Consider the following 47733-nt stretch of genomic DNA (forward strand, 5'->3'; position numbering starts at 1 on the left):
CAGGGTTGACCCGGTAATATGTGTTATGAAGTGAAACATGACCGGAACGTTCTCACACGGCACAAAAAAAGACCTGCCGGCCTTTGTCTGGGATAACTTTTTGATTGATTTTATAGATATTTCAGAGATACTTCAGAATGCAGGAACTCTGCCCCGAAACATTTGGGCATAGCAAACAGGCGATTTTGACCTTTCACGCCCAATCACCCTTTTCCCTACCCACGGAACCACAATTCTGCGAACTTTTCGCCGGTTTTTGAAATATTTTCCATTTCAAACCTTGCTAATTTTTACGAAAGTGGGTATAATAGACTATATCGTAAGGGAAGAATCCCTTATCTGTTAGATATCGATACCTCATAACACATATTATGGGGTGTTTTTTTATGTCATCCGGCCGTCCCGGCTAACCAAGCACCAGTTTCATCCGCGACATCTGCCTCCTTGGCTGCTCTTCCGTGGTCATAGTATAGATTCGTGTCGTACTGATATTGGAATGCCCCAGCAAATCCATGAGCCGCACCACATCTTTTTCAATGCTGTAAAACACTCTGGCAAACAGATGTCGCAGATTATGGGGAAATACCTTCGCCACGTCCACTCCCGCCTCTCTTCCCAGCTGTTTCATCCGTTTACTGATATTGCTCCTGTCCATCGTATTTCCATTTCTGGTTATAAAAATACTTCCGGAACGAATTCCCACTTTTTTACAATACAGTTTCAACAGTCTCATCAATTCTGCCGGAAGCAGTACGACGCGCAATTTTCCCTTATTATAAATCTCCGCCCGTCCCTCATTTACAGCTTCCACCGTCATAAATTTCAACTCACTAATCCGTATCCCCGTGCTGCCAAGCGTCTGGAGCAGCATACTCATCCGCTCGTCCCCATCTGCCCTGGCCGCTTTTATTAATCCCGCATAATCCTTTTCCGTCATCTCCTTCTCTGGCCTGCTGTATGTACTCCTCTGGATTTTAAACAGCTTTACCTTCAGCTCTTCCCTCCCCAGAAACACGAAAAAATGATTCATGGCCGCCAGCATGGAGTTGGCGCTGGTGATTTTATACTGTTCCTTTAACATTTCCTTGTACTCCCGCACCTTCTCCTTCCCGATATCCACATCCCCCGCCAGAAATCCCATAAACTTTCTCACATCCCGGACATACTTCTCCACCGTAGCCCGGCTCCGCTCCTCATCCTGGAGATACGCTTCATATTCCTTCAATGTCTGCTCTGCGTTTTTCACATTTTTGCGCTCCATCATTTTAAAAAAAATCCTCCCTCTTTTCTATAATTTAACCCTTACTATTACCATATATGGAAATCGAAAAAATTGCAAGTCTATGTAATTAAAAATACCAGCTGGAATGATTCCAGCTGGTCAAAATTACTGGCTGCCTGACCGTTTTCCATTAAATAAAATAACTCGCCTTTTTATAATAATACTCCTGTTCCTTTTCAAACAGCTCCACCATCTTATCTAATATAGAACTCTCTCTATACTCTTTCAATGCTTCCAAGTATTCACTTCGATTACTGTCTTCAATTACTACCGGAGGTATTCCATTCCTCAAACATTCTCTGAATAATATTAAGCGCCCCGTTCTGCCATTTCCGTCCTGAAATGGATGAATGCTCTCGTACCGTACATGGAACTCCGCCAACACTGCAATATGAATTCTTTGCTTGTGATACCAGTTCAGCAATTCTTGCATTTCCGTCTCTACTAATTCCGGGCGCACAGTCTGATATATGCCAATCATATTTGGACGCTGCTTGTAGTCTCCAATTGCATATCCATTTGCCCTGTCTTCAAATACGCCACTTTTGAGTTCATAGTGAAACGCTTTTATTAGCTCCTGTGTCAGTGGCTCCTCAATTGTATCCAGCATCTTATTAAACATCAAAAAATGTCCATTCATTTCTTCAACATCTTTTGCCCGATAATAATCATCCGATTTGGGCAGCGTACCATTATCAAACAGGGAAGCCGTCTGCTCTTCCGTCAATGTACTTCCCTCTATTTTATTTGAATTATAAGCCAAAAGCCGCTGCGTATATCCGTAAACGCCAGATCTGTCAAATTTCTTTCTCTCTATTTGAAAACGCTCTTGCAAAAATTGGATAAAATCTCTTGCTTCCATGATGGCACCATCCTTTCAAAAATTCTTCTCCTGGCAATTTTTTCCATTTCACAAGTACACTATGGAACAGAGAATATTACAATAAACGATATTTTTCTAACATAGAATTACAAAATTCTTTGTCCTCCCTTAGCCTTTCAATCTCACCTGCCAGACCGTCCCGGACCATCAGCGAAACCAACTCCAGCATGAGCTGGCGTTCTTCTGCCTTTCCCTCTGCCTTCCCAGCGGCTTCTCCCTCCGCATAGCTGATTTCCTTCTCACTGGCAATGTGCTCTTCTTCGTCGTATTCATACCATAACATATCCATTACCTCCGCCCTGTTCTTCATCAGGAACTCTGCCAGGATGTTATTTTGAATGCATTCATCAATCGCATGGTTTATCGCTGTGGTCAAATCTGCGTCTTTTTCATGGTATCGTCTGACTGCCGCCACAAACTGCGCATATTCCTGCAATTTCCTGCATTTCTCCATTAACTCCCGGTTGTGACCCAGATTCACATTCAGGACCAGCGCTGTCATCTCCAGACACGGCGGCTCTTCTCCTTTTACCGTATAGGAATCGGAAAGCTTCATGATCTGGCGGTCTGGCTGGTCTTGGGTTCCGTTGTAGAATACCACGTAGTAAGGGGTTGGTATCTTGATTCTGCCGCTTCCATACAGCTTTCTTCCTTCTTCCCCTATCATTTTCCGAAACAGGTCCGTCAGATAAAAGAGTCCCCGAAGCGGCATATTGGGATTGATCGTACTCTGATGTTCATAGAGTTTCTGCTCTCCCTTTATCAAAAATGATAAATCATTTTTCATCTTCATATACACGGCATTTTCGAGGGTATTTATCTCCAAATCCTCCGGATTCGTGTAATCGGAACCTCTGAGTGCATTATAGAGTTCCAGTAAATCCTTCTTCTCTTTAAACACGGCCCGGAATACCCGGTCCTTATATTTCCGGTCTGCCACTACCGGCATTTCTGGCATTTGATTTGCCATATTGATACCTCCATTATATCGTCTTATTTGTCTGATTGCAATCGTTTATCGGCAAATAACCGGCATAAGGCATCCCTCCCCTTTTCTCTTCCCGGATATCACAAAATAACCGGCTGTAAATGACTGTACTGCTGACTTCAAAACTTCCAAATGTGTGAAACTCTGGCCGAACTGGCCGCAACGGCTTGCGCCGAAGATTACTTACAGAGTGGAACCTCTGTGTGAATGGATTCAGTATATCATATCATTCCGGCAGATGCAATCCTGATTTTCTGAAAAACAACACAACAAACAGCTATCTGTTTTTTACTGTTTCTGGAAAATAAAAGAGTTTCCAGGCGGTGATGATATGTGATACGCCACGGAAACTCTTTTCATAGCATAAGTATCGCATTTTTATGTTATTCCATTTAAAAAAAGGAGTGCAGAATCAAATATACTGCGCTCCTTCTCTATAAACCGTGTCAGACTCTATCACTCAGGCTCCCTGCTCCAGCTGTGGCTGATAATCCAGAATCATGTCCCGAAGCTCCTCCGTAGACAATTCTTTCTCCTTCATCAGTTCCAGCACTTCCCGCAGTTCCAACTGCGCCAGTTCCTCCTCAATCTCCTTTTTCTGTCCCTTGAGCGTCAGCACCGCCTGCTCATACTGCTCAATCGCCTGCACCACTTCCTCCAGCTTTAGCTGTAATTTTTCTTTTGGTGATTTTCGTGCGCCTCTAGGCATAGTCTATTCTCCTTTTCCCTGATTCTGTATTTGGAAGTATGTCCCATTATTTATAATCTATGACAGATAGGCGAAAAATATACCTGCAAACCAATATGTTATCTCGCTGTATTTTATGGTTTGTAGTCATTGAATCTCATGAACTGGTCAACGTAATAATCTACAGCTGGGATTTTATCTTGCCCTATGGTACCATTCTGATACATTTCCTCAAATATCTGTTCTATCTTTTCACTGTCACTGCCATCCCTTTGAACGATTTCTATGTACTTTTTATTTACAAGAACATCACATAATCCACATTCGATTGCGGTCACGGTTCTCATGAAAACAGCTTCCGCCTCTATTCGAAGAATTCCTTCCGCATATTCCTTTGCCTTTGCTTCCGTTTTTTCCCCATGAAGCAGTTGATGCACGCTTTTCAAACGTTCTCCATTTTTCGCATTCATAAGCTCATAGGCGAATCCGAGAGCCGCTCTTTGGAAGTCTCTTTGTTTGCTAATGCGTATTTTCTTTTCGTATACATCCGTATTAGCGTTAGACAGACTATCTACATCTCCTTCATATGTATACCCTGCTCCACCAACCTCTTCTTCCAGTCTGCGTGCTGATGCAGATTTAGAAAATGTCTCATACATTTCTGTTTCATCAAATCCATCCCCTTTCTCCCGCGTTGGCCCCTTATACACGCCAGCCATTTGAATAATTTTATCCTTATCATAATCGTCACCATTCTCCACATTGGATGTACGATTTGTTAAACGAACCGGTATTTTTGCATTGAAAGCAGCATTGGCCCTTTCAGACCGTAAGATAGCCAATTTTGACAGTTCCTCCGGCTCACTGCCGTCCGCATGTTCAACAATTTCTCCCTGTAATGTTGCGCTTGCATTCTCCATAGTACTGTTGTAAGTATAGGAAGCTATTTTGCTTTCAGTTGCCATATTTGTTAATATTTCGTTCAAATCATTACGGCGTTTTCTTTGAATCCGATATTCCTCATAATTCTGCTCTTTTTCAGCAATAATTTGATTTTCTCGCACATTTACTTTTGTCGCAAGTGTAACATGGTCATTCGGCTTTAAGTTATCCACGATTCCCATTATATCATCATCACTGTTTCCAACAAAAATATGAGCCATACGTATAGATGTTTCATTTTTAATGATTAAAATTAAACATGGAGACGCATTGCTTGTCATAATTCTATCAGTTTCTCCGGTAATCATTCCCATCTCTCCCATTGCTACAACTAAAGTATGTCCGGCAGCTTTGCCAAGCGTCGTTAAATCTACCTCATTTTCCTTTCTATCAACATATTTTTCATTCTCTTCATCCCATTTTAATATTATGCTTTCGTCATATAAATAGACATCCTCAGCAATCTTTTTAAATTTAATCTCCATATGAGCATCGTCCTTGAAAATCTCACCAACTTCATCAAAATCATCATCTTCTGGAATCGGTTTTTTCTGTATGATTCCCTTATTTTTGCCTAATATAAGACTTTTCTCGTTCTTTCTCATGATTGCCTTGCTTCTTTGAATCTGACAGTCAGACTGTTTTTCTCTCCTGGAATTTACTCTCTCAGTTTTATCAATATATTCAAACACAAACCTGTTCCTCCTTGTTGAAAATAAACCATCTTCTAAACTTACTATATCAGGTCCATAAGATACCAAATTAAAGATTGCTTAAAACTTTTCAAACGAATACTCTAAAATCTCTATCATTTGCAACTGCCAGCCGATTATGGTAGAATATAGACATCAAAATTAAGAAAGCGAGGTATCAGCTATGGAAAAACAAGTATTGGATTTTGTAGTTGAAAAGACACATGAATTGATGGACGCCGCCACCTGCAATTCGGAGACAAGGGCCGCTGCGCAGACCTGGTTAGACGCCGTAAACACTGACAAGGAAGCCTCAGCTACCAAGACATACATAGCGGAACTGGAAGCCGATATTATGCCGATTGACGGCTTGATCGGTTTTGCGGAATCCGAGACCGGCGCTCAGGTTTTCGGAGCCGACAAGGCGAAAGAAGTGGCGGCCCACGCCAAAGAAATCAAAGCAGCCGGCGCCAAATACTGCGACTGTCCGGCCTGCGCCGCTGTGGAAGCGATTTTAGAGAAGAAGGATGAAATCCTGAAATAAGAGATAAGAGACACCAGGGGGTCCTGATGTCTCTTTCACTTGGTATTCCATTTGATTAAGATTGGGATATTTTATCGATAACCACAGCTGTGCCAGTTGCTATCACCGCAACCATTGTATCTCCAAACATTGTATAATCTATATCCACTCCAATTATTGCATTCGCTTTTATTTCTATTGCCTCTTCTCTTAATTGGTCAACTACTTCTTTTCTTGCTTCTTTCAATTTCTTACTCAAAGCAGTCGACTGAGTTCCGGTAATATTTGAGAGTTCAGCGAAAAGTCCATTGATTACTCCCATACCTAACACTATTTCTGTTGAAATAATATCAATATACTGTTTAATTTCATAACCTTCAACATTATAGCCGGAAGTCACTACAATCTGCCTGAGTTTACTATTTTTTTCGCTAAGTTCTTGTTCATAAATATTATGCTGGGCTTCAAAAACAGTACCACCTTCATTACATATACGCAGTACTTCTGTCATGTATCTTACCGCATTATCATCCGTAATAATATTGTTCTTTAATAAATCACTAAAAAACGAAATTTCTTTTTCGATATTTCCATTCGGTTGGCGTTCATTTATAATTTCAAGTTTTCTATGACAATCCGTACACACTCTAAGTTCAGAATTCCCAAAATAAAGAGGATAATCTGATATCCACTTAGATTGATTCTTTTTACACAAACAACACTCCATTTTAGCTTCCCCTCACTCCCACGCATATATTTTACAGTGTCAATGCCACCATATTGTCATTCCGTACTGTCCTCCAAGTCCAGCCGTAAGGACAAATATACGGTTACTTCTCTAGTTTCCATTCCCATGAAACTAAAAGACGTATCCGCCAGGAGGATATCATACGTTTCCGTGCGCCAGTCCACTGCCGTATAGTCATCATCCTCCACAGTCGTGTACACCTCATACCTCTCATCAAAGTAGTTGGTCAGACTCTCCACCAGCTTATCCAAATCCAGTTCATCATCATTACAATTCCAGACAATCATGGATTCCGTTTTCTCCGGGAGCAGATAGGTTTCCATGGGAAATCCCTGGTAATCCTTTGTCAAGGCATAACCGCCCTCCTCCTCTTCCAGCTCCGGTTCCAGCTTCCGAATCTCCTCAATACTCATCCCCGGAACAATCGATGTGAAAGGAAGAATGCTATCCCCACTGCCTTTCCCATTTGCACATCCTGTCAACAACATCGCCATTACGTAGATGACTCCAATGATATGTAGCTTATTCCATCTCATATTTTCTACTCATATCCCCTTTTCCCAAAACTTTATTTACACAATAATCTATAAAATTAAAAAACCTTAGATTTTAATGAATTCCTCATAAACTCTACGTTTAAGGCTATCTATAATTATATAAAAATATAAATATATATATAGTAAAATATCATTATTTGATATATTATGCAACACGAAAATGCAACACGGGTTAGGGTCCCAGTTTGAATAATGATTAAGAACAAGTAATTGTAAAACTAGATGCACGAAGAGTTGCAAGTTGATTCTACCCAAAATGCAAATTAAGATAATTATAAACTTCTTATATTTAATACTAGCCATACAATAATGTTTAGGAGTCAGTTACTGCTATATCAGATTGTTTTACCTTTTTAAACACCACCTTGTCTAACATGATCTCTCCAAAGACTCTTATTCTGATCACTTGCATTTTCAAGATGCATAACCCTACTATTTATATTATTATTCCAATAAATAGCATATGATCTATATACAATTCCTATTTCACATTCCCCATATGCGACAAGTCTAATCTTTCCATGCCTGCTTGCTTCTGCTAGTATTTCACCTAAAGTAAATATAGATATTTTCGTAGCTTCTCTAAAGGTTCTTTGTATTATATGTCTACGTAAAAAATAAGGATGGCAATAAAAAAGAAGTCTACTTGCTAACCTATTGTATTCACGTCTAGGAAGATTATTATTTTCCAAATGCAATTGCTCTACACACAAATGAAATATATCAGGTTCGGCCTCTTGTCGACTCTCAAGTCCTAACTCATCCGGTGAAGATGGACCTGTTGAAGACCTTTGTATTATCGGACTTTGCATAGTACTATTACCTATATTCTGTCTATTAGCTAATTGGATAACTATTGCTTTATTCGACTTAGCAGTACTTTTTGAGATGTTTTTCGAATTGCGCATTATAGAACTACTCGATTTTTTTATTTCTTCATACATCTTTCTTTTTTTTACTCCCTTCTCTCTTTTCTCCATATTAGCATAAATTTTAAATAAATGTTTTAAAGGTTCGTTAAAGATTGCATACGTAAATGCTGGATATTTCGACATTTTTGTTATTAACGTGTTACTAACGGAGTCTTACAAACTGTTACAAATCTAAAGAAAATTCAATGATTTTAATGCCTGCGCTGGCTCTTTCGGAATAATATTTCTGCACGATATTGCATTATTTCATAGGGCGATGTATAATCCTATTGATTTTGGGAGGTGTGATATGATTCCAGGTGCTTATGCAATTTATCAATCAGAAAAGTCTATGGAAGATTTTTATAGGGCCAGCCAGTTAGCCCCTATGAAACAAATACACGGTCATTATATTTCCGAAGAGACTGCTACCGCAAACCTCGAGCTGGCATTGCTTTACCATAAGGCTCACGAACTTGATATAGAACCATAGCAAAACTAGTGATTTTATTGCTTTTGTTGATGGAAATCTTTACGTTCGCAGTACTCCGATGGTGCGTTATCGTTGTATTTTAATCCCGTAGCTAGAGCACTAAGTGTGTACGTCAATGGCGTTAATAAGGGAACCATACCATCAAATTGATTATCTTGCAGTCGCCAAATATTGTACAACCAGAGGATGTTCAGAAAAAATTTAGCCAAAAACCCAACCAGAAACCGACGTCACAAAATACCGTTGTATATTAAACAGTTCATAGACCAAGTGGAAGGTGATATTCTCGTCCCCATGAGCGGAAATGCGCTATATGAAAAGTGGATTCGATTACAAGACAAATACGGTATGGAGCACATAACCTTTCACGACCTGCGTCACTTGAATGCATCCGTAATGGCCTTGCTCCGGGTGCCAGATAAGTATGCCCAGGAACGTGGCGGATGGAAATCTGATGCAGTTATGAAAAAAGTATATATGCAGACATTCTCGGAAGAACGTGAGCGAGTAGATAATTTAATTGATAGCTATTTCATGGATGCTATGCAACATGAAATACAACACGACATTGAAAAAGGCTAGCATTCGCTAGCCTTTCAAAGTGGAGCTGACGGGATTTGAACCCGTGTCCAAAAACCAATTCCCTGTTCTTCTACTATCATAGTCAGTTATTTTACATTCCCTCTGTCATCCGAAAACTGACATTCTGATGAGTTCAGTAGCTTCATGATACGCCCATATGCTCAAAGCTTTGCATAAGTCGTTTCTCACATCGTCGACGCCAGGTTCTTAAAGTGTGAGTGCTCTAAGGCTGACGGCAGCCAATTAGGCTGCGTATGCTAAATTGTCTTCAGCGTTTAATTTTAATTTTGCCGTTTCACGCACCGCATGCGGATAGCTTCACCAGCTGCATAGCCCCTGTCGAAACCAGTACAGCCCCCTACTGGGGTGTCCAAATACCGGGATAAACATCCCTTTCAGACTCTCTAATCTTAACATATACGCTAAAAGCAGTCAATAGGAAACCAATTACAAAACCTTACAAAAAATTCCGTCCACCATGTTTCTCCAGATATCCATCCACAGCTTTTTTCGTTTCCTCCACTGCCTCCCAGCAAATCTTCACATCTTCCTCATTTGCAAAAAACGACTCATCACCAGGACATCTTGCAGAAAAATAATACCCGTCTGCCAGTATTACTTTCGTTTTGTCAATCTCAAAATCCGTAAGATTATCATTCAAGAAGCGAATCATTCTTTTCAGGGAATGTGTTTTCAAAGCAGCTGTACAATCAATGTCCGTACAATAGCAATCAATCAGATGCTTCAAAAACCCTTCGCAAACATTCTGGGCAATGCTTGTCATGGCATTAAAGACTCGCCCTTCTTTCATGTTTATCTTCAAAAATTCATAGTCATTATCCGCAAACGTGTAATAATTTATTTCTTTTTGCATTAAAGAACTCCCTCCTCAACCAGATTTTGTGAAAACCGATTCGTTTGATTCCGCCACTGATCCCTGGCAACAAACTTCAAATCAATTTCCGGCATATCTAATTCTTCCGGCATGACGGCAATTCTCATACTGCGCACTAATTCCGGAGGTATACGCTCACCGCACTCTACCAATAAATCCACATCGCTTGTATATCTCTGTTCTTTTCTTGCACAGCTTCCAAACATATAGATTTTATCAATATAGCTTTTGTAAGGATTGGCACTTAATATATTCAGGGCATATTCTATCGCTTCCTGATGTCGTTCTGTTTGATTCATTATGTACGCCTCCCTATTTCATATGCTAAGACTCTGCTTTTACCAAAATTATACCATTAATCAATCTATTTTACAATAAAACCGCCTTCAGCGGAGATGAAACGCTTTGGCGGCTTTATGAACCTTTACAGAAATTCTTTCAATTTCTGCACATTTTTCTCTTCAAATTTCAACAGATTTTCCATCAGGCTGCGGATATCCCGCTCCACATGATCCGCATCCTTTAAATGCTTCGTGGCGTCCAGGATTCCCATATTGCTGCCGGTTATCATCATTTCCGCAATATGGGATGCGGACTTGTCCGTCATGGTCTGGACGCTTATCATCAGGTATGTGCGGATTTTCTCGAACATGGTCAGACCTTTTTCGTCGAATCCGTGGTCGTTTAACAGCTTCTTCGCTTCCTCATGGTAGGAGCGGTACTCCTCCAGCTCTTTCTCCAAATGTTTCCGGAACGCCTCATCCTCCACAATATCCAGAAGCTGGCTGATGGTGGTCACCCCCATGGCGGAATTCTGATAGATAAAATTCAAAAATACGGCATTAAAATTTTCGTTCATCGTGACATCTCCTTTTTGATTATTGTATCCAAAAGAAGATGTCTTATGCAGAAAGAGCGTTCTTTCGCCCTACCGGAACGTCTGCTTAAACTCCCGCTCCACTTCCCGCCTCTGGTCCTTCTTGGCGATGTCATCCCGCTTGTCATAGAGCTTCTTACCGCGGGCCAGACCAATCTCCACCTTCACCAGACTGCCCTTAAAATAAACCTGCAGCGGCACCAGCGTATACCCCTTCTCCGCAATCTTGGCGTTCAGCCTGCGGATTTCCTCTTTGTGCATCAACAGCTTTCTCACCCGCAGCGGGTCCTTATTGAAAATGTTTCCCTTCTCATAAGGACTGATGTTCATCCCGCAGATATACATCTCATTTTTGCTGTCAATGCGGACAAATGATTCCTTGATGCTGCATTTCCCCATACGGATGGACTTCACCTCCGTACCAAACAGCTCAATCCCCGTCTCATACTTCTCATCAATAAAATATTCATGATACGCCTTTTTATTGTTGGCAATTAACTTAATACTCTCTTTTCCCATAATTTCAATTCCCCTTTTAGTCCTCCTGTCCCGCCTCGGATTCCGCATCAAAATCCTTTGCTAGACAGAAGTCGATTGTTCTGGACAGCTTATCCGTTCCGCTCACCTGCACACGGATTTTCTGGCCCAGCTTATAGGTGGTTCTGGACAACTCCCCTGTCAGTTCCATCCGCTCCTCATCAAAGACATAATAATCCCCGTGGAGCTCATTGACATGAATCAGTCCTTCCACCGTGTTGGGCAGTTCCACATACAGCCCCCAGTTGGTCACACCGGAGATTACGCCGTCAAACTCTTCCCCAATCCGCTTGGACATATATTCACATTTCTTTAATTTATCCGTCTCCCGCTCCGCCTCGTCGGCCCGGCGCTCCATGGCCGAGCAGGCAACCGTGACGCCCGGCAGAATCCTGTCATAGTGGGCGATACGTTTTTCACCCAGCCCGCCACGCAGGTTCTCCTTGATAATCCGGTGAATCTGAAGGTCCGGATAACGCCTGATGGGCGACGTAAAGTGGGTGTAATACTTGGCCGCCAGACCGAAATGCCCGGTACACACCGTGGTATATTTGGCCTGCCGCATGGAACGCAGCGTCAAACGGCTGATCAACGCCTCCTCCGGCGTCCCCTCAATCTTGTTCAACAGCTTCTGCAGTTCCTTGGGATGAACCTCCCCCTGCTGGGTCCGGATGGCATAGCCAAAGTTGTTGATAAAGGTTCCCAGCCGCTTCATTTTCTCCGGGTCCGGATTGTCATGGGTCCGGTAGACAAAGGGAATCTCCTGCCAGAAATAATCCTCCGCCACCGTCTCGTTGGCCATCAGCATGAAATCCTCGATGATTTTCGTTGCCGCATTTCTCTCATAAGGCCGTATATCGACCGGTTTCCCCTTCTCATCCAGGATAATCTTGCTCTCCGGGAAATCAAAGTCGATGGAGCCCCTCTTCTTTCTCTGGGCCCGCAGAATGTCCGCCAGCTCCTTCATCAAATCAAACATATCGACAAAGTCCCGGTACTCCGCCATAACGCTCTCATCCCGGTCGGTAACGACTGCATTGACCGCCGTGTAGGTCATTCTCCGGTCCACATTGATGACCGTCTCCGCAATCTCATGCCCCAGCAGATGCCCCTGGGCGTCAATCTCCATGATACAGCTGAGGGCCAGCCGGTCGGTCCCCTCATTCAGCGAGCAGATGCCGTTGGACAGCTTGTGGGGCAGCATCGGTATCACCCGGTCCACCAGGTACACGCTGGCGCCCCGCTTTAACGCCTCCTCATCCAGCGGACTCTTCTCCGTCACATAATGGCTCACGTCCGCAATGTGGACCCCCAGCGTATAAACGCCGTCCTTTTTCTCAATGGTAATCGCGTCATCCAAATCCTTGGCGTCTTCCCCGTCGATGGTAACCGTCTTAAGCTTTCGCAAATCCAGCCGCCCCGCCATGTCTTTCCCGTCTATCTCATCCGGTATCCGCTCCAAGGACTTCATCACCTCCGCCGGAAATTCCTCCGGCAGCCCATAAGCCTTGATAATCGAGATAATATCCGTCCCAGGGTCATTGACATGGCCGATAATCTCCGTGACAATCCCCTCCGGCTTCTTGTTCTCGCCGCCAAAGTCCGTCACCTTCACGACCACCTTATGTCCCGTCACCGCCCCCATATCCTTGCCCTGGGGGATGAAAATGTCTTTCCCAATCTTCTGATTGTCCGGAATCACAAAGCCGAAACTCTTATTCTTCTGGTAATATCCAATCACCCGCTCATTGGCGTGCTCCAGCACACGGATGACACTTCCCTCCGCCCGCTTTCCACGGCTCTCGGACTCCACCACAATCTGCACCTTGTCGCCGTGGAGGGCACCGCCGGTCTTCTCCCCCGGGATAAACACGTCCTGCTCCAGCCCTTCCACCGTCACAAAGCCAAAGCCCTTGGGATGACCACAAAACATACCAGTCATGGAAAATGTCTCCGGCTTCCCGTATTTCCCCTTCTTCGAAATCCCGACTTTCCCCTCGGCCACCAGGGCGTCCATCACTTCCTTCAAATCATTCCGCTGAGTTTTCGGGATGTTCAACAGCATGGCCAGTTCCTTTAATTTCATGGGAACATAGGTCTTATCGTTGATCACCGCCATCAGCGTCTTTTTTCTCTCATTTAATAATTCTTCCGTCATCTTAATCTCCTGTCAAATTCCAGTGGAATTCTGTCCGCAAGCCTGTGTGAAAATGTAAGAAAAAAACACTCTTGTTCCCAAGAGTGTTTGTATTTCATCCTACCAGATTACATTCAATAATAACGCCAGAGCCAGAACCGCAAACGCTGCGAACTTTGTAAACTTCTCAAGGTTGCCTTCCATGGAACGGCCTTTGTTCTTGCCCCAGTAGGTATCTGCCATTCCGCTGACTGCACCGAGACCAGCTGACTTGCCTTCCTGAAGTAACACAATCACTGTAAGGGCGATACATATAATAACAAACACTACTGCAAATATTGTCTTAAGCATGCTTTAAACACCTCCTGGTTTTCCTCATCTGCATATGGTGAGGACTTTCCTCTAGTCAAACAAAGATATCATAGCATACTTTTATTTTAAATACAACCACTATTTTACAATTATTCGTAACAATTCAGACAAATTATTTCGCGTATAAGTTCTCTTCAATCCTCAACAGCTGGTTATACTTCGCCACCCGGTCCGACCTGCACGGCGCCCCGGTCTTAATCTGCCCACTGTTCACAGCCACCGCGATATCGGCAATGATCGAGTCCTCCGTCTCCCCGGAGCGATGGGAAATCACCGTCGTATACCCGGCCTGTTTCGCCATCTCAATGGCATCAAAGCTCTCCGAAAGCGTCCCAATCTGATTCACCTTCACCAGAATCGAATTGGCCGCCCCCAGCTCAATCCCCTTCTTCAGCCGTTTGGTATTGGTGACAAACAAATCGTCCCCCACCAGCTGCACCCGGTGTCCCAGCTTCTTCGTCATCAGCTGCCATCCTTCCCAGTCTTCCTCCTGAAGCCCATCCTCAATGGAAATGATAGGAAATCCGTCAACCAGCCGCAGATAATAATCCACCATCTCCTCCGCCGTCCTCTCCACCTGAATTCCGCTCATCTGGCTCTCGCCCGGGAAGACGTACATTCCGCTCTCCTCGTTATAAAGCTCACTGGAAGCCGCATCAATCGCGATTTTCACCTGGGTGCCCGCCTCGTAACCGCTCAATTTGATGGCGTCCACAATATAGCTCAGCACTTCCTCCGTATTTTTCAGATTCGGTGCAAAGCCGCCCTCATCACCGACCGCCGTGGCATACCCGCCGGCTTTCAGAATCTTCTTGAGGGTATGATAAATCTCCGCGCACATCTGAAGTCCCTCGGAAAATGATTCCGCCCCCACAGGCATTATCATAAATTCCTGCAAATCCACCGTATTATCCGCATGAACGCCTCCATTCAAGATATTCATCATCGGTACCGGAAGCTCGTGGGCGCCAATTCCGCCAAGATAGCGGTACAATGGCATTTCCAGCCCATTGGCCGCCGCTCTGGCCACAGCCATGGACACGCCAAGAATCGCGTTGGCTCCCATATTTTCCTTATTCTCTGTCCCGTCCGCTTCCCGGAGCAGCCGGTCGATATGGCGCTGGTCCAGAGCATTTTCAAACATAATGGCTTCCGCCAGAATGGTGTTGACATGCTCCACCGCCTTCTTCACGCCCAGTCCGTGATACCTCCGGCCGCCGTCCCGCAGCTCCACCGCCTCAAATTTACCGGTGGACGCCCCGGAAGGAACCGCCGCGCGGCCCACCGCGCCGCCCTCCAACTGAACCTCAACCTCCACAGTAGGATTCCCCCTGGAATCCAGAATTTCCCTGCCCTGCACGCCAATAATTTCTAATTTATTCAACATAAAATGGCCTCCTCATATTTAGTCTAATATAAGGATAGCCATTTTAGTAAATTGTATGCAAATTTTATTCTCCTAACAAACCTTCCCCATATACTAATGTAAAATCATTATATACCGGGTCTATTCCAAATTCTCCTTTCACCCAAACTGTGTCATCATTATTCACCTTTACATAGCAATATTTATTTATATCATTGAAAGAATAAACAAATATTTTTAAATCTTTTATTCCCTGGAAACATTCCTCCGCTAAACGTGGATATTCTTTCCCGCTATCAATTCCCCTTATTAATGTCATCGTTTCATCCGTTTGAATCCTGCGGGAGTCTCCCCATACCCATACAGAACCATCCTCTTTTAATGCATAAATTCCATCCTGACTATCATACGATGCTTCTGCCGCAAAAACAGCCTTGACATGCTCCATAATTTTTACAGGTTCTTCTACCTGGCAATAAACGGTATACCAATCACGCTGTCCCTGATCTACGCCCCAATGATTATATACCAGTGTCCCACAATTTAAGCCATTTCCCATTTGAGCTTTGGAATTATCTCCCCATCCCCAAAGAGAACCATCATTCTTTATTACAAATGTCGTCCCTACTGTTTTGACCGCTTTTTTATAATTTGATACTTTTTGCTTTACCGAATTAACATCGTAATAATAGCTTTCTGGAATTTCATTAAGATTTGATGCTACACATTGATAATCATAAACATCTCCGGAAGACCATAATGCCCATTCTTCTGCTTTACTAACAAGCGTCCACACCCACAAAGTACCATCCGTTTTTAAAAAAACATCTCCTCCCTTTGCCACTTGAGCGACATCCGTGGCGAGTAATTCTCTGTTATTTTTGCCATAGCAGGCCCACAATTCATTCTGTTTATTAATAATGCAAATTCTGTATATTATATTGTCACCTTTCACTGCTATTGACGTCTCCACTGAATTATTTACTTCCTGTGCAAACGATGGGAATACTGCTAGTAAAGCACAAGCGATTGAAATTATTATTTCTCTAAATATTTTCTTTTTCATCTATCCCCTCTCCCTGGCTATTCTATCCAAACACCGTTTAAATCTACACGATAGTTATCCGGTGTCACGGTATCTACTGCCAAGGTTCCATCAGCTGTTAAATAATACCACAAACCTTTCCATTTAATCCAACAATTAGCCTGCATTGCGCCAGTACTATTTAGATAATACCATTTACCATCTTGGAATGTCCAATCATTTGATACCATAGCTCCATCTGGATTTAGAAAATATTTTACACCGTTTATTTCTATCCAATTTGTTTTCATATAACCGGCTTCATCAAAAAAGTACCAAATATTATTATTCATTATCCATTCATTTTTGGGATATGAGCCATCCATTTTCTTAAACCACCATCCATTGTCGTCTTTTATCCATTCCCCATTAACATTTGCAGGATTAACAGAAGATATTTTTCTGCCCGTACCACCTGAGGAACTGCTTCCCGAATGATTACTGCTTCCCCCTGTATTTGGGATATCTGTTGAAATATCTCCACTGGCATTAGAATCGGTTGCAACATCTATTTCCAATAATGGTGCATCTACTAATTTAAAAATGTATGGATTAAGTTCTTCTAATGACCAATCATATTCACTATATTCTTTAAATACCACAGGAAAAAAAGCAGTGTCTCTATCCATCGAAAAATTTCCAATTTCTGCTAATGAATTAAAATCATAATAGACACCTTGTTCATACCATAAGCTATCTACATAATCATATAAAAATGCAGAAGAACCACCATTATAGCTTTCATTCGTGGAACTACTATTTCTATCACCTAATGCTAAATAATAAATAGCCACACCCGTACCATCACTATAATCATTTTCGCTGACTCTAAATCTCTCATTTTTAGGTATTAAGTGTATCGTTACATCCTTTTTTACATCACTTCCAATATTCTCATCATACGTGTAATAGGAACCGGAAATTGTTGGATAACTTTTCCCTGTCCTTTCCTCTCCCTCAATCACGAGGTCATGAGCAAATGCATTCGTTGTACCGATTATCGTCAGCGTAGATATTGCTAATAATAAAGCAAGTTTCTTTTTCATGAAAATTCCTCCTTGTCGTCACGACATAAAATGTCGTCTTTTGATTATAAATTATACTATCAGCACATAATAAAGTCAATGGTATTTCACGACATTTCATGGCGTGTTCAGTAAAAAGATACTATGACATAATGTGTCATATGGAGGATGTCATGATAAAAGAGAATAGAAAAAAAATGAATTTAACACAGGAACAATTGGCAGAACAATTGGGAATTAGCTGGCGGCAGCTACAACGAATAGAAAAGAATGAAAATCAAACAAAAATTGTTACATTAAAAAAGATAATTGAAATATTAAAAATTTACTGATGTTGAAATCCTCAATTTTATGCATGATAAAAGTAAATGATTATAAAAAGCCAAAAAATATGAACACATAAAAAATCAGGGATTTCTCCCTGATTTTTTGTAAGTATATTAATTTAACTTCTGATTCCAATTACATCTATGAAGATGTCTCCTGCTCCTCAGGAGCTTCTTGTTTGGATACTTCACTTTCAACCTCTGTCTCCATTTCCGTCAAATCCTCCAGCGTTTTTTCAGTCATGCTCTGAAGTTCCGAGCCAATCACAGTCACGGTTTCCTGTCCGTCCAGGCAGGCGTAAATGTCGTCGCCGGCCGCATTTCCCAGGAGAACGGTCTGGGTATTGCCATCGGTATCCCGGATGGTTATCCGGTTGACCGGCTCTGACAACCCATATGCTTCCAGGCCGTCCGCGCCCTCCAGCGTCCGGGTGATTTCAATTTTTTTCACATCCACCGCCATGCTGTCCAGAGTGCTCTGGATGAGGCTGACGCTGTGGTCCGGCGCGTAGTACCAGGTGCCGTCCTCCTTCTCAAATTCCAGCATTTCCCCATCATTTTCATAGGAGAAATACGTCACATCTCCCATATCCGTCAGATAATCTCTGGCCGCGTCCTCGGCCGCCTGGGCCTTCGCTGCCTGCTGCTCCTTGTTGTAGCCAATCCCCACATAGGCGCCGCCCAGCACGCACAGAACCAGCAGGCCCGCAAGAATCGTCTTTCCCTGTTTCTTCATAATTCCGTCTCACTCCCTATCTCTTACAGTTTTCTCCTCTTCGTCCACACCAGCAGGCCCGTCACAAGCACTACAATCGGAATCAGGAAAATGAACACCATTCCATACACACCCGCGTTCGGGAACGTATTGTAGGTCACTTCCAGGCTCTTGGCCGGGATGGAAATGTTGGTCACATCCTCAAAGTCCGCTGTCACCACATTCATAAACACATTCAGATTGGAAAGGTTCGTAAACTGGGAGGTGATCTGCTCCGATATCAGGGACGGCGTCGTGATGACCGTCAACACGGAACTTCCGCTGTCCAGCATTTTCACCGCTCTGGCCCCAAGCATCCAGGTGCCTTCCGTCTGGCTGTCTTCCGTCACCAGCACTCCGTCCGCCGAGGTGCTCATAAAGGTCTCTATCTCCACATTTTCCGGCAGTTCCTCCATCTGGCTCATGGCGGTTCCCTCAATCACCAGCGCCGCCGTCTTGGAGTCAATGCCCGTCATGATTTCACTGCTGTTGTCCATGGTCGGGAAAATGGCGTAGGGATTTCTCTGGTAATTCTGGCTCATATCCGCCACATATCCGTCCTCCAGCACAAGGCCGTAGGTTTCCATCACTTCCTCCAGATTGGGGCGCTCATTCTCCGACACGCCAGCCAGCAGTACCATATGACCGCCCTGATTCAGATAATCCAGAATCATGCTCTTCTCGTCATCCGCAAAATCCGTCACCGGCCCGTTGCAAATGACCAAATCCGCATCCTCTGGGATTCCATCATCAGTGAGAAGATTGATGCTCGCCAGCGTCAGACCGCTCTTATCCAGCATTTCCCGGACACTGTCGGACAGACTTCCCTCGCCGTGTCCATTGATTTCATAGACCGTTTTCACCACATCACTGCTGGCCGAGGCAATCGCACTGGTTATCTGCCCTTCCCCGTCAAACTCCGTCTCCCGGTACTGGCCGTAGTAATAGTAGCTCATCTGGTCGAACTGAACGATGTCCGTAAACGGAACCGTCACATGCTTTCCTGTGGCTTCACAGGTGATAAGCAGGCTGTTATCCTCGGCATCATTGCTGGATACCCAGGACGGATGCAGCACCGTGTCAATCTCCTCCACCTGGATATGTCCGGAAAGCTGCTGGTATTTTCCAACCATGGTACGGACTCTGTCGTCCACGCGGTCCGGATTTCCTACCACATAAATCGTGATATCCTGCTCCAGTCCCGCCAGCACTTCCTTCGTGGTATCGCTGATTTCATATAAATCCGTGCCGCTGACATCGATGGATTTCAAATGCTGCGGCATCTGGCCTGCAATCATATTGATGATAATCACGGCGGCCACCACAATCACGGACAATACCGCGCTGTAACCGCCATGTTTTACCTTTCTGGTCATCATAGGTTTCATGTCTTTCTGCTCCCTCCTGCTCTTCAAAGATTAGCTCCATCTTCTCTTCTCAATGGACTGCCTGGTGAAAAATAAAAACAGGCCGGCCAGACTGAGATATAAGATAATACCGCTGACATCCAGAATATGATTGCTGGTGACATTGTCAAACATGGTCATAATGTCAAGGTTGGCAAGAATGGTTCCGATTCCCGACGGCATCATGCCTGTCAGGCTGGGCCAGAGGATAATCAGTATCATGGCGCCAAAAGTTCCCACCGCCGCAATCACCTGGCTCTCCGTCAGGGAGGAGATGAACATGCCAATGGCGATGAAGACACAGCCGGCCAGGGAAAAACATGAGGATGGCCGTGTAATCCGCCATCAGGAAGCCATTTCCGGCCATCTTGATAATCAGTGGGCAGAACAGGCAGAGAATGGTCGGAACTGCCAGCACGGTCACCATGGATAAATATTTCCCGATGACAATCTCCCACACGCCCACCGGGGCTGTCAGCAGCATCTGGTCCGTGCGGGAGCGGCGCTCGTCGGACAAAGCTGCGCATGGTCAGCACCGGCACGCCGAAGGCCAGAATGGTCAGCAAGGCGGATAAGGTAAAACTGAAATAGGGATATCCGCCGTTTAGGTTGTATGCAAAAAAGTAGATTCCAGTAAACAGCGCCATAAAGGCGATGAAGACGTAGCCTGTCATGGAATCAAAATAGGATTTCACTTCCCGTTTATAGATTGCTGTCATGGGTGGCCTCCTTTGAATCTTGGTCTGGTATTGTGTCTGTTTCTGGAATTGTATCTGTTTCTTGAATGATATCTGCTTCTGCAATTGTATCTTCAATTTCATTCACATCTTCAGCTTCTTCCTCGCTTTTTTCCGGGTCATTCAATTCAGAATCCGGTTCCTCGGAATCCAGCAGCTCCTGTTCCTCTTCCGCCGCCTTCTTATCCCCAGTCAGCTCCAGGAATACATCCTCCAGCGACATCTTTTTCTCTCTCATTGCCAGAATCGGCACCTGCGCTTGGGCAAACGCAAAGAACACCGTCTCCCGGATATCCTTCTCATAATTTCCATCATCTTCAAACTGGAAGGACACCTCCGTCTCCCCGGTTTCCGCATCCTGGCGCATCACAACATCCGTCATCCATTCAAATGCGTCCGTCTTCTCCAGAATCTCCAGGGCGGCCGTTTCATCGGCCTTCACCGTCAACTCCATCCCATGGGTCCCGGCCATCTTCTCCAGATTCTCCGGCGTATCGCTGGCCACCAGACGGCCATGTGAGATAATCATAATCTTATCACACACCGCCTGCACCTCCGATAGAATATGGGAACTTAGAATCACCGTGTGCTGTTTTCCCAGTTCCTTAATCAAATCACGTATTTCAATAATCTGCTTCGGGTCCAGTCCCACTGTTGGCTCATCCAGTATAATCACCGGCGGCATTCCAAGAATGGCCTGGGCCAGGCCCACTCTCTGTTTATATCCCTTCGACAGATTCCGAATCAGCCGGTGGGAAACCTCCTCCAGTTTCGTCACTTCCACCGCCCTGAGTATCTCCGCCGCCCGCTCCTTCTTCGGTATATTCTTAAGCTTCGCCGCAAATTCCAGATACTCCGTCACCGTCATATCCACATACAGCGGCGGAATCTCCGGCAGATACCCGATACACTGCTTCGCCCGCTTCGGTTCCTCCAAGATATTGTGTCCCTCGATGATGATTTCCCCCTCCGTAGCCCCGAGGTAACCGGTCATCATATTCATCGTCGTCGATTTTCCCGCCCCGTTGGGCCCAAGAAATCCGTAGATAAATCCGTCTTCCACCGTAAAATTCAAATGATCCACGGCCACATGGCCGCCGTAGTCCTTTACCAGGTTTTTCACTTCAATCACAGCTTTGCTCCTCCTTTATATGTCCCTATCACTTTACGGGGATAATGTGAAAAATCTGTGTTTTATTTCTGAAATTTTTGTTATATCTCCTGCCGCCCATTCCCTGACCGTATCTTGACAGTTCCTGCCATGCTGTTATATTGTTAAACTGAATTCATAACCGCAAGTAAAATCAAGCGGTGCTCTCTCCGATTTTCTATAATAAACACAGGGTGGTTGAAACGAGGTGATAAGACGTATGTACGAATGGCAGAAACAGATTCAAATCTTCGTGGATGAGATTGACAGCTGTATTAAAAACTATCATGACGAAGCATTGACACTGCGCACACTTTCCCGTCATCTGGGATACTCCGAATTTTACACAACAAGAAAATTCCGGGAAATATCGGGAATGGCATTCAGGGACTATGTAAGGCACCGGAAGCTGGCCTTCGCCCTGAAAGAGGTGCGGGACAGCGAGAAAAGTATGCTGGACATTGCTTTTGATTACGGATTTTCCTCCCACGAAGCATTTACCCGGGCGTTTAAGGGCGTTTACGGCATCGCTCCCAGCGAATATCGAAAGCATCCCAGGTCAGTCGTCCTGCGCACGAAACTCAGCTCCTTCGACCGCTACTTTTTAGGATTTGGAGAGATCGGTATGATGAAATCCACAGACGATATCAAGATTTATTTTGTAACCATTCCCGCCCACAAATTTCTACACATCAGGAATTATGAGAGCAACGGGTATTGGGACTTCTGGCAGAAACAGAGCCAGATTCCGGGACAGGACTGCGAGACCATCTGCGGCCTGCTGGACAGCATCAAGGGCAAGCTGGACGACTACGGCGGCAGCGAGTCCAACAGCAGCGGTGGCCAGGTGATGGCCTACATCAGCGACCCCAGCGGCCGCCTCTGTGATTGGGGCTTCCCGCGGATAGAATGCTACGGCGTCCGCCTCCCCGCCGATTACGCCGGGGAAATCCCGCCACAGATGCAGATGATGGACGTCCCCGAAGCCGAGTATCTGGTATTTGAGCACGGCCCCTTCGACTACGAGCAGGAAAACCGAAGCATCGAGGAGCTGGTAGAAAAAGCCATGTCCGAATTCGATTTTACGGACACCGGCTGCTGCTACGATACCACCCCCGGCAGAATCATCTATTTCTATCACGACCCGGAGCGGTTCTGGAAATATGTCCGGCCGGTAAGGAAGTAAACACAGTATTTTAACAAGAGAAACACCAGCCACATCTGGTGTTTCTCTAACTGTCATACTAATAAACTCTACATCCACATGTTAATTTTCCGTTATCGACCTCCCACTCACTTCTGACAGAAGCCGTTCTATTAAAGCTGAATTCTGGATTTCTATGGTGTCCAATTCTTTTATTTTTTTAGTCCAATTATCCACGGCCTTTTCATACGCATAGAACTTAACTAACCATTCGGGGCTTTCTTGTATTTTTTTGAATTCTTGATATTTAATTTCTTTCATATCGAATTTATTTTTGTAATCAATATTATCTATTTGAGGATATGTAAGACAAAATAATTTCACACAATCAGCATAGTCCTTTGCATCTTGTGGTTCAATTCCTTCATATAACTTATTCAATTGAATCTTCACATACTCCCTATTAGTAGCTAAATTTCCGTTACTACGATAAACAAACTCTGCTAAATCTTTGGGCCTGAATAATGGCAAATATAACATAAACTCGTCTAAATTGTTTATTTTCTGTCTACTTCTTAACTTTTCCTTTTGCATAAACTCTATTATAATATCTTCTTCAAACTGATATTCACCATTTTTCTCAATATATTTTTCTTCTCTTCCGTCGATTAACTCTATCATTTCATTTATATCTTGACTATTTATTTTCTTATTAATGCGTCCATTGATTATAACAATATCCATAATATCAACATCAAAAAACAATGCCATTATTATTAATTCTTGAAGTTTGGGGTTTCCATCAACCTTTCCATTACACCAATTATGAACCGTTTTCTCCGAAACACACATAGCCTTCGCAAATACAGACTTAGCTATTCCATGTATATTAAGTAATGATTTGATATTATCTGACGTTGCCTCCCAATTTATAGTACTGTATTCATAAATATTAAACATTCTTTTTTCCTCCTTATAATCAGGTATTCTAGCAGTCGGACCAACTAAAGTTAGTATATCATCAGTTAGATTAATAATCTATACCAACAAATTTCATAATTGTCTATTAAACAGGTTAGAAATGCATCCGACATACACATATAAAAAGAGACCACATTTTTTGTTTATGTGGTCTCGTAATAAATGATATCCAAAATTTTTTCGCCTACTTGCGTGCACATCTATGCGCGAAGCTCAATATTCAGTTCTTTCAGACCGTGAAGAATCTTCTCCATCACGGTATTGACTTCCTTGTCCTCCAGGGTTCTGTCCTTGGCGCGGAAGGTGATGGAGTAGGCGACGGACTTGAAGCCGGCCAGAATCTGGGCGCCCTCGTAGATGTCGAAGAGCTGGTAGCTTTCCAGAATCTTTCCGCCTCTCTGCTCGATCACGCCCTCAATCTGTCCTACCAGCACATCTTTCGGCACTACCATGCTGATGTCTCTGGTTACGGCCGGGTATTTGGCAATTCCCTCGTATTTTCTGTCGAAGGTGGCGAATGGCAGGATATTTGGCATATCCAGGACGGCGATGTAGGTCTTCTCGCCTATCTTATAATTGTCTGCCACATCCGGGTGGATTTCGCCCAGATAGCCCAATGTCACGCCGTCATAGACGATGGAAGCCTGGCGGCCTGGGTGGAGGAATACTTTACCAGCCTCCGGGTCGTAGTGTGGCTTTTTCTTCATTCCAACCTTCTCAAAGAACTCTTCCACTACACCCTTCATGGTGAAGAAATCTCCGTCTCCATAAAAACCGAGGATAAACTGCATTCTCTCATCCGGCAGCTCGGTCAGCGGAAGCTGTTTTGGCAGGTAAACGTTGGCCAGTTCGTACAGGCGGACATTTTTATTTCTCCGGTTGTAGTTGGTGGACAGGGAGGTCAGCATTCCGTTTAACGGGGTGGTTCTCATCACGCTGAAATCCTCGCCCAGTGGGTTTAAGATATTTACGGTCTGGCGTAAGGTAGAATCCGCCGGAAGCATTAACCGGTCAAATGCTTTCGGGCTCTCGAAGGAGTAGGTCATGCTCTGGCTGAAGCCGGAGAACTCCGCTATCTCTCTTGCTACCTGCTCCACACGCAGTTTGTAAGATAATCCGCCGGTGGTCGCCTCCCCAGATGGCAGGGTGGTCGGGATATTGTCATATCCGTAGAATCTTGCCACTTCCTCCGCGATATCAGCCGGGCGCTCCAAATCCTGGCGGAAGGTGGGTACAATCACTTCCTGTTTCTCCGCGTCAAAGCCCAGTTCCAGCTTTTTGAAGTAGCCAAGCATATCGGACTCCGGAATATCGGTTCCCAGGAGTTTATTGACCTTTGCCGCGTCGAAGGGAATTCTCCGCTCTTCCCGTTTCACCGGATAAATGTCAATCATACCGCCCACAACCTCGCCGGCGCCCAACAGTTCTACCAGCTGGCAGGCACGGTTGATGGCTTCCTCGGCATTGTTTGGGTCAAGACCCTTCTCGAACTTGCCGGACGCGTCGGTCCGCAGGCCCACTTTCTTGGCAGACAGACGGATGTTGGTTCCGTCGAAGCAGGCGGCCTCGAATACCATGGTCTTGACATCGTCGGTGATTTTGGAATTCTCACCGCCCATGATGCCGGCGATACCCACTTCCTTCTCTCCGTCATTTATCATCAGGACCGTGCTGTCCAGTTTCCGCTCCTGACCGTCAAGGGTCTGGAAAACGTCTCCGTCCTTGGCACATTTTACGATAATCTCATGACCTGCGATTAAATCATAGTCATAGGCGTGCATGGGCTGGCCGTACTCTTCCATCACGTAGTTGGTGATGTCCACCAGGTTGTTGATGGGACGGATTCCACTGGCCGCCAGACGTCTCTGCATCCACTCCGGTGACGGGGCCAGTTTGATATTTTTCACCATTCTGGCGCAATAACGGGGGCAGAGGGTGTCATTTTCCACAGTCACGTTCAGGTAATCGTGGATATCCTCGCTGTTGCCGGTCTCGGTCACAACCGGGGGAACGAACTTTTTGTCGAAGGTCGCCGCCGCCTCTCTGGCGATGCCGATGACGCTGTAACAGTCCACGCGGTTGGACGTAATTTCATACTCGAAAACGGTATCGCGAAGGCCCAGGACTTCCACTGCGTCGACGCCTACCTTGGTGTCGGCCGGCAGGATGTAGATGCCGCTTTCCGGCGCATCCGGGTACATTTCCCTGGAGGAACCAAGCTCCTCGATGGAGCACATCATGCCGTAGGATTCGATTCCACGCAGCTTGCCTTTTTTGATTTTGATGCCTTCCTCCGGGAGAGGTCCGCCGTCGTGGCCGCCGGCTACCTTGCCGCCCTCCAAGACCACCGGAACCTTATCGCCCTCTTTTACGTTGGGAGCGCCGGTGACAATCTGAATGAAACTGTCGCCGATATCCACCTGGCAGACAATCAGTTTGTCCGCATCCGGGTGCTGCTCGATTTTGGTAATCTGGCCTACCACAATCTTCTCCAGATTTTTGTCGAGACGCTCAAATCCCTCTACTTTTGTGCCTGACAGAGTCATGGCATCCGTATATTCCTGGTCACTTACTTCCAAGTCAGGAACGTATGCTTTAATCCATGATAATGCTGTGTTCATAATAATTTTCCCTCCTTAGAATTGCTTTAAGAAACGAATATCGTTCTCATATAATAATCTCATATCGTCAATCTCATATTTTAACAGGGCGATACGCTCCAGCCCAACGCCGAATGCAAACCCGGTATATTCCTCCGGGTCAATGCCGCACATTTCCAGTACGTGGGGGTGAACCATGCCGCAGCCCAGAATCTCAATCCATCCGGAGCCCTTGCAGAACCGGCAGCCGGAACCGCCGCATTTAAAGCAGGTCACATCCACCTCGGCGCTCGGCTCTGTGAATGGGAAATGATGGGGGCGGAACTTCACTTTTGTGTCCTCGCCGAACAGCTCTTTTGCGAACTCCGCCAGAGTTCCTTTTAAGTCTGCAAATGTGATATTTTTATCAATCACCAGTCCCTCAATCTGATGGAAGGACGGGGAATGGGTGGCATCCACCTCATCGGAGCGGAATACACGGCCGGGAGCTATCATACGGATTGGCAGCTTGCCCTGCTCCATGACGCGGGCCTGTACCGGGGATGTCTGGGTTCTCAGAACCATCTCCTTATTGATATAGAAGGTGTCCTGCTCATCCTTGGCCGGATGGTTGGCGGGGATGTTCAGCTTCTCGAAGTTGTACTCGTCGTACTCCACCTCCGGTCCTTCCACCACCTCATATCCCATGCCGATGAAGATGCGCTCCACCTCTTCCAGGGCAATGGTATTGGGATGGCTGTGGCCTACGTTATTCTTGGAGGCTGGGAGAGTCACATCGATGACTTCTTTCTTCATCTGCTCCTCTCTCGCTTTTCTGGCAAGGCTTTTCATGGTCTCCTCCAGCTTCGCCTCGATAATCTCTCTGGCCTCATTCACCATCTGGCCCACCTTCGGTCTCTCCTCCGGCGCCACATCCTTCATGCTCTTTAAAACGCTGGTCAGCTCGCCCTTTTTCCCCAGATAAGCCACGCGGATATCATTCAGCTTTTCCAGAGCATCGGAGGATTCAATCTGCTTCAATGCTTCTTCTTTGATTTTGTCTAACTGGTCTTTCATTGTACTCTCCCTTTCTCATTTTCAGTTTCCACTCAGGGACAATAAAAAAATCCCTTCGCTCTTTAAAAGAACGAAGGGACGACATTTTATCGCGGTACCACCCTGATTCCTGTGATGTGTGCATCTATGCCATTCACAGACTCTCGACATACGTAACGTGTACAAACGGCGCAGCCTACTTCACATGAAACTCACGGTTCAGCCTGCAGCTCCGGCGGGAATCTCAACATTTATCTGAACTAAAAGGAACTCTCAGCCGGTGATTCCTTCTCTCTGGTAGAAAATAAATGTCTACTAACGCCTTCATCGCTTTTCTTTATAAAATCTAAATTACATTTTATCATATCCACTGGAAATGTCAATGGTGGTTTTGAAAAACAGCAAACAGAATTTTCCTCTTTCCGTGCATCACTTATTTTATCTTATTTTTTTCTAGGTTTTGAATTATGTAAGAATTCAAAGACTACTTGATTATCTGAATCTTTTTAGACTTGCCGCCAGTGTAGAAACTGGCGGCAGTTATGACTATTTAAACTTGCCTCATTCCATATTCCTGATACAACTTCTCACGAAATTCCACATCGTTCACCGCTTTTAACAGCTCTTCTGACCTGGAATCATGCATAAGTTTTTCAGTCAGCATGGCGAATTGGGTCTCTCCCTCTATACGTCCTTCGTTGCGGCCTTCTTTTCTCTCATCGCTCAGCAATTCACTGAACAGCATATATTCCACCTCCATTCCGTGGTCTCGCTTGATCCCCTTTATCCTTGTATCAATCTTGTGAATCAATGAATCATTGCTGCCTTCTTCCACATAGGAAGCATTTTCCACATATTTCAGGAAATGTATCAGTTCCTCAGGGACATCGTTCTCATTCTTCCCTTTGGTGCTTAGATATATTTTGTATGCTTCGTCGCCGATTTCCATCCCGTTTTCCTGACATATGGTGGTGCAGGTGTAGCGGTAAAACTCATAGCCGAATGGGTCATAAGTGCAGATGAAGATGATATAGCTTTTGGGCAGTGCCTTATATTCATCGCCTGGTTTTAGCGCCACCAAATCCATCTGGCCCTGATAGATGCGGCTGCGTTTGGGGAGGTCCTTTTTATCTGTGGTCTGCATTTCCACATCGAACATGGTTCCCTCTTCATCGTCGGCATAGACATCCAGACGAACTCCTCGATAATCGGAGTTATTGAACAGGGTCGCTTCGGAACGGACTTTTACTTTTTTAATTGGTATCCCCAATATCCGTTCCAGAACACCGCGGCAGATTTCCTCGTCCTCCATCGTCGCCGCAAACATAAATGCATCTGAAAACTGAAGCTCCTGAAATGGTTTTATTGTTGACATATATTCCACCTTTCTGATGGGAAAGGCTGGAATTTCTGTTTGCTGATTCTATTATATCAGAGTGGCTTTTATAATACAAGAAAAAGCCCCGGTTATGTTAGAGTTACTGCTGCACGGTGATGGTGATGCCTGCCGCTACTTTACCGATGTAGGACTCGTCCTCTAAGCGGTATGCATAGATGTAGGCGGTGCAGGTATAATCGCCGGAGGCCAGGTTCTTGTCCAGTTTGGCTTCCGGGACGTAGCTGCCGGGTCTTAATAGACCGGTTTCGTAGATTTTGTCGCCGGTGTCGTCCAGGTAGAGTTCCATCTTGGTCAATTTATTGTTGGAGGATGGGTTCTCAAACAGGATGTTGCCTGCGGTTCTGCCATCCGGGTAAACGGGGTGGGAATTGATGGAGAAGGCTATCATCTTTTCTTCCACTTTCCGGTTTAATTCCTCCTGTATCTGCTCGTCTGTCTTGCCTGGCATGGCGCCTACTACAGCGTTGGGCTCCATACGGTTCTGGGGACGGGCCGTCTGCCATGCGAGGGCGCCTCCCAGAAATGCGATAATGACCAGCAAAAATACCCAGCTTTTCCGACGCGGCCGCGCGGTGTTCTCCCCGGAACCACCCTTGCCTCCTGACGTCTGCTTCACTGGTGCCTGTTTAACCGGCGCGCTTTTCGCCGATGTACGATTTGATGCCTGCTTCACTGGTGTCTGCCCTCCCGATGCCTGATTTGATGGTGTACGGACTGCGGTCTGTTTTGAGGATGCCTGGTCCGCAGATGCCTGCTTGGATGGTCCCTGGTCTACGATATCCTTCTTTGTGGGTACTTCGTTTGCAGCTTTCTGTCTCGGCGCTGCCTGACGATTTGCAACTGCCTGATTGATTGCGGCCTGTTTTGCAGCTTGTCCTGTCGAAGACTGCCCTGCTGTATTCTTCGATGCTGCCGCTGGCTTCGCCGGCTTACCTGTCGCTGCTGGCTTTGCTGCCGTCTGCCCCGTTGCTGCCGTCTTCGCCACTGGCTGGCCCGCTGAGGCCGCCTGTCCCGCTACTGGCTTCGCCGCTAGCTGACCCGCTGTCGCCGTCTGTCCCGCAACTGGCTTCGCCGCTGCTTGCCCTGCTGACGCCGCCTGACCCGCTACTGACTTCGCCGCTGCCTGGCCCGCTGAGGCCGCCTGTCCCGCTACTGGCTTCGCCGCTGGCTGACCCGCTGTCGCCGTCTGTCCTGCTGCAACTGGCTTCGCCGCTGCTTGCCCTGCTGACGCCGTCTGTCCTGTCGCAGCTGGCTTCGCTCCCATCTGCCCTGCCGCCGGTCTGGCTACCGCCTGACCCGCTACTGGCTTCGCCGCTGCCTGCCCCGCTGAGGCCGTCTGCCCAGCCGCAACTGGCTTCGCTCCCATCTGCCCTGCCGCCGCCTGTCTGGCCGCTGCCTGGCCGGCTACGTTTGCCATGGCCTGCCTTGCTGCTGCCTGGACTGCCGCCTGTCTGGCCGCCTGGCTTGCAGCCATCTGGCTGGACGATGGCTGCCCTGTCGCCGGACCGCCTGCTGGCTGTCCTGGCGGATTCTGTCCCGCCGTCCTTTTATCCGCCGTATTGTCTGAATTCATTGTCATTTGTTCGGTCCTCCCGGTTTCCTTCCCATACTATACTCATTATCATAAACTGTTTCGTACTTTCTTGCAAGTTTAAAATACGCCCATTCTACAATATCGGTTACATTTCGCACAATATTCGTCTAATTTTAGCAAAATTGTAACATTACATTTCTGCAATTCTGTGTTATAGTATATAAGGTCATTTCTTCTTTTATAGAGTTTCATTCGGCCCCCCGATATATGAAACTCTATATTTTTTGCCCGGAAAGGTCTTTCTTTCGTCCTCCTACACAGCTCCAACTCTCCTGTTCTCATTCACCACCAGCTCATCCCCCTCCCGTATTCCCGTCATTCCATCCGGAATCATCGCCTGCCCGCCGCGGCGGATCATGATAATCAGCGTATCCTCCGGAAGCTCCAGCTCCGAAACCTGTTTATCGCACCACTCATGACTCTTATCCACCGTAATCTCCGTCAGACAGATCGTACTGTCATCTTCGTAGGCATTTGCGCTCAGCACAACCGTGTCATTCAGCTCAATCCCCGTATTTCCCTTAGGTATCAGCGTCTCCTTCCCCCGCAGAATCATCACCAGCAGCGTATCCGGCGGCAGCTCCACCTCTTTTACCTCGCGGCCAATCCATGGATGGCCCTCCTTCATTTCCAGCTGGATAAACTGAATCTCCCTCTCCTCGTGATAATCGTTGAATGTCTTTAACACACACCCATCCGTGTCAATCATATTCAGCTTCCCCGACAGCCACGGAAGCAGGGAGCCCTGAACCCCGATGGAAAACAATACCACGCAGAACACCATATGAAACAAATCACGCCCCAGGCCGGCCCCGCTGACCGTGACCATCACCGCAAACACAATGGAAGCCGCCCCCCGGAGCCCTGCCCACGACACGATCAGCTGCTGTGCCGCCGGCGCATGAAACGGCTTCAATATCAGCCATGTCACAAGCGGCCTTCCGATAAATGTGAGAAACAGCGCAATCGCCGCCGCGGGAAGCAGAACTCCCGGCATCCGGGATGGAAATGCCAAAAGCCCCAGCAGAAAGAAAATCAGCATCTGAAGCAGGCTGGTAATCCCATCAAAGAAATTGACCAATGAAGCCTTATGGGGTATCTTCTGATTTCCAAGAATAATTCCCACCAGATACGCGCTCAGATAACCATTTCCCCCTACCGCCTGTGGCAGCGCATAGGATAGCAGCGCCACCGCAATCACAAACGCCGCGTCAAATCCCTCCGTCACCACCTGCACATGCCTCAAAAACCATCCCGCCGCCACCGCAATCACCACGCCGAACAGCGCCCCAAAAAACACTTGCGCAAACACCAGATAGACCACGGAGCCGCCCGCCCCGTTCCCCTGAATCATGGACAGCAAAATCACTGTCATCATGTAGGCGCAGGGGTCGTTGCTCCCGCTCTCCAGTTCCAGCAGTGACGCCGTGTTATATTTTAAATTCAGATTTTTGGAGCGCAGAATCGAAAACACCGACGCCGCATCCGTGGAGCCCAGCACCGCCCCTAAAAGCAGCCCCTCCAGCAGATTCATCTTCAATACCAGATGGGCAAATGCCCCCGTCAGCCCGGCCGTCAGTACCACTCCGACGGAGGACAGCAGAACCGACTGCACCGCCACCGGCTTCGCCGCCCTCCATTTCGTCCCAAAACCGCCGTAAAACATAATAAAGATCAACGCCACCGAGCATATCTGCTCCGCAAATGCAAAATTCTCGAACGGAATTTTCATCAGCCCGTCGGAGCCAAAAAACATCCCCAAAACAATAAAAGCCAGCAAAGCCGGCATACCGGCTCTGCTGGTTATCTTATTTGTCAAAATACAGGCGATGATGACAACTGATGTTACCAATAGCGCAAAAATCATACCTCGTCCACCTCTCGTCTATCTATTATATTAATCATAACATAAAAAGATAATCCGACCAAGAAATGGAATTCAATTTTTTGCAATTTTAACGTTAAATTAACATCCTATCAAATCCACAAAATCTGCATCTGCGCCGCGAAGCCATCAGCAATTTCCCCCACAGTCTACGACGCCGCAAACTGACTGTTATAAAGCTCCGCATAGAACCCGCCCTGCCGCAGCAGACTCTCATGGTCCCCCTGCTCCACAATATGCCCGTCTCTCATCACCAGTATCACATCCGCCTCCCGGATGGTGGAAAGCCGGTGGGCCACGATAAAGCTAGTCCGTCCCTCCATCATTTTCAGAAAAGCCTTCTGAATCCGTATCTCCGTTCTGGTATCGATGGAGGAGGTGGCCTCATCCAGTATCAGCATCGGCGGCAGGCACAGCATCACTCTGGCGATACATAAGAGCTGTTTCTGCCCCTGGGACAGGTTGCCTCCGTCCTCGGATATCACCGTGTCGTAGCCGTTTGGCATACGCTTGATGAAGCTGTGGGCGTGGGCCTCTTTCGCCGCCTGTATCACCTCATCCAGGGATGCCTCCGGCCGCCCGTAGGCGATATTGTCCCGAATGGTTCCCGATTTCAGCCAGGTCTCCTGAAGCACCATCCCATAGTTGGCCCGCAGGCTGTCTCTCGTCACCTTCCGGATATCATGTCCCGTCACCCGGATGCTTCCGGAATCCACGTCATAGAACCGCATCAGCAGATTAATCACCGTACTCTTGCCACAGCCTGTCGGCCCCACAATGGCGATTCTCTGCCCCGGCTTCACATCCAGATTGAAATTCTCAATCAGCTTCACGTCCGGGTTGTAGGAGAAGAAGACATCCTCCATCTTCACCGTCCCGTCCGCCTTCTCAAGCTTCACCGCGTCCGGCTCATCCGGCAGAATCGGCTCCTCATCAATCAGGGCAAATACCCTGGCCGCCGATGCCAGTGCGTTCTGAAGCTCCGTCACCACGCCGGATATCTCGTTAAACGGCTTCGTATACTGGTTGGCATAGCTCAAAAAGCTGGTCAACTGCCCCACGGACAGCAGTCCCCGAATCGCCGCCAGCGCTCCCACAATCCCCACGCTGGCGTACACCAGCCCGTTGACAAACCGGGTGGCCGGATTGGTGATGGAGGAAAAAAAGATAGCCCTCAGACTGAAGCCCCGGAGCCTCTCATTAATCTCCTCAAACTCCACCTGCGCCTCCTCCTCGTGGCCGAAGGCCTGCACCACCTTCTGGTTCCCCAGCATCTCATCCACCAGGGAAGTCAGCTCCCCGCGGGTTTCCGACTGGAGCTTAAACATGGAGTACGTCTTCTTCGCAATGAAACTCGCCACAAACAGGGACACCGGCGTCACACACACCACCACCACCGCAATCACGGGGTTAATGAAAAACATGAATCCCAGCGTCCCTAAAATGGTCAGCACCCCCGTAAACAGCTGGGTAAATCCCATCAAAAGTCCCTCGGAAAACTGGTCAATATCTGCAATCACCCGGCTGATCACATCCCCCGACGGATGGCCGTCAATATACCGGAGCGGCAGGATTTCCAGATGGTCAAATGCCTTCGTCCGGATATCCTTCACCACCCGGTAGGTGATGATATTGTTGAGATGATTCATCAGCCACTGGGAGACTCCCGTCAGGCAGATGACAAGCGCCATCCGCTTCAGTATCCTCATAATCCCTTCAAAATCCACCCGCCCCGGCGCCACAATCAGGTCCACGGCCTGTCCAATCAGAATTGGCGCATACAGCGTGGTGACCACCGTAATCAGGGCCAGGAACAGTGACAGCAGCACGCCCCATTTGTAGGCGCCGATATAGTCAAGAATTCTCTTAAGCGTTGTCTTATGCCTGTTCATCCCGCAGCACCTCCTCTGATAACTGGGACAGACAGATTTCCCGGTAAACATCGCAGGTCTTTAATAACTCCCTGTGGGTTCCGCTTCCGGCCAGATGGCCGTCGTCCAGAACCAATATCCTGTCCGAATTTCGAATGGAGGACGCCCGCTGGGACACGATAAACACGGTCATATCCCTCGTGTTCTCCCGGATGGCCTTTCTCAGGGCCGCATCCGTGGCAAAGTCAAGGGCCGACGCGCTGTCATCCAGAATCAGAATCTCCGGCCGCTTCACCAAAGCCCTGGCGATGGTCAGCCGCTGTTTCTGCCCGCCTGATAAGTTCTTCCCGCCCTGCAGAATGGGCAGATCAAGCCCCTCATTCTTTTCCTCCACAAAGGCAGCCGCCTGGGCCGTCCGAAGGGCCTCGTAGATTTCCTCATCGGTGGCGTCCTTCTTGCCCCACCGGATATTATCCCGGATGGTGCCTTTAAACAGCACCGCCTTCTGTGGCACAATTCCAATCTTATCCCGCAGCTGCTCAAAGGAGTACTCCTTCACATCCACGCCGTCCACCAGCACGGCTCCCGTGGTGGCGTCATAGAACCGTGGAATCATATTCACCAGGGTGGACTTGCCGGAACCGGTACCGCCGATAATGCCGATGGTCTGTCCCTTCTCCGCCGCAAAGGAGATTTCCTCCAGGGATTCCTCCTTCGCCCCGGCGTACACAAAACCAAGATTTTGAAACTCCACCTTCGTCCGCCCGCTGCCGGAATCCACCGTTCCCCCACGGTTCTTCTCCGCAAGGCCGCCTGGTATGTCAAACACGGAGCTGATACGGTTGGCGCTTGCCAGGGATTTGGAGATGATGATAATCAGGTTGGCCAGTTTCACCAACTCCACCAGAATCTGCGACATATAATTGACCAGAGCCACCACTTCCCCCTGGGTAATGACGCCGTTTTCCACCTGCCAGCTCCCCGTCCAGATCAGCACGATAATGGCCCCATTGATAATGATGTAAGTCACCGGATTCATCAGTGCCGAAATCTTTCCCACAAATACCTGGAACTGCACCAGAAGTCCATTTTCCTCATCAAACTTTCTGCACTCGTCCTGCTGCCGGTTGAAGGCCCGGACCACTCTGGCTCCCAGAAGATTCTCCCTGGTGGTCAGAAGCACCCGGTCCAGCTGCCTCTGCACCTTCTTGTACAGCGGCATGCTGATAATCAGAATCCCAAACACCACCACCGAGAGCAGCGGAATCGCCACCACAAAGATCAGCGCGGATTTCACATCGATGGTAAACGCCATCACCATAGCGCCAAACACGATGAAGGGTGAGCGCAGAAACAGGCGCAGAACCATGTTGACTCCGTTCTGCACCTGATTGGCATCGCTGGTCATTCTGGTCACCAGGGTCGCCGTCCCCACCGTGTCTATCTCCGAGTAGGAGAAGGTGTTGATATGTTTAAATAAATCGTTGCGCAGCGCCGTTCCAAATCCCACCGCCGCCCTCGCGCTGAAATACTGGGCCGTCAGGGAACAGGTCAGCCCCACCACGCCCAACAGTATCAGGACACCGCCCATTTTTAAAATGTAGCCGGTGTCACTGTTTTTAATTCCGATATCAATGATTTTCGCCATCACCAGGGGCACGAACAGTTCAAAGCTGGCCTCCAGCATTTTAAACAGCGGTCCCAGAATACTCTCCAGTTTATAATCCTTTAAATATTTCAGTAATTTCTTCACGAACATTCCTCCGCGGGTTTCTATGGCCGGCAGAACTGCCGGCCGTATGATGTCTGTACTGCTCTCTTACTTTAAATAGGCTCCGAATACCGCACAGCCAGGTCCGCCGTGGGTGCCAATCACGGTGCCGATGCGGCTCTCCACAAAGCCGGAGATATCCATCTTCCCTTTTAAATATTCCTTAAACGGCACAAACACATCCATGTCCCCCGTGTAGCCGATGCACATCTCCCGGTCAAAATCCAGCCCTCCATCGCTCTCTATCAGCTTTAACATCTTGGCATACGCGCCGTGCTGTCCCCTGGCCATCCCCGCCAGTTTTACCACGCCGGTGTTGGCGATGGTGATAACCGGCTTTAAGTTCAGCATGGAACCGGCCGCCGCCCCCACCTTGGAGAGACGTCCGCCCTTTTCTAAGTACGTCAAATCGCCGATGGCCGCGTAAATGCAGTAATGGCTCTTTTCCGCCTCCAGAATCTTATAAATCTCCCGGCCGGATTTTCCTTCCTCCGCCAGTTTCAGGCCCCGCCGCACCATCATCAGCATGGTGCAGGTCACCTGCATGCTGTCGACAATGTAAATATTATCGTATTCGCACATTTCCTTCGCAATTGTGGCGCTCTGGAAGGTACCGCTCAAGTTGGAGCTGATGGTCACAACCACCACGTCGTCCCCGGCCTCCTTCGCCTCCTGGAACACGGTCAAAAATGCCTCCGGGTCCGGCTGGCTGGTAGTCGGCAGCTTCTCCGACGACACCAGGCGCTGGTAGAACTCCTCCAGCTGCATGTCCACGCCGTCCAGAAACTCTTCCTCGCCAAATAATACCTTCAAAGGGATTAACGTGACACCCCACGCCTTTGCTCTCTCCGGTCCAATATCGGATGTGGAATCCGCCATAATTCTAACACTCATATTAATCCCTCCTGTATTCATAATTTTTTTACATCATAACATATTCCATTTAAAATGTGAAGTTCAATGATTCCGCATAATTGACCGACGCCATGGCATCTTTGCAATATTGGTCGGCTCCGATGGTCTTTGCGTAATCCTCTGTCAGCACGGCTCCGCCCACCATCACCTTCACCCATGGGGCGTCCACTCGAAGTCGTCTGATCGTCTCCTCCATGCTGGGTACCGTGGTTGTCATCAGGGCGCTCAGTCCCACCAGCGGCGCCTTCTGGGCCACCGCCGTCTCCACCACCAGCTCCGGAGGAACGTCCTTGCCCAAATCTATCACGTCATAGCTGTAATTTTCCAGCAGTACCTTGACGATATTCTTGCCGATGTCGTGGATATCCCCCTTCACCGTGGCAAGAATGATCTTCCCCTTCTTCTCCTGCACCTGGCCGCTCTTTGCCATCCGCTCCTTAATGATTTCAAATGCGGACTTGGCCGCCTCGGCGCTCATGAGAAGCTGTGGAAGGAAAATGGTCCCCTTCTCAAAGCCCTTTCCCACGGTGTCCAGGGCCGGTATCATTTCCTCGTTGATAATGGTCAGAGCATCCTTGGTCTCAAGAAGTGAGGTGACCGCCTTTTGCGCTCCGTCTTTCAGACCCTTTAAAATGCTGTCGCCGAGGGACATCATGCCGCCGGCCCCCTGGCCGGCCCCACCTTCTGGGCCGCCTGTGCCAGTTCCGGCTCCGGATGACGCTCCCTGGCCGCCTGCCACACCTCCGGCTCCGCCCATCGCGCTGCCTCCCTTCGGGAGGGTCGCTCCCAAACCAGCCGTCTGGCCTCCGTATATTCGGATATAGTCCCCGCACTGGGCATCCATATCCGCCAGCGCGCGGAAACTGTAATACGCTCTCATCATGGCCTCGGAGTTTGGATTGATAATCGCCGCGCTCAAGCCATTCTGCAGCGCCATGGTGAAAAACGCCGCGTTGATAATCTCCCGCTGTGGCAGACCGAAGGAGATATTGGACACTCCCAGGATCGTTCCTCCCCCCAGTTCCTCCCGGACCCGCCGCACCGTCTCCAATGTGGTCAGCGCCCCCTTGCTGTCGGAGCTGACTGTCAGGCACAGAGAGTCAATTAAAATATCCTCCGGCTCAATCCCGTACTCCGCCGCCCTTTCATATATCTTCTTCGCAATGGCGATCCGCCCGTCGGCTGTCTCCGGGATGCCGCTCTCGTCCAGAGCCAAGGCCACTACCACACCGCCATACTTCTTCACCAGCGGGAAGACGGCCCTCATGGACTCCTCCTTCCCGTTTACGGAGTTGATAAGCGGTTTTCCATTATAGATTCTCATGGCCCGCTCCATGGCATTTACATCTGAGGTATCGATCTGAAGGGGCAGATCCACTATGCTCTGAAGCTCCCTCACCACTTCCTCCATCATGGACGGCTCATCTATCTCCGGCAGTCCCACATTTACATCCAGCACGTGGGCGCCATTGTCCTGCTGTACCACGCCTTCCCGCAGAATGTAATCCAGATTGTGCTCCCGGAGGGCCTGCTTGAATTTGGATTTCCCGGTGGGGTTGATTCTCTCCCCAATCAGAACCGGCTCCCGGCCAATCTCCACCGCATGGGCAAAGGACGAGATGACGCACCGGTGTTTCTTCTCCGGATATTTCTGTGGCAGACCGGCGCACCGGTTCACCACCTTCTGTATATGCTCCGGCGTGGTTCCGCAGCAGCCGCCTACCGCATTAGCCCCCATCCGGACAATCTCTTCCATGACGGCCGCAAATTCATCGGCGTCAATGTCGTACACCGTCTTTCCGCCCTCGCTTCTTGGAAGTCCCGCATTGGGGTTGACGATGACGGGAATGGACGCTGCCGTCAGCATTTCCGCCAGGATACCCTTCATCTGAATGGGGCCGAGACCACAGTTGATGCCGAGGGCGTCCACCCCAAGGCCCTCCAGCAGGGCCACGGCGGAATACACATCGCCGCCGGTCAGCAGCTTGCCCTTTGCGTCAAACGTCATGGTGGCGGTCACCGGCAGCTGGCAGTTCTCCTTTGCCGCAAGGATGGCCGCCTTGGTCTCATAGCCGTCGCTCATGGTTTCGATGTGGACGAAGTCCGCTCCCGCCGCGGCGCCGGCCAGCACCACTTCCTTATATAACTCATACGCCTCCTCAAATCCCAGGTCGCCTAACGGTTTTAACAGCTTCCCCGTGGGGCCCAGGTCCAGGGCGATATATCCCCTTCCAGCTTCCTCCACGGCCGCCTTCGCGTTTTCTACGGCGGCGGTCACGATTTCCTTTACGGTGTAGTCCGATGTGTGGCTTACGTGAGCCAGGCCGGGGCAGGCGCTCCTGTATTTCAGGCCATTGGCGCCGAAGGTGTTGGTGGTCAGCACGTCGCAGCCGGCATTTAAGTAGTCTCGGTGTACTTCACGCAGAACCTCCGGGTGGAGGATATTCCAGGTCTCCGGCAGTTCTCCCGGCCCAAGCCCCCTGGCCTGGAGAAGACTTCCCATTCCTCCGTCAAAAAATACAATTCTCTCTCTGATAGCTTCCAATATCCCCATATCCGTCATCCTCTTTTCGTATCCATGATTTTGTTTCCCTCTATCTGACACCATCCGCATCCTTTGTCCGATATTCGTTCTTCACCATCCAGTCCGGTTTATGTTCTCTATCTCCAACACATCCAGTCCAGTTTTACGCGCTCTACCGCCGGTACATGCAGTCCGTTTTCTCACAGACCTCGCACCCTCTCACGGTACAGTCTCTCCGTATCCGGCTGATTCCAATCACGGCCGTCACGGATTTGGCGGGGGCCATGAGCAGGCTGTCTGTCAGCGTGATGCCAATCCGTTTTCCCGTCTCCAGCGCGCCGGTTAACTCCTTCTGGCATTCCAGCGGGAAATCCCCATATCCCGGACTAAACCTGGGGCGCAGATACCAGCCCTCCGCCTCAAACTCCGCTTTCAGCCTGGCATTTTCCTCGTTGCAGTAATCCTCCAGCATGGCCGCGGCCTCCGCCTGTAAAACCACAGCCTTGCTCATCTGAATCCGGTTGTATTTCTGTATCAGCATATCCACCGGGACCCCCAGGGTCGCCGCGAACAGCAGTATTTTCTCACAGTCCTTCAGGTTCTTTCTCAAACTCTTACTGCGAGTCTGAAAACAGGAGGCGTCAATCCCGTCCTCCTCAAAAAAATGCAGGTCATAGGTACGGCTGATGCTCTTTGGGGAGGCCGCAGCCGAAAGTTCGTCCCAACACTCCCGCATCAGTTTTGACACCTGCTCATCTGCGCTCTGTCTGCCGTATCCCAGATACCGCAGCACCTCGTTCTCATTCATCTCCATACCCATCACCTGCTGTTCATGTTCATCTTATCTTTTACACCGTTTCCCATCCTGTCGCCCCGGACACACTCCTACAAGATCTCCGACAAACTGTCCATAATCCGCTTCGCCACATCCGGCTTGTTCATGGAATACACATGGATTCCGTTGACGCCGTTGGCAATCAAATCGATAATCTGCTCCGTGGCGTAGGCGATACCCGCCTGCTTCATCGCCGCCGGATTGTCCCCAAACCGGTCAAGAATTGCCTTGAATCTGGCCGGCAGATAGGTGCCGGACATCTGGCAGATCCGCTTAATCTGGGCCACGTTAGTCACCGGCATAATCCCCGCCACCACAGGAACCGTGATGCCCCGTTCCCGGATGCGGTAGAGATAATTATATAGAATGTTATTGTCAAAGAACATCTGGGTCGTCACGAAATCGCAGCCGGCTTCCACCTTCTCCTTCAAATATCCAATATCCGCCGTCTTGTTCACCGACTCAACATGCCCCTCCGGGTAACAGGCGGCGCCCACACAGAAGTCCCCCGTCTGCTTTATCTCATAAATCAGCTGGGAGGCATAGCGGTAATCCGTCTCCACCACGCCGTCCTTTGGGATATCCCCCCGCAAAGCCAGCACATTTTCCAGATTGCGCTCCTTCAATTCCTCCAGGACCTGGTGAACCTGGGACTTGGTGGAGGACACGCAGGTCAAATGAGCCAGCGCCGGCACCTGGTAGGTGTTGCTCAGCATGGAGGCGATATCCACCGTATAACGGCTGGTCCCCCCGCCTGCCCCGTAGGTCACGCTCATAAAGGCCGGTGACAGCCCTGCACTCTCCACCGCCGCCTTCTCCACCGACTCATATTTATCTTCCGTCTTGGGCGGAAATACCTCAAATGACAGCGTTGGTTTTCCCTGGCCCAGTATATCCTTAATCTTCATTCCACATGTTCTCCTATCTTCCGTCTCTTAAAACATCCAATACTTGTCTACCCTGAATTTTCACAGGCAAAAAGGCCGAAAATCCTCTGCCCATGTGCAAGCACACAACACAAATTCATTTCGACCTTTTGCCGCTTCTTGCCTGCCTGGGTGTTTTCGTTTTAGTATAACACCCGGCAGGCTTATCCTGCAATCTTTTTTTCCAATCTTTCCCGGCCTCAGCGCATCCTATCTCCCCATGAAAATCCCAGCAATCGGGGAATCCGCCGGCAGGATCAGGGTATTGTTACTGCCGGTCAGGGACGCCTTGGCCGCGTCCAAAGCCCTTGTAAATTCATAGAATTCGGCACGCTCCGGCGTATTGTAGGCTTCCGCCAGGATTCTCATGTACTCTGCCTCGCCGGCAGCGGTGGTTCTTGCCGCCTCCGCCTGGGCGTCGGAAATGCTGATGGCAATTTCCCTGTCCGTGGTGTTCTGAATTACCTTCGCTTCCGACTGGCCCTCCGCCGTGTAGGTGGCCGCAATCTTATCCCGCTCGGATATCATCCGCTCGTACACCGCCGCCTTGTTGTCCGCAGGCAGGTCCAGGCGCTTCGTCTCCACAGACAGAAGCTGGATGCCGTACTGGTCCATATTGCCATCGATATTTTTCATAATCGCCTCCGACAGTTCCCCGTCGCGGCCGCTGATGACATCATTCTGGCTCATGCTGCTGATGACATTCTTGATGGAGTTGTATACCACCGTGTCGATTCTCCGCTCCGCGTTGGGGACGGAGGAGTTTAACGTCTGTGCGAATTTCAGCGGGTCCGTGATCCTCCACAGCACATAGCTGTCTGTCAGCATGGTCTTCTTATCCATGGTAATGACGTCGGAGGCCGCCAGATCATAGAGCAGAATCTCCTTCGGCAGTGTGTCCGCGCTCTGGATAAACGGTATCTTCATGCTGACGCCCGCGGTGTCGATGACACGGCTCACACGTCCGAATTCCCGAATCAGTTTGTATTCATTTTCCTTCGTCACTACCAGGGAGCCTGAGAGCCCAATCACCAGGGCCAGCGCAATCAATACTCCCACTAATTTTGTTACGGTTTTCTTCATGATTATTCCTCCCCTTCTGTGTTCTGGCCGGATGCGGTCTGGCTGTTCGCCGGGCTGCTGCCCGCCTGTGAGGTAAAGCTGTCTAACGGAAGAATGGTGCTGGTCTTATCCGTGCCGTCGATAATTACTTTCAGCCTCGGAAGCACCTCCTCCATGGTCTCATAGAACATCCGCTGTTTGGTCACCTGCGGATTCTTCACGTACTCCTCGTACATGGCGTTAAATTTTGCCACGTCGGCGTTGGCCTCGTTGATACGCTGGGTCTTGGAGGACTCCGCCTCCTGAAGAATCTTGTCGATCTCAGCCGTCGCTCCCGGCAGCTTCTCATTCCGGTATTTGTTGGCGTTGTTGATGGAGGTTTCCTTCCCCTGCTTCGCCGTCTCCACGGCCTTAAATGCCTCCATGACCTCCACGGTCGGCGGCTCGGAGTCCTGGATGGTCACATTGACCACCTGAAGGCCCACATCGTGCTGCTCCAGCTTCTGGATAATCATGGTTTTGATGTTAGACTGAATCTCATTTTTCCCGGTTGTCAGAACGGCGTCCACATCGTAGCTGCCGATGACGCTCCTGATACAGCTTTTGCTGATATTTTTGAGAATCAGCAGCGGGTCCTCCGAGGCGTAAACCGCCTTCACCGGGTCCGCTACCTTGTACTCGATAAAGAAATCCACGTTGACAAAGTTGTAGTCCCTGGTGATCATCAGCGAGTCTTCCTCCTCGCTCTCATTGTTGCCTGGGTCATATCCGAGGGCAAAGCCCTGGATTGTGGTGTTCACCTTCTGCACGTTCTGGATAAATGGAATCTTGAAGTGCAGTCCCGGCTGCGTCACGTTGCTGGCGATACCCAGGGTTGTCAGCACGGCCTGCTCCTGTTCCTGTATATTGTAAACGGAACTGAACCCAAGTATCAGCACCACCAGGGCAATCACAATTCCCACCCCTGTTTTCTTCGCCCGGTTCATCATTTTCTTTGCTTTTCCCTTCATTTCCTGCATGTCAGGATTGTAAGTCTCCATACATTTTCCACCTTTCTGTTTTCCTTAGCAGTTTATGCTCCGCACCCGCTCCCCGGCCCATGGAACCGAAAAAGCGAGAATGCTCCGTAAGAGTTCTTCTTCCCTGATAATCAAAAAAGACTTTTATTGGGGCCACTATGGCTGCAATAAAAGTCTTGCTGTTTCAATAGGATGCGGATAGAATCCTCTGTTCTATCGTCTTGACGTCATCATATACATTTTGGAAATTCTTCTCTGTTCTCCGGAATCTCCGCCATGTAAGCTACTCCCTCTTACGTTAGGGATATCATATCATAGGTGTCGAAATTTGTCAATAATTTGACAATATCCAGTTTTTACTGTTTTTACCTATTTCATGGGAGCAGTTCCGCCGCCACCTTCTCCACAATCTCCTCAAATTTTCCTTCCCATATCTTCATGGAGCAGGAAAACATCAGGTTCAGCGGATAGTCAAAATTTTCCACATTGGCGCCTGTCATATCGCGGTATTCCTGTTCGGCGCCAAGATGGGGAACACGGTCCTTCATGGGACGGGTATCATCCATATAGCCATAAAGTTTTTTCCCCAGCTGAAACGCCATGCCACACTCAAATCCCACGTCATTGCTGCACTCATAGCCCCTGAAATCGTTCAAATTGGCAATGACTGCATCGCAGTCCCTCACGTGCTGACAGGCATTGTCAAACTGATTCGCAGCGGCCGTATAGGGAGAGTCTGTCTCCACAGGCGAAACGCCGTCCGCCCAGTCAAGAGGGCCGTATGCCTCCAGTCCGTGGCGGCTACAGATTTCCTTCATCCGGTCATAGATCGATTCCCCATCCAGGTCATACCGCTCCGGTCCCGATAAATACACCGTCGGCTTTCCCCCGTTTTTTAACGGCCGGACTGTCGCAGCCGGCGCGCTGGCAGCAATAGACGGCACTCCCCGCATCCCATCCCGCTTTTCTTCTTCCTCCAGGTCCAGAACCAGCAGCTTCAGGCAGTCATCAAAATCACCTTCCACAATTCTGGTGGAGCCGATGACGCAGGGTGAAAAGGGAAGTTCTTGATAGGGCGCCTCCCTCCCATGCTCATCCACCACCACGCCATGCCGCAGGCTGAATCTCTGGTCCTTGCAGGCACAGGGGCGCTTATCTCTCGTGAATCCATAGCACTTAGCCCCCTTCGCGTATGCCATCCCTATCTCGAATATCGTTCCGCTGTCCGGCTCGGACCCCCGGTATGCTTCCAAATCCGCAAGGATGACGGTAGTGTCAAGCATCGCCTGTTTCAGATTTTCAAAAATGCTGTCGGCGTGATGACGCAGATTCTCACTGCTCATATCCAGCGGCCTGTCATTGGGAAGGGTCACCCCAAATCCCATAGATTCCGCCCGCTCCCTCATGGCTGACAGCCGTTTCGGACCATCCGCATAGAAGCACTCCGGCCCTGCAATGTAGATATTCTCTTTTTTCCTCATCGCTATCCCTCTCCCTTCCACAATCAGCGCAGCACCAGCTCCATCAGCATTTTTAAAAATGCCCCGTAATCCGCCTTTTTTCCTATCTCTATCATCGGAAGCGTTTCCCAGACATGATGGTGACGGTAATCTACCACCGTATTGCCAAGGGTCAGCCCATCCTTCGTCTCAATTCCGACACGGCCCTGAAAGGTCTCCACCAGTGTCTCATCGATGGCGTATCCCACGGCCATACAGTCAATCACCGCACAGTAGGCCTCAAATCCTCTATTCTTCACAAACTGGGTGGACTGATACAAAAACTTTGCTTCCCGTCTGTCACTTCGACGCAGCCGCTCCAAATCCTCTTCCGTCAGATTTACATCGAAATGAGTCGCCACATCCAGCCCCAGGGCCACCAGCCGGACGCCGGAATGGTATACGATGGAGGCCGCCTCCGGGTCAACGTACACATTCCACTCACTCTGGGGCGTGTCCCCCGTGGCATTGGCAAAGGCATAGGGATTCTGCCCGAACATGCCAGAAATGGCATAGATTCCCGCAATCATCCCCTTGATCTCCGGTGCCTTCTTCATCGCCATGGCAAGATTGCTCATCGGACCTGTGGACAGAATGTAAATTTCATTTGGATATTCTTTTACCAGATCGATAATCAAATCAACCGCGTGTTTCTCACAGAGAGGCGTCACCGGCTCCGGAAGAAAGTTTTCTGCCTGTCCGTCCTTCCCGTGGGTGAACGGGTCTTTTGGGGACTCCCGGAACATAGGTTCCGCCATTCCCCTCGCCACCGGAATATCCGTCCGCCCCAGCAGCTCCAGCATTTTCAGCGCATTCCCGGCGGTCACATCCACCGGATAGTTTCCGTTTACGGTGGTTATGGCTTTTACATCCAGCTGCGGCGCTTTTACCGCCATCACAATCGCCATGGAGTCATCCATCCCCGGGTCGCAGTCCAGGATTATCTTCTTTGCTTCCATCTGTCCTCTCCTCCTGTGTACATTTTTTGTTGATTTGTTTTTTTGGTAAATATTTTGATAAATATTTTTACTATATTATATCATTTTATTTATCAATGTCAACCAGGTTTTTGACAGATTTCCGCTCCACGATATGCGGGGTAAAATAATAATTCTGGTACGGCACCGGTTCCGGCCCTTTTTCAAACGATATCCGTTCCAGCAGCACTTCCACTGCCTTTCGCGCGATCACGTCGCCATCCTGTTCTATGCTGGTTAAAGGGACCCCAAGCAGACCGCACAGCGGGGTGTTGTCATATCCAATCACGGACAAATCCTCCGGTATGGAGAAATGATGCTCCTGGGCATAGAGGTAAATACCGTATGCCATCAAATCATTTCCGGCCACGACCGCCGTGATGTCTTTCTTCAGCAGTTCCTCCAGTCCCAGGCGGCCGGTCTCCACATCGTAATTGCCGTAGTAGACCAGACTGTCATCGTAGGGAATCTTGGCCGCCGCCAGCGCCTCACAGTACCCGTTGACGCGTGTCCGCGAAGTATAGACATTTGGCCCTCCCACCATACATCCAATTCTGGTATGACCGAATGTTATCAGATAATCGGTGGCGATGCGGGCCCCCGCCTTGTGGTCGGCCGTCACGAAATCACAGAAAAAGTTGTAGGCCGCACGGTCCAGCAGCACCACGGGGGGCCCGCTTTTTTGAACCGCCTTCATGGCCTTCACATTTTCCTTGTCCATCGTTTTGGGCGGAATGAGCACAAGGCCGTCCACCTTTTTTGGCAATCAGACTCTCCAGCGCCTGATAGAAGCACAGCATGTCATCCCTGACAAAGCATTGGAGCGTCACATAGCCATTCTCAAAGGCACAGGAGGAAACTTCCTCCGCCAGCCAGTGATAAAAGGGATTCCCCGCATCCGGAATAATCATTCCCAGCGTCCTCGTATTTCGCAGCGATGAGAAATCCATACCGGAGTCCTGCTCAAAGCGCATCTCCGTGGCGATGCGGAGAATGCGTTCCTTTGTGCTGTCGGCAATTCTGGAGGGCCGGTCGTTCAACACCAGGGAGACGGTGGCTGGCGACACACCGGCGGCTTTTGCAATATCTTTTACTTTAATTTTCATATAGATTCTCCTGTCAGCATATTTGGTAAATTTATTTATCAAAATTATACATAATTTAGCAGACAGCGTCAACGGATATCTCTATTCACTGTTCTCTATTTTCTGTCAGCTTCGTTATCTCCTAATATCAGATTTTTATATTGACGAAGCCTCCATCTTGTATTATTATTATAACAAGAATACATTCCGACTGGAGGGTACATCCTATGAAAGATATGAAGATTGCTGGTGCGAACCCGGATATCAAGCTCATCGCCTGTGATATGGACGGAACGCTGTTGGATAAGAACGGAAGCATTTCTCCTGCCGCAAGAGAACTCATCTGGCGGCTGGCGGATTATGGGATTGTCTTTTCCATCGCGTCAGGCCGGATGCCTCACCGGATCGAGAACCATGTCGGCTCCTTTCTGCCAAGGGAGCAGCAAAATTACATCGCCTGCAACGGCGCAATCGTGGTTTACCGGGGAACCGTCATTCTCGAACGCCGCTTTCCTGTGAAGCCTTACCGAAATCTCATTCTGGATTATGTCAGGCGGGGACTGGAATTCAGTTTCGATTATGACGATGCCTACCGGCCGCTGTTTGCCTCGGAGCATACCATCCGCCAGGCCAATCACATCCACGGTTATTCCAGG

The 47733-nt window shown here is 48.4% G+C and carries 44 protein-coding genes, 1 other RNA gene, 1 pseudogene and 1 other annotated feature; of the genes and pseudogenes, 6 read left to right on the forward strand and 40 right to left on the reverse strand.

The genetic code is table 11. The features are described 5' to 3' along the window. Positions 1–406 precede the first annotated feature (406 nt). From HMPREF9473_RS15615 to HMPREF9473_RS15635, 5 genes are all read right to left on the reverse strand, one after another. Positions 407–1264 carry a tyrosine-type recombinase/integrase gene (locus HMPREF9473_RS15615; RefSeq protein ID WP_006781122.1) on the reverse strand — a complete coding sequence of 286 codons (858 nt, stop codon included), beginning with the start codon at positions 1262–1264 and terminating at the stop codon, positions 407–409. 148 nt (positions 1265–1412) lie between these two features. Continuing rightward, the gene (locus tag HMPREF9473_RS15620; RefSeq protein ID WP_006781123.1) at positions 1413–2144 is read right to left on the reverse strand and encodes a Fic family protein; all 732 of its coding nucleotides are present in this window, start codon (positions 2142–2144) and stop codon (positions 1413–1415) included. Between the two features lie 76 nt (positions 2145–2220). After that, a complete protein-coding gene (locus HMPREF9473_RS15625) occupies positions 2221–3135 on the reverse strand; it encodes a hypothetical protein (protein WP_006781124.1) in 915 nt (304 codons plus the stop codon). A gap of 478 nt (positions 3136–3613) precedes the next feature. Continuing rightward, positions 3614–3862: a hypothetical protein gene (locus HMPREF9473_RS15630; RefSeq protein ID WP_006781125.1), complete on the reverse strand. Its 249-nt coding sequence runs from the start codon at positions 3860–3862 to the stop codon at positions 3614–3616. Between the two features lie 113 nt (positions 3863–3975). Next, positions 3976–5475 (reverse strand): hypothetical protein, encoded by a 1500-nt coding sequence (locus HMPREF9473_RS15635; RefSeq protein WP_006781126.1) that lies wholly within the window; start codon positions 5473–5475, stop codon positions 3976–3978. Between the two features lie 184 nt (positions 5476–5659). Here HMPREF9473_RS15635 and HMPREF9473_RS15640 point away from each other — a divergent pair, with 184 nt between their 5' ends. Then, positions 5660–6019 carry a hypothetical protein gene (locus HMPREF9473_RS15640; protein WP_006781127.1) on the forward strand — a complete coding sequence of 120 codons (360 nt, stop codon included), beginning with the start codon at positions 5660–5662 and terminating at the stop codon, positions 6017–6019. Between the two features lie 55 nt (positions 6020–6074). On the opposite strand, the gene HMPREF9473_RS26325 is transcribed toward HMPREF9473_RS15640, so the two are convergent. The 3 genes from HMPREF9473_RS26325 to HMPREF9473_RS27410 all read right to left on the reverse strand — a co-directional run bounded on the left by HMPREF9473_RS26325 (position 6075) and on the right by HMPREF9473_RS27410 (position 8283). Then, complete coding sequence (locus HMPREF9473_RS26325; protein WP_198138520.1) at positions 6075–6713, reverse strand: YbjQ family protein; 639 nt, start codon at positions 6711–6713, stop codon at positions 6075–6077. A gap of 68 nt (positions 6714–6781) precedes the next feature. Further along, positions 6782–7282 (reverse strand): hypothetical protein, encoded by a 501-nt coding sequence (locus tag HMPREF9473_RS15650; protein WP_006781129.1) that lies wholly within the window; start codon positions 7280–7282, stop codon positions 6782–6784. 374 nt (positions 7283–7656) lie between these two features. Beyond that, positions 7657–8283, reverse strand: a complete 627-nt coding sequence (locus tag HMPREF9473_RS27410; RefSeq protein WP_138669494.1) for a hypothetical protein — start codon at positions 8281–8283, stop codon at positions 7657–7659. A 241-nt stretch (positions 8284–8524) separates the two neighbouring features. Between HMPREF9473_RS27410 and HMPREF9473_RS15655 the strand changes: the two genes are divergently transcribed. Together HMPREF9473_RS15655 and HMPREF9473_RS15660 are read left to right on the forward strand one after the other, a co-directional pair. Beyond that, a complete protein-coding gene (locus HMPREF9473_RS15655; protein WP_006781131.1) occupies positions 8525–8707 on the forward strand; it encodes a hypothetical protein in 183 nt (60 codons plus the stop codon). Between the two features lie 186 nt (positions 8708–8893). Then, complete coding sequence (locus tag HMPREF9473_RS15660) at positions 8894–9289, forward strand: tyrosine-type recombinase/integrase (RefSeq protein ID WP_050810041.1); 396 nt, start codon at positions 8894–8896, stop codon at positions 9287–9289. Positions 9290–9306: 17 nt separating this feature from the next. Here HMPREF9473_RS15660 and ssrA read toward each other — a convergent pair. The 10 genes from ssrA to HMPREF9473_RS26330 all read right to left on the reverse strand — a co-directional run bounded on the left by ssrA (position 9307) and on the right by HMPREF9473_RS26330 (position 17603). Further along, positions 9307–9647: a transfer-messenger RNA gene (gene ssrA / locus HMPREF9473_RS26935) on the reverse strand. A gap of 99 nt (positions 9648–9746) precedes the next feature. Then, entirely contained in the window at positions 9747–10163 is a 417-nt protein-coding gene (locus HMPREF9473_RS15665; protein WP_006781132.1) for a HEPN domain-containing protein, read from the reverse strand. Then, positions 10163–10483 carry a nucleotidyltransferase domain-containing protein gene (locus HMPREF9473_RS15670; RefSeq protein WP_006781133.1) on the reverse strand — a complete coding sequence of 107 codons (321 nt, stop codon included), beginning with the start codon at positions 10481–10483 and terminating at the stop codon, positions 10163–10165. The genes HMPREF9473_RS15665 and HMPREF9473_RS15670 overlap by 1 nt, the downstream gene beginning before the upstream one ends. A gap of 125 nt (positions 10484–10608) precedes the next feature. After that, positions 10609–11043 carry a hypothetical protein gene (locus tag HMPREF9473_RS15675; RefSeq protein ID WP_006781134.1) on the reverse strand — a complete coding sequence of 145 codons (435 nt, stop codon included), beginning with the start codon at positions 11041–11043 and terminating at the stop codon, positions 10609–10611. 69 nt (positions 11044–11112) lie between these two features. Further along, on the reverse strand, positions 11113–11580 hold the full coding sequence (gene smpB, locus HMPREF9473_RS15680; protein WP_006781135.1) for an SsrA-binding protein SmpB: 468 nt from the start codon (positions 11578–11580) through the stop codon (positions 11113–11115). A 16-nt stretch (positions 11581–11596) separates the two neighbouring features. Beyond that, positions 11597–13756: a ribonuclease R gene (gene rnr, locus HMPREF9473_RS15685; protein ID WP_006781136.1), complete on the reverse strand. Its 2160-nt coding sequence runs from the start codon at positions 13754–13756 to the stop codon at positions 11597–11599. A gap of 99 nt (positions 13757–13855) precedes the next feature. Next, positions 13856–14086, reverse strand: coding sequence for a preprotein translocase subunit SecG (secG, locus tag HMPREF9473_RS15690; protein WP_006781137.1), 231 nt, complete (start codon positions 14084–14086; stop codon positions 13856–13858). A 133-nt stretch (positions 14087–14219) separates the two neighbouring features. Further along, a complete protein-coding gene (gene eno, locus HMPREF9473_RS15695; RefSeq protein ID WP_006781138.1) occupies positions 14220–15494 on the reverse strand; it encodes a phosphopyruvate hydratase in 1275 nt (424 codons plus the stop codon). Between the two features lie 64 nt (positions 15495–15558). After that, the gene (locus HMPREF9473_RS15700; protein ID WP_006781139.1) at positions 15559–16539 is read right to left on the reverse strand and encodes a hypothetical protein; all 981 of its coding nucleotides are present in this window, start codon (positions 16537–16539) and stop codon (positions 15559–15561) included. 17 nt (positions 16540–16556) lie between these two features. Next, the gene (locus HMPREF9473_RS26330) at positions 16557–17603 is read right to left on the reverse strand and encodes an N-acetylmuramoyl-L-alanine amidase family protein (RefSeq protein WP_006781140.1); all 1047 of its coding nucleotides are present in this window, start codon (positions 17601–17603) and stop codon (positions 16557–16559) included. Between the two features lie 152 nt (positions 17604–17755). Between HMPREF9473_RS26330 and HMPREF9473_RS26940 the strand changes: the two genes are divergently transcribed. Next, positions 17756–17914, forward strand: coding sequence for a helix-turn-helix domain-containing protein (locus HMPREF9473_RS26940; RefSeq protein ID WP_157140225.1), 159 nt, complete (start codon positions 17756–17758; stop codon positions 17912–17914). Between the two features lie 136 nt (positions 17915–18050). Here HMPREF9473_RS26940 and HMPREF9473_RS15715 read toward each other — a convergent pair whose 3' ends face one another. From HMPREF9473_RS15715 to HMPREF9473_RS15730, 4 genes and pseudogenes are all read right to left on the reverse strand, one after another. Further along, positions 18051–18644 carry a DUF4340 domain-containing protein gene (locus HMPREF9473_RS15715; protein WP_006781141.1) on the reverse strand — a complete coding sequence of 198 codons (594 nt, stop codon included), beginning with the start codon at positions 18642–18644 and terminating at the stop codon, positions 18051–18053. A gap of 23 nt (positions 18645–18667) precedes the next feature. Continuing rightward, positions 18668–20041, reverse strand: coding sequence for a Gldg family protein (locus tag HMPREF9473_RS15720; protein ID WP_242830814.1), 1374 nt, complete (start codon positions 20039–20041; stop codon positions 18668–18670). A gap of 39 nt (positions 20042–20080) precedes the next feature. Then, positions 20081–20787 (reverse strand): annotated as a pseudogene (locus HMPREF9473_RS28765) (ABC transporter permease subunit). Further along, positions 20771–21937 (reverse strand): ABC transporter ATP-binding protein, encoded by a 1167-nt coding sequence (locus HMPREF9473_RS15730; RefSeq protein ID WP_006781144.1) that lies wholly within the window; start codon positions 21935–21937, stop codon positions 20771–20773. Before HMPREF9473_RS15730 ends, HMPREF9473_RS28765 begins: the two are co-directional and overlap by 17 nt. Positions 21938–22175: 238 nt before the next feature. Between HMPREF9473_RS15730 and HMPREF9473_RS15735 the strand changes: the two genes are divergently transcribed. Then, positions 22176–23141 (forward strand): helix-turn-helix transcriptional regulator, encoded by a 966-nt coding sequence (locus HMPREF9473_RS15735; RefSeq protein WP_006781145.1) that lies wholly within the window; start codon positions 22176–22178, stop codon positions 23139–23141. A gap of 81 nt (positions 23142–23222) precedes the next feature. Here the strand turns inward: HMPREF9473_RS15735 and HMPREF9473_RS15740 are convergent, their stop codons facing one another. The 18 genes from HMPREF9473_RS15740 to HMPREF9473_RS28230 form a co-directional block, all read right to left on the reverse strand. After that, a complete protein-coding gene (locus HMPREF9473_RS15740) occupies positions 23223–24059 on the reverse strand; it encodes a helix-turn-helix domain-containing protein (protein WP_006781146.1) in 837 nt (278 codons plus the stop codon). A gap of 221 nt (positions 24060–24280) precedes the next feature. Then, positions 24281–26701, reverse strand: coding sequence for a phenylalanine--tRNA ligase subunit beta (gene pheT / locus HMPREF9473_RS15745; RefSeq protein ID WP_006781147.1), 2421 nt, complete (start codon positions 26699–26701; stop codon positions 24281–24283). Positions 26702–26716: 15 nt separating this feature from the next. Then, positions 26717–27736: a phenylalanine--tRNA ligase subunit alpha gene (gene pheS / locus HMPREF9473_RS15750; RefSeq protein ID WP_006781148.1), complete on the reverse strand. Its 1020-nt coding sequence runs from the start codon at positions 27734–27736 to the stop codon at positions 26717–26719. 71 nt (positions 27737–27807) lie between these two features. Continuing rightward, positions 27808–28052: a binding site (T-box leader), on the reverse strand. Between the two features lie 213 nt (positions 28053–28265). After that, positions 28266–29090, reverse strand: coding sequence for an Rpn family recombination-promoting nuclease/putative transposase (locus HMPREF9473_RS15755; RefSeq protein ID WP_006781149.1), 825 nt, complete (start codon positions 29088–29090; stop codon positions 28266–28268). Between the two features lie 103 nt (positions 29091–29193). Next, positions 29194–30693, reverse strand: coding sequence for a hypothetical protein (locus tag HMPREF9473_RS26335; protein WP_006781150.1), 1500 nt, complete (start codon positions 30691–30693; stop codon positions 29194–29196). A gap of 268 nt (positions 30694–30961) precedes the next feature. Beyond that, a complete protein-coding gene (locus HMPREF9473_RS15765; RefSeq protein WP_006781151.1) occupies positions 30962–32575 on the reverse strand; it encodes a potassium/proton antiporter in 1614 nt (537 codons plus the stop codon). A gap of 167 nt (positions 32576–32742) precedes the next feature. After that, entirely contained in the window at positions 32743–34485 is a 1743-nt protein-coding gene (locus HMPREF9473_RS15770) for an ABC transporter ATP-binding protein (RefSeq protein ID WP_006781152.1), read from the reverse strand. Then, positions 34472–36217, reverse strand: coding sequence for an ABC transporter ATP-binding protein (locus tag HMPREF9473_RS15775; RefSeq protein ID WP_006781153.1), 1746 nt, complete (start codon positions 36215–36217; stop codon positions 34472–34474). Before HMPREF9473_RS15775 ends, HMPREF9473_RS15770 begins: the two co-directional genes overlap by 14 nt. Before the next feature lie 66 nt (positions 36218–36283). Then, complete coding sequence (locus tag HMPREF9473_RS15780; RefSeq protein ID WP_006781154.1) at positions 36284–37129, reverse strand: DegV family protein; 846 nt, start codon at positions 37127–37129, stop codon at positions 36284–36286. 49 nt (positions 37130–37178) lie between these two features. Next, positions 37179–39704 (reverse strand): homocysteine S-methyltransferase family protein, encoded by a 2526-nt coding sequence (locus HMPREF9473_RS15785; RefSeq protein ID WP_006781155.1) that lies wholly within the window; start codon positions 39702–39704, stop codon positions 37179–37181. Between the two features lie 142 nt (positions 39705–39846). Further along, the gene (locus tag HMPREF9473_RS15790) at positions 39847–40488 is read right to left on the reverse strand and encodes a vitamin B12 dependent-methionine synthase activation domain-containing protein (protein WP_006781156.1); all 642 of its coding nucleotides are present in this window, start codon (positions 40486–40488) and stop codon (positions 39847–39849) included. Positions 40489–40559: 71 nt separating this feature from the next. Next, entirely contained in the window at positions 40560–41417 is an 858-nt protein-coding gene (gene metF, locus HMPREF9473_RS15795; protein ID WP_006781157.1) for a methylenetetrahydrofolate reductase [NAD(P)H], read from the reverse strand. A gap of 228 nt (positions 41418–41645) precedes the next feature. Continuing rightward, a complete protein-coding gene (gene hflC, locus HMPREF9473_RS15800) occupies positions 41646–42518 on the reverse strand; it encodes a protease modulator HflC (protein ID WP_006781158.1) in 873 nt (290 codons plus the stop codon). 2 nt (positions 42519–42520) lie between these two features. Beyond that, a complete protein-coding gene (gene hflK, locus HMPREF9473_RS15805) occupies positions 42521–43537 on the reverse strand; it encodes an FtsH protease activity modulator HflK (protein ID WP_006781159.1) in 1017 nt (338 codons plus the stop codon). A 353-nt stretch (positions 43538–43890) separates the two neighbouring features. Continuing rightward, complete coding sequence (locus tag HMPREF9473_RS15810) at positions 43891–44997, reverse strand: nucleoside 2-deoxyribosyltransferase (protein ID WP_006781160.1); 1107 nt, start codon at positions 44995–44997, stop codon at positions 43891–43893. Positions 44998–45020: 23 nt separating this feature from the next. Next, positions 45021–45974 carry a nucleoside hydrolase gene (locus HMPREF9473_RS15815; RefSeq protein WP_006781161.1) on the reverse strand — a complete coding sequence of 318 codons (954 nt, stop codon included), beginning with the start codon at positions 45972–45974 and terminating at the stop codon, positions 45021–45023. A gap of 85 nt (positions 45975–46059) precedes the next feature. After that, positions 46060–46713, reverse strand: a complete 654-nt coding sequence (locus HMPREF9473_RS28225) for a substrate-binding domain-containing protein (RefSeq protein WP_242830815.1) — start codon at positions 46711–46713, stop codon at positions 46060–46062. Continuing rightward, the gene (locus tag HMPREF9473_RS28230) at positions 46619–47098 is read right to left on the reverse strand and encodes a LacI family DNA-binding transcriptional regulator (RefSeq protein WP_242830816.1); all 480 of its coding nucleotides are present in this window, start codon (positions 47096–47098) and stop codon (positions 46619–46621) included. The genes HMPREF9473_RS28225 and HMPREF9473_RS28230 overlap by 95 nt, the downstream gene beginning before the upstream one ends. A 206-nt stretch (positions 47099–47304) precedes the next feature. On the opposite strand from HMPREF9473_RS28230, the gene HMPREF9473_RS15825 reads away from it, so the two are divergent. After that, positions 47305–47733: HAD family hydrolase (locus tag HMPREF9473_RS15825; protein ID WP_006781163.1), on the forward strand; the 429-nt coding region annotated here is incomplete at its 3' end.

The sequence above is a fragment of the Hungatella hathewayi WAL-18680 genome (assembly GCF_000235505.1).
Lineage (GTDB): Bacteria > Bacillota > Clostridia > Lachnospirales > Lachnospiraceae > Hungatella_A > Hungatella_A hathewayi_A.

What these genes read in the sequence shown, in the direction of transcription:
- HMPREF9473_RS15620 (WP_006781123.1), bottom strand. Translation starts at nt 2,144, where the DNA reads ATGGAAGCAAGAGATTTTATCCAATTTTTGCAAGAGCGTTTTCAAATA.
- pheT (WP_006781147.1), bottom strand. Translation starts at nt 26,701, where the DNA reads ATGAACACAGCATTATCATGGATTAAAGCATACGTTCCTGACTTGGAA.
- HMPREF9473_RS15740 (WP_006781146.1), bottom strand. Translation starts at nt 24,059, where the DNA reads ATGTTTAATATTTATGAATACAGTACTATAAATTGGGAGGCAACGTCA.
- HMPREF9473_RS15640 (WP_006781127.1), top strand. Translation starts at nt 5,660, where the DNA reads ATGGAAAAACAAGTATTGGATTTTGTAGTTGAAAAGACACATGAATTG.
- HMPREF9473_RS15765 (WP_006781151.1), bottom strand. Translation starts at nt 32,575, where the DNA reads ATGATTTTTGCGCTATTGGTAACATCAGTTGTCATCATCGCCTGTATT.
- rnr (WP_006781136.1), bottom strand. Translation starts at nt 13,756, where the DNA reads ATGACGGAAGAATTATTAAATGAGAGAAAAAAGACGCTGATGGCGGTG.
- HMPREF9473_RS26335 (WP_006781150.1), bottom strand. Translation starts at nt 30,693, where the DNA reads ATGACAATGAATTCAGACAATACGGCGGATAAAAGGACGGCGGGACAG.
- secG (WP_006781137.1), bottom strand. Translation starts at nt 14,086, where the DNA reads ATGCTTAAGACAATATTTGCAGTAGTGTTTGTTATTATATGTATCGCC.
- HMPREF9473_RS28230 (WP_242830816.1), bottom strand. Translation starts at nt 47,098, where the DNA reads ATGAAAATTAAAGTAAAAGATATTGCAAAAGCCGCCGGTGTGTCGCCA.
- HMPREF9473_RS15755 (WP_006781149.1), bottom strand. Translation starts at nt 29,090, where the DNA reads ATGTCAACAATAAAACCATTTCAGGAGCTTCAGTTTTCAGATGCATTT.
- HMPREF9473_RS15625 (WP_006781124.1), bottom strand. Translation starts at nt 3,135, where the DNA reads ATGGCAAATCAAATGCCAGAAATGCCGGTAGTGGCAGACCGGAAATAT.
- HMPREF9473_RS27410 (WP_138669494.1), bottom strand. Translation starts at nt 8,283, where the DNA reads ATGGAGAAAAGAGAGAAGGGAGTAAAAAAAAGAAAGATGTATGAAGAA.
- HMPREF9473_RS15630 (WP_006781125.1), bottom strand. Translation starts at nt 3,862, where the DNA reads ATGCCTAGAGGCGCACGAAAATCACCAAAAGAAAAATTACAGCTAAAG.
- HMPREF9473_RS28225 (WP_242830815.1), bottom strand. Translation starts at nt 46,713, where the DNA reads ATGGACAAGGAAAATGTGAAGGCCATGAAGGCGGTTCAAAAAAGCGGG.
- HMPREF9473_RS26330 (WP_006781140.1), bottom strand. Translation starts at nt 17,603, where the DNA reads ATGAAAAAGAAACTTGCTTTATTATTAGCAATATCTACGCTGACGATA.
- smpB (WP_006781135.1), bottom strand. Translation starts at nt 11,580, where the DNA reads ATGGGAAAAGAGAGTATTAAGTTAATTGCCAACAATAAAAAGGCGTAT.
- eno (WP_006781138.1), bottom strand. Translation starts at nt 15,494, where the DNA reads ATGTTGAATAAATTAGAAATTATTGGCGTGCAGGGCAGGGAAATTCTG.
- hflK (WP_006781159.1), bottom strand. Translation starts at nt 43,537, where the DNA reads ATGGAGACTTACAATCCTGACATGCAGGAAATGAAGGGAAAAGCAAAG.
- HMPREF9473_RS15790 (WP_006781156.1), bottom strand. Translation starts at nt 40,488, where the DNA reads ATGGAGATGAATGAGAACGAGGTGCTGCGGTATCTGGGATACGGCAGA.
- metF (WP_006781157.1), bottom strand. Translation starts at nt 41,417, where the DNA reads ATGAAGATTAAGGATATACTGGGCCAGGGAAAACCAACGCTGTCATTT.
- HMPREF9473_RS15660 (WP_050810041.1), top strand. Translation starts at nt 8,894, where the DNA reads ATGTTCAGAAAAAATTTAGCCAAAAACCCAACCAGAAACCGACGTCAC.
- HMPREF9473_RS15615 (WP_006781122.1), bottom strand. Translation starts at nt 1,264, where the DNA reads ATGATGGAGCGCAAAAATGTGAAAAACGCAGAGCAGACATTGAAGGAA.
- HMPREF9473_RS15700 (WP_006781139.1), bottom strand. Translation starts at nt 16,539, where the DNA reads ATGAAAAAGAAAATATTTAGAGAAATAATAATTTCAATCGCTTGTGCT.
- HMPREF9473_RS15665 (WP_006781132.1), bottom strand. Translation starts at nt 10,163, where the DNA reads ATGCAAAAAGAAATAAATTATTACACGTTTGCGGATAATGACTATGAA.
- HMPREF9473_RS15815 (WP_006781161.1), bottom strand. Translation starts at nt 45,974, where the DNA reads ATGGAAGCAAAGAAGATAATCCTGGACTGCGACCCGGGGATGGATGAC.
- HMPREF9473_RS15735 (WP_006781145.1), top strand. Translation starts at nt 22,176, where the DNA reads ATGTACGAATGGCAGAAACAGATTCAAATCTTCGTGGATGAGATTGAC.
- hflC (WP_006781158.1), bottom strand. Translation starts at nt 42,518, where the DNA reads ATGAAGAAAACCGTAACAAAATTAGTGGGAGTATTGATTGCGCTGGCC.
- HMPREF9473_RS15670 (WP_006781133.1), bottom strand. Translation starts at nt 10,483, where the DNA reads ATGAATCAAACAGAACGACATCAGGAAGCGATAGAATATGCCCTGAAT.
- HMPREF9473_RS15655 (WP_006781131.1), top strand. Translation starts at nt 8,525, where the DNA reads ATGATTCCAGGTGCTTATGCAATTTATCAATCAGAAAAGTCTATGGAA.
- HMPREF9473_RS15675 (WP_006781134.1), bottom strand. Translation starts at nt 11,043, where the DNA reads ATGAACGAAAATTTTAATGCCGTATTTTTGAATTTTATCTATCAGAAT.
- HMPREF9473_RS15715 (WP_006781141.1), bottom strand. Translation starts at nt 18,644, where the DNA reads ATGAAGAAACAGGGAAAGACGATTCTTGCGGGCCTGCTGGTTCTGTGC.
- HMPREF9473_RS15650 (WP_006781129.1), bottom strand. Translation starts at nt 7,282, where the DNA reads ATGAGATGGAATAAGCTACATATCATTGGAGTCATCTACGTAATGGCG.
- pheS (WP_006781148.1), bottom strand. Translation starts at nt 27,736, where the DNA reads ATGAAAGACCAGTTAGACAAAATCAAAGAAGAAGCATTGAAGCAGATT.
- HMPREF9473_RS15810 (WP_006781160.1), bottom strand. Translation starts at nt 44,997, where the DNA reads ATGAGGAAAAAAGAGAATATCTACATTGCAGGGCCGGAGTGCTTCTAT.
- HMPREF9473_RS15770 (WP_006781152.1), bottom strand. Translation starts at nt 34,485, where the DNA reads ATGAACAGGCATAAGACAACGCTTAAGAGAATTCTTGACTATATCGGC.
- HMPREF9473_RS15785 (WP_006781155.1), bottom strand. Translation starts at nt 39,704, where the DNA reads ATGGGGATATTGGAAGCTATCAGAGAGAGAATTGTATTTTTTGACGGA.
- HMPREF9473_RS15780 (WP_006781154.1), bottom strand. Translation starts at nt 37,129, where the DNA reads ATGAGTGTTAGAATTATGGCGGATTCCACATCCGATATTGGACCGGAG.
- HMPREF9473_RS26940 (WP_157140225.1), top strand. Translation starts at nt 17,756, where the DNA reads ATGATAAAAGAGAATAGAAAAAAAATGAATTTAACACAGGAACAATTG.
- HMPREF9473_RS15720 (WP_242830814.1), bottom strand. Translation starts at nt 20,041, where the DNA reads ATGATGACCAGAAAGGTAAAACATGGCGGTTACAGCGCGGTATTGTCC.